We start from the raw sequence: 56,642 nt of genomic DNA, 5'->3' as shown, positions 1-56,642 counted from the left end.
ACAAGGGCTCCGATCCCAAGGATACGGCGCCGCCGACCCCGGAAATGCTGGCATCTTCCGTCGCGAAGTAGCCGGTTGGCGAACTGCCTGCGCAAGGCCGGCAGACCGCCTCCGGCCGATTTGGAAAGTGTATGTCATGAAGGATACCGGGGCATCGTCAGGTGCCTTGGTATCCTTCAGCGCACGTGAGCTGTGCCCGCGTATGGGGATCGTCGACACGGCCGCATAGCGCCAGCTTATTGCGCCTCGTCTTCGCTCCCGCCCCCGTGCCTGGAATTGCGCTCCGCCGCCTTGTCCTGGGCTACATGGGACAGAGTGACCAGCCCCACGCCTCCGACAAGGTTGCCCGCCAGCGCGATCAGTCCCACCTCCGCGACATGGGAGGGCTCGACGTTCGCCGTCGACAGAAGGCCGAAGCCGACGTGAAGCATGCTGACGATCACGTGATCGAACGGCCCGAGCGCGACGAGCACGCCAACCACGTAAGCGACGACTATCCTGCTAATGGTCTCCTCGCTCGCAATCACGAGATAGGAAAGAAGCGCCACGAGTGCGCCGCCGATGATCGCGCGTGTGAAAGTCGGAAGCCACGGCCTGTGCGCGATCTCCTCCGCGATCCGGTTCAACGCCTCCGCCGCGCCATGCGGAAGGGTGCCATTCACCGAGGCGATCACGATGAAGAGCGCACCCCCGATGAGGTTCAGGATGAGAGATACCACCCAGAGGCGGACGAGCTTTCCCACCAGGCGGTGATGGTCTGACTGGAACATCGCCGCGATCGGATCGAAGAAATTCTCGCTGAAGAGTTCCGCCCGCCCAACCACCAGGAAGACGATGCCGAGCCCGAATGCCAGCGCCCCGAGCAGCTTCGACAAATGACCCCATTCAGGCGGCACCAGTGCTTCGACCGTGCCCATGGCGATGATACCGAAAACGACCGTGAACCCGGCTATGAAAGCCGTGGCGAGGAGCTGGAGCAGTGTCTGATTGAGCCGTCGGCTGCCTTCAGCAGCGGACCGTTCGAATATCTTCGCCGGATCGAGTGCCTTGGCCATGCGGAAACAGCGAGCCACGCTGGCTATGGTTCCACCGTGAACCGCTCGGGTCGATCGGCATCAGCCCGCCTGCCCCCGCTTCCCGAATCCCGGTGCTGGACCCTCCATCTCGGCATCCATCATTGCCTGGAGGGCACGTCGGCCGATCACTGCGGTTGCATCGCTCTTGAGCATGAGCTCCGGCGGGATTTCATCCAGCGTGGAGATCATCTTCTCGATCTCGGCGGTGGCGAAGGCATCTTCGTCGAGCACCGGGGCCAGCGCTTTTCTGGCATGCTCCAGCCCGTCCGGATCGTTGGAGGACATCGCGAAGAAGTAGTTGGTGGTGTAACGCTTCGCGGGAGTGACGGCGTGCCACACCCTGCTGGCGTGGAGCAGTTCCCCGCCGCGCGTGGGGTGCTCTTCCGGGATGCGGGATTCGCCGATGCCGGCGTGGAACCCCGGCAAGTGGAAGTCCATGCCCGACACACGGTCGATCTTGCCGTCAAAGGCATTCCGCTCCTGCATGAAGGGGGTTTGCGGCGTGCCGTACATGTACCGCTTGCTGCTGATCTTGCGGGCGCTGACTTCCCGTACTTCCGGTGTCGCCGCATCGTCGGGCGTACCGATGCTTGGCGCATGCAGGTATCCGAGGTGAGTCAGGTCTAGCAGGTTGTCGTTGAGCAGCTGATAGCGGCCTTCGACATGCAGCGAATGGCAGGGGATCGCCGTGTAGCCGGGGAGATCGAAGCCGATGTCCGTCATATCGGGAATCAGGGCTTCATCCGCCTGCTCAGGGTCTCCGGGCCAGATCCAGGCCCAGAGGCCGCGCTCGACAAGCGGGTAGGATTTGATCGAGTAGACGCCCGGGATCGTCTGCTGGCTCGGCACGAAGGTGCATTTTCCGTCGGCGCCGAACGTAATCCCGTGATAGCCGCACTGGATCGCATCGCCGACACGCTTGCTCTCTCCCAGCGGGAAATGGCGGTGCGGGCAACGACCTTCGACCGCAACGGCCTCACCCGTCGAGGTCCGATACAGGACCACGGGCTGGTTCAGGATCCAGCGGCTCAGCAAGTCCTCACCGATTTCGTTGCAAAAGGCCGCAACATACCAGCCGTTCCGCGGTGCGTAGCAGCCCTGCCTGAATGGATACACGATGCTTCCTCAGTTCATGCTCATACCGTTGCAGAGCGCGTCACTTCGCGGTCTTTCGCCGCATGGCTGACAAGGTAACGCCGCCCACTACATTCGCATAGTCCGCCCCTTGGATGCCGCGACCGACGGGCGCGAGCGCCTCTGGCTGTTCGGCCACGCTCGGTCGCGGCATCCAAGGCGATCGGTCCGATGCTCAACTTCCTGCGCCAGATGACGGGATTCGATCCGACGTCCGGCAGTAGGCTCAATGCACTGATCCAAACGCTGCAGCCTGATCATTCCCCTCACGCGTGCTGATCCCCAGGCGCTGGGCAGCCCAGTTGATCGTCGGCCCCTGAACGACGCTGGACAGCAGGACGACGAAAAAGACGATGTTGAAGATGGCGAAGGCGCCCGGCACACCTGCCACCATCGGAAACGTCGCAAGCACGATGGGCACCGCGCCCCTCAGCCCGGCCCATGAGACGAAAAGCTTTGCCCGCCAGCCGTAGCTGCGGAACGGGGCAAGACACAGGAACACACTCAGCGGCCGCGCCACGAACATCAGGATGACGGTTATGGCGATACCGGGCAGCACCACGTCGACCAGGTTGCTGGGCGCCACCAGCAGCCCGAGGGTAAGAAACATGACCACCTGCGCCAGCCACGCCATGCCGTCCTGGAAGGTGGAGACGATCTTCTTCGCGGCATAGCTGCGGCTGCCGGCCAGCAGGCCGGCGAGATAGGCTGCAAGGAAGCCGTTGCCGCCCAGGACTTGCGCCAGCCCGTAAGCGACCAATGCAGAAGCGATCGAGATGACGAACGCCAGTCCGCCGTGCCGATAGTGGGAGCGCTTGAGGATCTCCGGCATCAGCCAGCCGGCGGCGAGTCCCACCATCCCGCCCAAAATCATCTGCGTGAAGAAATCCGGCACCAGCCGAAGCATGGAGGTGTCAGGTTCCGTCATGAACAGGACCGCAGCGGTGACAAGAAAGATCGCCATTGGGTCGTTCGAGCCGGATTCGAGTTCGATGAGCGCCGGGACGTCTCCTTCCAGATCGAGCCCGGTTGAGCGCAGGATGGCGAAAACCGCCGCCGCATCCGTCGAGGCGATGACGGTGCCGAGCAGGAACCCGTGCGCCCAGTCAAACTGCATCAGGTTGACGGCCGCAAAAGCCATTATGCCCGCGCTGATAATCACTCCGAACGTCGCCAGCACCAGTGCCGGGCCCGCCGCCCGTCGCACCGCACGCCAGCTCGTGTCGAGCCCACCGGAGAACAGGATGAATACTAGGCAGACGATGCCGATGAATTGGGTCAGCCCGTAATCGTTGAACCGCAGCCCGCCCGGTCCGTTCACGCCTGCCAGCATGCCCAATGCCAGGAACCCGATCAGCGCAGGCAGGCCGAAACGACTCGAAAGCGTCCCGGCAAAGACCGTGGCGAGCAACAGGATACCGGTCGTGAGGAGAACGATCTCGAAGGAGGAGGAAGCGAGCATGATTCCCCAGACCACGCCCGGGCCCGGGTCGCAACCGTGACGGGTGTCCCGTTTATTCCTGGCGGAGCCGGCTTTGACATGCCCGGCCCTGCAACTAGACAGGCAAAAAAGGCTGACGCATGAACTTCAGAATACATCTGGCACGCTGGCGTGACCGAGTGGAGCTCTGGCCCCTGATAACGCTTGCCTTGCTGGCGGGCGGCGTCTGGGGCTTCATCGAACTCGCGGACCTTGTCGTGGAGGGAGAGTCCGAGGCCGTCGACACCCGGCTGCTTCTCGCGCTGCGCAACCCGCAAGACCTTTCCGACCCGATAGGCCCGGGCTGGGTTGAAGAGCTTGGACGCGATCTCACCGCTCTGGGCGGAATCGGCATTCTGACGATCCTGACGATTTCGGTTGCCGGATACCTGTGGCTTCTCGGCAAAGTTCGAGCGATGTGGCTTCTGCTTGGCGCAATCGGGAGCGGACAACTCGCCAGCACCCTTCTGAAGCACGGTTTCGACCGCCCGAGACCCGATCTCGTGCCGCATGAGTCGATTGTCTACACCGCCAGCTTTCCGAGCGGCCACTCGATGCTCTCGGCGATTACCTATCTCACGCTGGCTGCCCTGCTCATGCGCATGCACGCCAACCGTTCGCTCAAGATCTACTTCCTGGTGCTTGCCATCCTGTTGACGGCAGCTGTCGGAGTCAGCCGGGTCTATCTGGGAGTCCACTGGCCAACGGACGTGCTGGCCGGGTGGGCCGTCGGTGCCTCGTGGGCGCTCCTCTTCTGGCTGGTCGCGCGCTGGTTGCAGGACCACGGCCAGGTGGAACCGGAAGGGGAACGCCCCTGACGGTCACCCCGCGGATCCTCGCCTGACGCAGGATCACCTGCGTCAGGCGCCGGTTCCCGTCATTCGTACTGGAGAGCACGCACGGGGCTCGTCTGCGCTACTCGCCAGGCGTGCCCGCCGACGGTGATGATCGCAATGATCAGCGCGATCAGCCCGGCCGCGATGAACGGCACCGGGGTCAGGGAAACGCGGTTATCGAACTCGTTCAGCCAGTCGCGCATCAGCCACCACGCCACTGGCCAGGCGATCACGTTGGCAATCAGCACCGGGCGGCTGAACTGCCAGACCAGCAGGGTGACGATGTCGCGGGTGCGCGCGCCCAGCACCTTCCGAATGCCGATTTCCTTGGTCCGGCGTTCGGCGGTGAAGGCAGCAAGGCCGAACAAGCCAAGGCAGCCGATCACCACCGCCAGAAGCGCGAACGCGGCAAAAAGCTGCCCCCGCGCTTCCTCACGCTGATACTGCTCCCGCACGATGTCTTCGGCAAAGCGGCCGTCAAACGGCACTTGCGGGACGTTGCGTTCCCAGACCTGCCTCACTTGCTCACGGATCGCCGCGGGGTCGCCTGAGTAGCGGACCATGATTTCCCCGAAGTTGTTCCGGCGCATCGTGTAGACAATCGGCTGTAGCGGCTCCCGCACCGATCGGAAGCGCGCATCCTCCAGCACCCCGACAATCGTGATCGGGGCAAGACCGAACTCGGAAGGCAGAAGCGACATCCGGAGGTTCTCGCCCACGGCTTCCTGCGGGGTGCTATACCCAAGGCGGCGGGCCGCCTCTTCGGTCACGATGACGTTCGCCCCGCGCGCGGCAAGCGCCTTCAGCGCCTCCTCGCGACCCGGATCGTCCGGCCGAGGAGTGGTCGTATCGTCCCGGCCCTGCGCTTCGGAAAAGTCGCGCCCCGCGATGATCCGCATGCCCATGGTCTGGAAGAACCCCGGCTCCACCGAATAATCGCCGAGTTCCACCGATTGCGTGCTGCCGGCCGGAAAGACCAGCTCCATCGAATTGTTGCCGGGATCGATGGCGATTTGCGTGCGCGCCGCCCCGACGACTCCCGGGATGCGGCGGATCTGCTCCACCACTTGTTCGTCCCGCCCCTCCACTCCCCGATATCCGAGACTGCCGACCTGGAGCAGGCCTTCCCGGTTGTACCCGGGATCGCTGCTGCGCGCGTACACCGTCTGCGCGTAAATGACGGCGGTGCAGACGATGAGGCCGATCGAGACCGCGAACTGCCCGATCACCAGCGCGTTGCGCAAGCGGCCGGAGCCCTGCGCGTCAGCGGCGGACTTGTTGGCCTTGAGGATTTTCGCCGGTTCGAAGCGGGACAAGTGAAAGGCGGGGTACAAGCCGCCGACCACCCCCACGATCAGCACCAGCAGGATCGCCGGGAGCAGTATTCCGCCCGTGCCGAGATATTCCAGACGGATGCCGGCATCGAGAAACGCGCTGAAGGCAGGCAGCAGCAGCTCGACCGCTGCAAGCGCCACGATCATCGCCAGCGCGGCAACCAGGATCGATTCGCCCAGAAATTGCATTACAAGCTGCCGCCGGGATGCGCCGAGTACCTTGCGCAGCGCCACTTCCCGGGCCCGCTGCGATGCGCGCGCTGTCGCAAGATTGGTGAAATTGATGCACGCCATCCCCAGCACCAGCAGCGCAATGACGGCAAACGTCGTTACCGTCAGGCGATCGTTGCCGGGGGTCAGGGCCGCGGCCTGTGCTTCCCCAAGATGGACATCGCGCAGGTTGACGAGCCGGTATTCCTGGGCATCCCCCGGATTTCTCCGTTCGGTGCCGGCGATGTCGTCCGGGATGTTGCGCTTCTCCCACGCAGGCATCTGCGCGTGGATCAACGCGGCATCTTCGGGCGAGCGCAAGCGGACGTAGTTCCAACCCTGCTGGTTGTCCCAGCTCGTGAGCGCGCTTTCGCGATCGGCGAACTGCGCGCCAAGATCGAAGCGCGCCACTGCCTCGGCGGTGAAGCTGGAGTTGTCGGGGAAGTCCCGGAAAACGCCGGTCACGCGATAATCGACATTACCTGCGTTATCGACGATCGTCAGGCGCTGGCCGATCGGATCGGCATCGCCGAAGCGGCGACGGGCCTCGCTTTCGCTAAGTGCGATTGAATTGGTGTCGGGCAGCGCAGTCGGACCGCTTCCCCGGACGAACGGCACCTGCAGGATGTCGAACAAGTTGCCGTCCACCATCCGCAGGTGCTCGATCTCGCCCGCTTCTCCGTCCTGCAGGACGATCGGCGAAAAGCCGCGTACCCAGACGACCTTCTCAACTTGTTCGGGAAAATCCTTCTGCAGCGCGCGACCGGAAACGATGCTGCTCATCTGCAGCTTCATTTCCTCGCCGCCGGAGTCGGTCGCTTCGTAGTAGGTCTGAAGCTGGAAGGCGCGGTCCGCGCCCGGTTGCCAGTCGTCGTAGCTGGTCTCGTAGCGCACATAGAGCAGGATCAGCACGCATGAAGCGAGCCCCAGTGCGAGGCCGATGATGTTGATCGCAGCGTAGGCGCGATTTTTCGTCAGTGCGCGGATGCCGACCGTAAGGTAATTGCGCCACATGGGTGCGTGCTCCAAGAATGAGATCAGGCGGCGCGGCGCCGTTCCTGCAGGATGCGGCCATCCAGCATGTTGACGACACGCCCGGCGTAATCGGCATGAGCGGGCGAATGGGTCACCATCACGATGGTCGATCCCGCCGCGTTCAGGGACTGGAGCATGCGCATCACTTCCTCGCCGTGGCTGGTGTCGAGGTTGCCCGTCGGCTCGTCCGCCAGGATCAAGTCTGGGCTGGCGACCAAGGCGCGCGCGACGGCAACCCGTTGCTGCTGTCCGCCCGAAAGCTGGCTTGGCCGATGCTTCGCCCGGTGCGCGATGCCAACGCGGTCCATCACCTCGTCGGTCCGGCGGCGACGCTCTTCCCCCGGAATGTCGTGGTAAAGCAGCGCAAGCTCGACGTTCTCGCGCACAGTGAGCTCATCGATCAGATTGAAGCTCTGGAAGATGAACCCGATGTGCGCCTTGCGCATCTGAGCCAGCCGCGACTCCGACAAGCCGGCCATCTCCTGGTCGGCGAACCGGTAGGATCCGCTGGTGGGGGTATCGAGCAGCCCGATGATGTTCAGCAGCGTCGACTTGCCGCAGCCCGACGGCCCCATGATGGCGACGAATTCGCCTTGTTCGATGTCGAGATCGATCGAATCGAGTGCCGTGGTTTCAACGGTGTCGGTGCGATAGACGCGCGAAAGCTGGCGCATGTGCAGCATCGTCATTCCTTTCCTGGGGTAAGGTCGAGCCGGTCCTTGTCGGCAAAGCCGGTGTAGGGAGAGGTGATCACGCGCTCTCCCGTATCGAGCCCTTCAAGGACCTCGATATAAGCGGAATTCCGGCGGCCGAGCCGGACCGGCCGCTTGATTGCGCTGGTCCCGTCGGGCGACACCACGAACACGAACGCACCGCCGGTTTCGGTGTAGAAGGCTCCGTTCGGAATGAGGCGAGCCGGTGCCGGATCGCTGAAGGACAAGCGCGCCTGAAGCGTCTGCCCGCGCTGGATGCCGCTCGGCTCCGCGCCCGTGAACTCAAGGTCCACCTGGAACTGACCGTTCTGCACCTGCGGGTAGATCTTCGTGACTTTTGCGGCGTACGTCCTGCCGTTCCAGTCGATGCTGGCTGTCTGTCCCGGCTCAACCCGGCCGAGGTAAAATTCGTCCACGCCCGCCAGCAATTTGTTGCGCCCGGGGCTGTCGATCTGACCGATGCGTTCGCCCGGAGCCAGCGATTGCCCGACCCGAATGTTGAAGCCGGAAAGCTGGCCGGAAACCGGCGCCCTGAGGTTCAGCCCCTCGAGGCTCGCCCGCGCGATTTCCAGGCTGTTGCGCAACGCGGCGGTGGATGCGCGCTGCTGGGCCAGCTGGCTCGCCATGAGTTGCTCGTCGGTCGATTCCGCGCGCTGGAGCATCGCCAGCCGCTCCCGCTCGTACCGGATCTGGTCGCGCGTATCGGCGAACTGCTTTGCCGCGACGAAACCGCGTTCGGCAAGCGGCGCCTCACGCTCATACTGGCGCTGCGCCTTGTCCATCTCCAGCCCTGCTTCGAGAACCGCCCGCTGGTTCGCCAGCCGGCTCTGCTGCAGCGCGAGCTCCTGGCTGCGCATGTTGTTGATCTGCTGCTCCACCTCGGTCTGGCGGGCAAGGACCATGAGCTGCAGCTCCGCGTTCGAGAGCACGGCGATGAGTTCGCCCTTCGCGACGGACTGGCCATCTTCGGCGATCACCTGCTCCACCCGGCCGCCTTCGATCGCATCGAGGAACACCGTCAGCAACGGCGTGACGCGGGCTCGCAGCGGAATGTAATCCTCAAAGGAGCCGTTGACGACGGTGGAGATGGTCAGCCGGTCGGCAGTTACCGTCTGGCTGTCACCCCGCGGAGCATAGAGCCAGAAAGCGGCGAGCAGACTTGCAAGAAGCGCCGCGCCTGCCGCCCATTTGAGCCAGGTCGGCACCCCGGACTTCGCGACGGTGCGATCCATCGCTCCGCCCGACACGGGACGATCGCCCGCCAGGTCACCGTTGCCGCTTCGCATGCTGACAATGCTCATCCCAAAAGCCTCCGCGCAGGATCAAGCAAGGGGCGTGCCAAGCGCGCCTTCGGTCAGAAGCAGCCGGATCATAACCCCGTGGGTGTTCGCTTCCGGACAGGGGCGTTCGAAGACGGACAGTTCCTGAGCCGGACCGTGCGCGCCCTCTGCCGAGCGGGCGGACACATCGGAGCCGGCGAACGCGGCGGCCGCCGTCATCAGCGCGGCGGCAGCGGCGATAGGCGGGAGACGTGACTTCATGGCTGATCCTTTTGTCTTTCGAACAGGCTGGTTTCCTGCGGGTGCCCCCCATGTAGTGCATGGACCGTGCCAGTTGCGCCCGCCGCGGGATTCAGCCGTTGCAGAACAGAAATGCCGGTTGGCATGATTGTTGATTGTCCGGTTGCGAACACGTGCTGTACGAAAGCAGACAAATGGGGAAAATGACTGAGTTCGACGTGTGTCTCGTTGTCGACGACGACGAGGATATCCTTACGGCAGCGCGTTTGCTGCTGCGCGGGCTGTTTGCCGACGTGATCACCTTGTCCGCCCCTGAAGCCGCGGTCGAGTTCCTGCAGGGCCGTTCGCCCGACGTGGTGCTGCTCGATGCAAACTTCGGGCGCGGCGCCACGGACGCGAAGGAGGGAATGGTCCTGCTTGAGCGGCTGCTCGCGATCGATCCCGATGCCATCGTCGTCATGATCACCGCGCACGCCGGCGTGAATGTCGCGGTCGAGGCGATGAAGCGGGGCGCCACCGACTTCGTGTCGAAGCCCTGGTCGAACGAGAAGCTGCTGGCCACCGTCCGGACAGCCGCCAGCCTGCGCCGGTCGCGCCGGCAGGCGCCTGCAGGAACGGCGCAGGCTGTTGCCGGGGAGATGCCGCTGATCGGCACCTCACCCGCCATGGCCCGGGTCCATTCCCTGATCGCCCGTGCGGGACCGACAGACGCCAATGTCCTGATCCTGGGCGAAAACGGCACCGGCAAGGAACTGGTCGCGCAGGCGCTGCACCGCCATTCCGCCCGCCGGGATCGGCCGATGGTTTCGGTCGACCTGGGCGCAATCGCCACAGAGCTGATCGATTCCGAATTGTTCGGCCACGTCCGGGGCGCGTTCACCGATGCGCGGGCGGATCGTGTCGGGCGGATCCAGGCAGCCGATGGCGGGACGCTGTTCCTCGACGAAATCGGCAACCTGCCGCTTCACCTGCAGCCGAAGCTGCTGACCGTTCTGGAGCAGCGGCGCGTCACTCCCGTCGGTGCGAACCGTGCGGTACCGGTGGATATCCGCGTGATTGCCGCGACCAACATGACTTCGGAGATGCTGCACGACCCGCGGCATTTCCGGCAGGATCTCCTCTTTCGCCTCAACACCATCGAAATCGAACTGCCGCCACTGCGCGAACGGCGGGAGGATATCCCCGCGCTGCTCGATCATTTCCTCGATCATTACGCCCGGCGGTACGGCCATGCGCGCCCTCGCGTGACGGAAGCGGCGGAGGCGGCGCTGATTGCGAATGACTGGGCCGGTAACGTCCGGGCGCTGCGGCATGCGGTTGAAAGGGCGCTAATCCTTGCCGGGGATGCGCCGCTGGACGTGGACGATTTCGCCCTCACCCCCTCCCCACAGTACCGGACCATCCCAAGCGCCGCGCAGGCGTCACCCGCCGACGACCTCAACCTGGAGCGGGTCGAGCGGCGGCTGGTGGAAGAGGCGCTGAAAAAGCACGCCTACAACATCTCCGCCGCCGCGGCCGAGCTTGGCCTGTCGCGTGCCGCGCTCTACCGGCGCATGGAGAAGCATGGGCTCTGACGTTCGCTTCACGGCGGTTCTCGTCGCCTGGCTTGCGGGACTGGGACTGGCCTTGTTCGCGTTCGTCTGGACCGTGTCCCAGCCGGACCTGAACATAGCGCGCCTGGTTGCCTTGGCGGGCGTCGTCTTGATGGCAGCCGGCCTGGTGCAGCACGTCCGGCGCACCAATGTCGCCATCGCCGGGTTTGTCGAGGCCTTGCGCGTCGGCGATTTCGCCATGCGTTCCCATCGCGGCGGCGGAGCCGGTTTCGATCGACTGGGCGAAGCGCTGGACGGCGCGATGCGGCGGCTGCAGACGGAAAGCCAGCGCAACCTGCAGGAACTGCGTTTTCTCGAAGCGCTGATCGATGACATGCCGGTGGCGCTGCTGACGTCCGATTCCCGGGATGGCGCGCGGCTGGTGAACCGGGCAGCCCGGCGCTTGTTCGGTCCGGCCGAGTTTCTGGATGAGGAAGCGCTGGCGGCAATCGGCGCAACATTCGCCCGGCGCGTGCGGGAAGGCGGTCAAGGCGAGCCCGAACTGATGCTGCTGCGGCTGGATGGCAGTCTTCACCGGGCGATCGTTCGCGCTGGAACGCTGGAGCGGCTGGGTTTCCCGATCCGCGCAGTCTCGGTCGAGCCGGTGCAGACCACGTTGGACGCGATCGAGATTGCCGTGCAGTCCGATCTTGTCCGGGTGCTGACGCATGAGATTCTCAACTCGCTCACGCCCGTCACCTCGCTGGCGGGCACCGCGGCCCAGCTGCTCGACTGCGATGATCCCGATGTGGGCGAGGCAAGGCTTGCGGTAGGCACGCTTGCGCGGCGGGCCGAGGGGCTGCAGCGCTTCATCGACAGCTATCGCACGCTCGCGCACCCGCCGGTTCCGCGAATTCGCCGGTTTGCGGCCGAACCGTTTGCGGCCGAGCTGGCGCGCTTGTTCGCGGCCGAGTGGCCAGATCACCGGTTGCTGGTCGAAGCAGGTGCGACCCAGCTGGCCGCGGATCCGGACTTGCTTGCACAAGCGCTCATCAACCTGCTGCGCAACGCCGCCCAGGCCCCGCGCAAGGGTGATGGCCCGCCGACCGTGAGGCTTTCGATCACCGAGCGGACGGGCGCGGTCCTGATCGACGTGGAAGACGATGGCAGCGGCATACCTGAGCCTTTGCGCGGGGACGTTTTTCTCCCGTTCTTCACCACCCGCTCCAAGGGAACGGGCATCGGCCTCAATCTTGTCCGCCAGATCGTTGTCGGCCACGGGTGGACCATTGAATTATCCACCAGCCAACTTGGCGGGGCCTGTTTCCGGATCAGAACGGACCGGCGCTAGGCCGATCGGCTCGGCGCTGCCGTCCAGGGCGCCCTGCACAGGTTATCCCCACCCTCGCGATCAGCCGACTTGACGATAATCGGCAGATTGGAACATAACGTGAACACTAGTCTTCGAGTTCATGAGGTTCCTGTTGCCGTCTTCTGCCCGAGAAATGCACCTGACCGCCTTGCGAGCCGAAGTGCGCGCGATCGAATCCGGGAGCTGGGAGAAGAAAGGCGCCTTTCTTCCCTTCGGCGTCGCCGACATCGATTCCCGCCTCAAAGGAGGGGGTTTCGCGACCGGAGCGCTGCATGAGGCAACCGGCGTGCAAGCCCGGCTCAACGATGAAGCCGCCGCGTGCCTGTTCATCACCGGGATTGCCGCACGCCTGGCCCAGAACGGCGGGACAGTGCTGTGGGCGCTGTCGCGCAGAGAGTTGTTCGCCCCGGCGCTGGCACAGGCGGGATTGCCGCCGGATCGCCTGATCCAGGCCGAATGCGGCCGCAACGAGGATGTCCTTGCCGTGATGGAGGAAGGCTTGCGTCACGGCGGCCTGGCCGCTGTCGTGGGCGAAATCGGCAAGGCGGGCATGGCCGCCACTCGCCGGCTGCAACTGGCGGCCGAGGAAAGCGGGGTGACGGCCCTGATGCTGAAAAGATGGCGCGGGCGAGAGGAAGACCCGCTCACCCTCCCCTCGGCAGCGGTGACTCGCTGGCGGGTCGGCTGCGCGCCTTCACGTCCCCTGCCGGTCGCCGGGATCGGCCGGGCTTGCTGGAACCTGGAACTTGCCCGCCAGCGCGGCGGCGAATCCCATTCATGGATAGTGGAGAGTACCGATGCGCAGGGTCGCCTCGCTCTGTTTGCCTCATCTGCCGATCGAACGCTTGCGCCGGAGCGAAGACTCGCGGGGTAAGGCTTCTCCGGAACGCCCACTGGTCACGGTCGAGCGCGCGGAATCTAGAATGCAGGTGGCAAGCGCTTGTCCGCTGGCGCAGGCGCAGGGGGTTCATCCCGGCATGGCGCTGGCCCGGGCCCGGCTGATCGCCGATCTCGACATTCGTCCTGCCGATCCTGAGGCCGACCGGCACGCGCTGACGCGGCTCGCGCTGATGGCTGCACGCCGCTGGACCCCGCGCGCAGGCCTTTCCGGCCCGGACGGCTTGTGGCTCGACCTGGCCGGCAGCGCCCACTTGTTCGGAGGCGAACAGGCTTTCTGCGACAGGGTTGTGCGCTTCTGCGCCCGCATCGGTCTTACGGCGCGCATCGCGGTCGCCGGAACCTATGGCGCGGCTCATGCGCTCGCCCGTCACGGTGCGGCCCCCGTCATCCTGTGCCCGAACGGCCGGGAGACGGAAAGGATCGCACCCTTGCCGCTGGACGCCCTGCGCCTCGATTCCGCGATGCTCGGCACCGCGCACCGTTTCGGGATCGAGCGGGTGGGCGATCTTTTCGCAATGCCCCGCGCGCCCCTCCAGCGCCGCCTTGGGCGCGGCGCGCTTATCCGGCTCGATCAGGCCCTGGGACGCGTGGAAGAGCCGTTCGATCCGGTCCTTCCCGAAGAACGGCCCTTCATCCGGCTTAATCTGGTGGAGCCGATCTCCACGCCCGAAGCGATCCGGACTGTCATCGGGGATCTGGTCACAGGGCTGGCGCGGCAGTTGCTGGAACGCGGCTGCGGCGCGCGCAAGCTGATGCTGACGTGTTCGCGCGTCGATGGGGAAGACCAGCGCGTGTCGATCGCCCTCGCCCGTGCCAGCCGCGATCCCGCGCACCTCCTGCGCCTCGTGACGATGAAGGTGGAAGAGATCGAGCCCGGCTGGGGGATCGAGGCGATGGCCATGACCGCCGTCCGTATCGAGCCGCTTGCGCCGGAAGCGGTCGCCGGAGCCTTGAGCGGAACCGATCCCGTCGCCGATCTGGCGGTGCTGATCGACCGCCTGGCGACGCGCCTCGGCTCTTCCTGCCTGTCGAAAAGCTGCGCGGTCCAAAGCGACGTTCCGGAACGCAGCGTGCGCTCCGTCACCCCGCTGGAAGAAGTCGCCGACTGGCCGTCCGATTGGCCACGCCCGGTCTGGCTGCTCTCACCGCCTGAACCGGTGGATCAAGTGCTTGCCAGCTTGCCCGATCGCCCGCCCGCCCGCTTTCGCTGGCGTGGCCGCACGCACATCATAACCCATGCCGATGGTCCTGAGCGTATTTATGGCGAGTGGTGGAAGCGGCCGAGCGAGAAACACCGCGCCCGCGACTATTTCCAGGTCGAGGACAAGGACGGCGCGCGTTTCTGGCTGTTCCGCCGGGGCGACGGAGTCGATCCGGCGAGCGGGGACCTGAGCTGGTATATCCACGGCGTGTTCGGATGACGTATGTCGAGCTTCAGGCGACCAGCCATTTCAGCTTCCTGCGCGGCGTCTCTTCGCCCCAGGAATTGTTCGAGACGGCCGCAGCGCTTGGCTATCCCGCATTGGGCATCACGGACCGGAACACCGTCGGCGGCCTGGTCCGCGCGCTGGTCGCGGCCGAAGCGACCGGCACGCGCCTGATTGCCGGCTGCCGCCTCGATCTGGTCGATGGGCAATCCCTGCTCGTCTGGCCGGAGGATCGCGCCGGCTGGTCCCGCTTGTGCCGGTTGCTGACCCTCGGCAAGTCGCGGGCGGATCGCAAGAAGGGGGAGAAAGGCCAGTGCTTCCTCCACTGGGAGGATGTCGACGCCCATGCGCAAGGGCTGGTCGCGGCGCTGGTGCCCGACAAGGCCGATGACGCGACCGCGCAGGTGCTGGGCCTTGTCGCCGACATATTCGGAGACCGGGCTCACCTTGCCCTCAACCTCCGTCGCCGTCCCGGCGATGCCGTGCGGCTTTACGAACTCGATCGGATGAGCCGCCGCTTCGGCATCACCAGCCTTGCGACCGGGGACGTGCTCTATCACGCAGCGGACAAGCGCCGGCTGCAGGACGTGGTCACGGCCATTCGCCATACCTGCACCATCGACGAACTGGGCTTCCGGCGCGAACGTCATGCCGACCGCCACCTGAAAGACGCGGCCGAGATGGAGCGACGCTTTGCGGATTACCCGCAGGCCGTCCGCGCCACCGCCGAACTTGCCGAACGCTGCACCTTTTCCCTGCGCGAGCTGAGCTATCAGTATCCGGATGAAGTCGTCATGTCCGGCCGAACGCCGCAGCAGGCGCTGGAACAGATGAGCTGGGCCGCGCTCCGCGCCCGGTTCCCGGACGGAGTGCCTGATGCCTACGGCCGTACTCTGACGCATGAACTGACGCTTGTCGGCAAGCTCGGCTATGCGCCCTACTTCCTCACCGTTCATTCGATCGTTCAGTATGCCTGCAGCCAGGGAATCCTGTGCCAGGGGCGCGGATCGGCGGCAAACTCGGTGATCTGCTTTGTGCTGGGGATCACCTCGATCGACCCGGTCCGGACTGAGCTGCTGTTCGAACGGTTCATTTCCGAAGCCCGCAACGAGCCACCCGACATCGACGTCGATTTCGAGCACCAGCGGCGTGAGGAGGTGATCCAGTGGATCTATGAAACCTACGGACGCGACCGGGCGGCGATCACCGCCGTCGTCAGCCGTTACCGCACGCGCGGCGCGGTTCGCGAGGTCGGCAAGGCGCTCGGCCTGACGACGGACGTGACCGAGGCGCTGGTCAAGCAAGTCTGGGGCTGGTCGCGCGAGGACGTAGGCGAAGCCCATGCGCAGGCCGCCAATCTCGACAGCGGCGATCACCGCCTTGCCCTGACGCTGGACCTTGCCCGCCAGTTGATCGGCACCCCCCGGCACTTGTCGCAGCATCCCGGAGGATTCGTCCTTACCCGGGACCGGCTTGACGATCTCGTGCCGATCGAGCCGGCGGCAATGGCGGACCGCCAAGTCATCGAGTGGGAAAAGGACGATATTGCCGAACTCGACTTCATGAAGGTCGACGTGCTGGCGCTCGGCATGCTGAGCTGCCTGCACCGCGCATTCGACCTGATCGAACGGCACAAGGGAGACAGGGTCACTCTCGGCAATCTTCCGGATGACGATCCGGCGGTCTTCGGGATGATCCAGCGCGCCGACACCATTGGGGTGTTCCAGATCGAAAGCCGCGCGCAGATGAGCATGTTGCCGCGCCTGAAGCCGCGGGAATTCTACGATCTCGTGATCCAGGTCGCGATCGTCCGGCCCGGGCCGATCCAGGGCGACATGGTCCACCCCTATCTTCGCCGGCGCGAAGGCAAGGAAGCAGTCAGCTTTCCGTCAAGGCAGCTGGAAGCGGTGCTCGGCCGCACTCTGGGCGTGCCGCTGTTCCAGGAACAGGCGATGAAGGTGGCGATCGTCTGCGCCGGCTTCACGCCCGAAGAAGCCGACCAGCTGCGCCGGGCAATGGCGACCTTCAAGTTCACCGGCGGGGTCACGCATTTCCGGGACAAGCTTATCAACGGGATGATTGCCAGCGGTTATGCGGAGGAGTTCGCAGAAAGGACCTTCAAACAGATCGAAGGCTTCGGCTCCTATGGCTTTCCGGAAAGCCATGCGGCCAGTTTCGCCCGGATCGTCTATGCCTCGTGCTGGGTGAAGCACCATCACCCGGATGTGTTCTGCGCCGCATTGCTCAATTCCCAGCCGATGGGTTTTTATGCCCCCGCGCAGATCGTGCGCGATGCGCGCGAACACGGGGTGGACGTCCGCCCGGTCTGCATCAACCGCAGCCGCTGGGATACGACGCTGGAGGAACAGCGCGGCCGTTACCGGGCCGTCCGGCTGGGGCTGCGGCTGGTGAAAGGGCTCGCCAACATTCACGTCGCCTTGATCGTCGCCGCGCGCGAGGAAGGGCCGTTCGCGTCGGTCGAGGATGTCTGGCTCCGCTCCGGCGTGCCGGTCGCCGCGCTTGAGCGGATTGCCGATGCCGACGGGTTTGCCTGCCTCGGCGTTGACCGCCGACAGGCCTTGTGGCGCCTGAAGGCTCTAGGCGAGGCGCCGCTGCCCCTGTTCGCCGCCGCCGACGCGCGCGAGGAAGGGCGCGAGCCGGTCGTCACCCTCACTTCAATCACCGATGGCGGCGAAGTCGTGGCCGATTATCACGCCACCAGCCTTAGCCTGCGCGCGCACCCGGTCAGCTTCCTGCGCGCCGAGCTTGACCGGCTGAAGGTCAGGCGATGCGGCGACCTGGCGCGGATCAGGAACGGAGCGCGGATCGAGGTGGCCGGGGTGGTACTGATCCGCCAGCGTCCCGGGGCCGGCAACGCCATCTTCATGACGATCGAGGATGAAACCGGGATTGCCAACATCATAATCTGGCTGCGCTTGTTCGAGGCGCAGCGGCAGATCGCAATGGGATGTTCAATGATCGGCGTGAAAGGCACCTTGCAGCGCGAAGGCGAAGTCATCCACATCATCGCCGACCGGCTTCAGGACCATTCTCCCCTGCTCCTCACCGTCGGCAGCCGCGATCGGCCCGGATCGGACGGAGCGCTAAAGCTAAGGTCGCGGGACTTCCACTAGAGCGCTCAGGCCTTCCGGGCGAACCAGATATGGTGGCAAGTTCCCTTGCCGTCCGGCAGCGCCGCCACCGTGACTTCCGTTACCTCGAACCCCACACGCTCCAGGTGGCGAGTGAAAGCCAGATCCGCCTCTGCCGACCAGATCGCGAGAATGCCCCCAGGCCTGAGCGCGATCATTGCCGCGTGCAGCCCGCTCCGGGAATAAAGCTGGTCATTCAGGCGCCGGGTGAGCCCTTCGGGTCCATTATCGACATCGAGCAGGATCGCATCGTATCCCTCACACGCGGCATCGATCAGTAGCGCAACGTCCTCAAGGACGAGCACGACCCGCGGATCGTCGAGGCATCCGGCGGTGAGGTCCCGCATCGGGCCCCGCGCCCACTGGATCACTTCGGGCACGAGCTCGGCCACGACAACGCTCGCATCGTCGCCCAACGCCGCGAGTGCAGCCCGCAGGGTAAAGCCCATGCCATAGCCGCCGATGAGCAGCTGCGGCGCCGGACGTTCGCCAAGACGCTCACACGTGAGGGTCGCCAGTGCTTCTTCCGACGCGCACAAGTCCGTGCTCATCAGCTCGATGCGGTCGAGAAAGATCGCGAAATCCCCGTCGTTGCGCATCAGGCGCAACTCCACGCCATCGGGCACGACGGCGGTCCCGATCAGCTCCTCACCGTTCAACGCCTTATTACCGCAACGGCCGGTCTACTTCCGGCGCGCCTTTCGGGCGGCATAGCGCGCGTCTCGCGCAGCCTTGAGTTCAGCCTCGGTGCGCTGCGGCACCGGTTCGGCAGCTTTGGCCTTTTCGGCGGCCTTCGCCGCCTTGGCAGCCGCTTTCGCTTCACGCTCCGCCTTCAGCGCTTCACGCTTTTCCGCCTGCTGCGCTTCTTTCTGCGCCTCGCGCTCCGCTGCCTTGGCGATACGTTCGGCCTGCACTGCGGGGTCGACCGGGGGTTTGGCTTTCAAACGCGCCAGCGCCTTGGCCTTGGCCTCGGCTGCGGCCTGGACGCGGTCTTCAAACCCCGGTTGCTTAAATCCTGCCATCAATCGGTACTCGGCTTCCTGAAGATCATCGAAAAAAGGGGACGGACATCGGTTCGCGGAAAAGCGTACCGGTTTCATCCAGCTGGCGCCAGGACAAGGAGCCGCCAACGCAGCCCCGTTATCCATCACTTATGACATCAGCGCGACCGCCTGTAGCAGAATATCCTTCCCCGGCTAGTGCATCGCTTCGTTTCAGCTCCGCCTCCTCACAAGAAACAGAGCCGGACACCGCCAATTCCCGCCCGATTAGGTGTTTGGCCAAACCCGTGTTACAAGGCTCTCGCTGACGTCGAATTTGCGACGGAACTTCGGCGATATTGGGTTTTGCTCGCAAAATCCTGACGACGATTTTTTCCTTTCGATTGACGACCTGATGCACGGCTTGTGTGGCAATTCCGCCCGCGGGCAACCGAACGTTTCTTGAAAGGAAACAATTATGCCGATTGGCACCGTAAAGTTTTTCAATGCCGACAAGGGCTATGGCTTCATCCAGCCGGAAGACGGCGGAAGCGACAGCTTCGTCCACATCACCGCCGTCCAGGCTGCGGGCATGCACACGCTCGAAAAGGACCAGCGCTTGTCCTACGATGTGGAACGCGGCCGTAACGGCAAGGAATCGGCGATCAACCTCGCCTCTGCCTGAATAAGGCTTCGGGTGCGGCGAAAATTCGCCGCACCCGAAAGTTCATAAAAAGAACAGGGGCAACCGTCGATGAGCCAGACCTTCGAATTCTACGACATACGCGCGAAGGAATCCGAAGCGGCGGCGCAGAATGCCGGATTGGCCATGGTTCGTGAACGGGAACTGCGCTCTGCCGCAACCTGGCGCGGACTGGCAGACCGCGCACACCAGATCGAGCGCGACCGCACGAAGGCGGAAGAAGCGCGTGGAGAGCGTCGGGCTGCCGAAGCAGCGGACCTCGCGGCCAAGGCACACCTGCCTGAAGGCTGACCACTGCTGCGCTGCACGGTCCGAAGTCATGAAAGGCCGAGCAACTGGCTAAAGAAGAACTCCTCACCCTTGAAGGGCAGATCGACGAAATCCTGCCCGATGGCAGGTTTGGCGTGATGCTGGATAACGAACATCGCATCGTCGCCTATACGGCGGGCAAGATGCGCAAGTTTCGCATCCGCTCCGTTGTCGGCGATCGCGTGCATGTCGAGATGACGCCCTACGATTTGTCAAAAGGACGGATCGTCTTCCGCGAACGCACCCCCGGGCAAGGTCCCGGCGCACGGCCGCGCGGTTTCAAGCGTTAACACACGAACGATTGGCGGCAGTTTGCCGCTCACAAGGAATAAATGACCATACAGACTTTCGGCGCATTGAAGCGCCCGACGCTTTCCCTCCGTTTCGATATGGGAACGCGATCAAGCACACCGCGGGGCGAACCCCGCCCCTCCACACTTTCCGCTCACGAACTCCGGCGACTTGTCGCTGACATGGTTGATTGAGCCAATCTGCCCCTTCTGCCGACCGGCAGGAGGGGTTTTCGATTGCGGAAGCCCATTCCTGCCTTTTTCGAAGGATCCACATTCATGGACCACCCCCAACTGTCGCCCGCGCACGGTAGCGTATCCGCAAATCCAGCAATCGCCAGCAACCGCTTGCCCGCCGCCGCTCCGGACATCAACCTGCCGCACCTCGAGCCTCGGCTGAAGCTGGGTGCCGCGATGGCGTGCGCGTGGAGCGCATCAGGCTTTCAATAATAGACCGGCAGTAAAATCGTAGCTCTGGGCGCGCTCCGAAAAACGGAATACCTGTTCCGGTATGCGAGGCCTGACCTCTTATACTAATGCGGCCGAGTGCCTATATTCGGTACATCGGGTGCATTCGGTTTCGTAGGCGCGCCCGGCTGAGAGACAGGATGTGCTCCCGCTTACCGAAAGGAGACATCTTGGACCTCAACCAACTCTATTTCGATCACCAGGTCCTGCTAATTCGTTCGGCTCGCACACTTTCATGCGAGCTGCGTCGCGAGCAGGCGGCGGGGGCTTCACAGATCGCTCAACGCATCGGATCGGTGCAAAGAAACCTTGGCGCCGGCGCCGCGACCAGCTGGGAAGCCCTGGCTGACGGAAGCGCGTTTGATGCTGTCCTGCGTGCACCGTGCGTTTCGGGAGCGAGGACTTGACCGACGCGGCGACGCCCGGTCGCGCCCCCGGGAAAATGTCGTTTCGCAAGACCAAGGCTCCCAAGATGGCGCCCGATTGCGCGCGGCGGCAAGGCGAGATAACCCGTCTGGCCTTTCTGCTGCTCGGCCGGGAGAAGGCGATTGCTTTCCTCAACACCGAGCATCTGGGCCTTGGCGCCCGTCCGCTTGATCTGGCGACTGCCAGCGCAGCGGGTCAGGCGAGCGTAGAGGCTGAGCTTGGGCAGGTAAGCTGCCGCTGAGGCGCTCCAGACTCGGCTACTTCAAACAGATCTGTTCTGCTTCCGCTTGCGAGGCAGGTGATTCCGCCCGGTTCGCACGCGAGCCGGTATGGGGCACCTGCTTCGAAAACCGTCTGTCTCTTTGCTGTGCCTCGATCCGCTGGTCGATGGGTGATTCCACTAACCTGGGGTCGCTCTAGCGCAGCTTGGCAATCGGCAGCTTGTCGTTCTTGGCACGCGCCTTCACCGACTCCTCGCTGCGCGCGAGTGCCTTCGCAATGGCCTTCAGCCCCATTCCCTTCTTCGCAAGAGTGTGCAGCTTCTGCACCTCATCGCTGTTCCACGGCTGCTTATGCCGTTCGAAACGTTCCGCCATGTCGATGACTCCCTGGTGCGATACTTCTGGCTGCAGTGCGGCGGCTCAGGACAAGACGCAGACGCAGATCAGAACGCCTGCGCTTGCGGATCAGTCTGATTGGGCCCTCAGGACGCGGCGTCCCTGAAGGAAACAAGCCGGCGCTTCTCCTCATCCCACAAGACCAGGCGCACAGTCCCGAGACTGTCGCGCAGGGTCACCTGGCTCATCGTGGCGAGTGCCGGAATGTCCCGTGTAACTTCCGGCAGGCGATAGAACGGGATCCGGCTGACCAAATGATGCACGTGGTGAAGGCCGACATTCGCGGTGAACCAGCGCAGTATCCCCGGCAACTGATAGTTGGAGCTGCCGTGGAGTGCGGCCTCGTGGAAGCTCCAGTCCGCCTCGCGTTCCCACCGCGTATGCTCGAACTGGTGCTGCACGTAGAAAAGCCACACCCCGGCCGACGCTGCGACGAGGACGATCGGCAGGTGCACCAGCAGGAACATCTTGAGGCCAACCAGATAGATCAGGGCTGCGTACACGGCGGCCATGCCAAGGTTGGTGCCCAGCGTGCTGATCCATGGGCTCCACCCCCGCCGCATCATTCCGACCGGAAGCCGGTGGCGCAGCAGGAACAGGTAAGCCGGCCCAAGCCCGAATAAAACGACGGGATGGCGGTAGAGCCGGTACAGGAATTGCTTTGTCCTGGTGTAGGATCGAAATTCCTCGACCGTGATTGTGTCGACGTCCCCTACCCCGCGATTGTCGAGATTTCCGGTGCCGGCATGGTGAATCGCGTGGCAATGCCGCCAGTAGGCATATGGCGTAAGCGTCACCACGCCCAAGATGCGTCCTACCCAGTCATTGCTCTTGCGGCGGGAGAAGAACGCGCCGTGCCCGCAATCATGCTGGATCAGGAACAGCCGGAGGAGGAAGCCACCGGCCGGGATCGCGAACAGGAGACCGAGCCAGTAGCCGGCGTCCAGCGTCAGCCAGGTCAAGGCCCACAGTAGCACGAACGGGATGGCCGTGACGGCAAGTTCCATTGCACTGCGCCCCGGCGCAGGCTGCCGGTACTTCGAGGCTTCTCGCAACATGGCAAGCGAATCAACTTCGGCGGCGGAAGGCGGGGAATCGGATTTAGGCAAAGGATCGCTTTCGACTATTCTGCTTGCTATCCAGCGAGCTGGACGCTCCCTTACACCGGGTATCGCCTATGGCGAAGCAAATGGCGCGCCTGTTTGCAACGAACCGACTGGTGCAAGGAGCCAGCGGCCTGTCTGCAGGGCAAGGCGCAGCGTAATACACATTTGTTGATCAAATGAGCAGACAATATGTTCCTGCGTCTGAGAAACGACCGTGCTCCGTATCGGAAGGGTGCTCGTAACCGAGAACACCTGAAAATGGACATTTCGACGGATCGTCTCAGCAGCAGAAGCGATGAAACTATTCTGGAATCGAAAGTAAACGCCGCCCGGCGGATTCCGATCCCTTAGCCGAAAAGGGATAGCTCCAGGCACGGCCGACCGCCACCGGATCAAGCACCCAGCGCGCGCTCGCGCCTGTGGTTGCGCCTTCGGACTCAGGCTCAAGAAGACGCGGCTCCGAGGCGCCGGGTTCATCCGCACTCATAGCAGGCGCTGGCATCCGGATTGCCAAGCCCTGGACGGTTCGCAGACACCTTGCCGCTGCTTCTGGCTACAGCTTCGCGGAACCGCCGGCAAAGCGGATCGGGCGCACCGATCCTCGCCCGGAACAGTTGCAGCGCTGTGATCTCTAGCGGCTCAGGTTGTAGTCGATCCTGATCCTGACCCACTCTCCGACCTGAAGGCGCCCGCCGATGCGCGGTGGCCGGACCCGGAACTGCCACGCAGCCGCGAGGGCGGATCGCGCTATGTTCGATCCATTGGGATATTCTCCGACCATCACGCAATCCTCGACGCGGTAGTCTGGAGCGGTGCGACACGCGATTGTCCCCCAGCCAGGCGCCTGTGCGGTCGACAAGTACCCTCTCAGTTCTTCGTCGTAGGGTTCCCGGTACCACGATGCGGCATAGAGCGGCTCCCCGTTCGGGCCCGTTCCTTCCACACGCGGCGTGTCGCTGACAGGTCTCGTATCTGCCGGGCCCATCGGGGCCTTTTTTGCCGGCGCAGCCCGCGTGGCCCTGTCCAGCGACGCGATTTCATCTCGAGAAAGCTGAATGAGAGGCGGGGACACCGGCGCCGGTAGCGGGTCCGGCGTGTTCGACACAGGGCGTTCCGGCTCAGGTTCCCGCTCGGCGAGTTCGGCGGGCTGTTCGGAAACTTCAGGAGGTTGCCGAGTGGCTGGCTCCGGCCTTGAGCGCTCCACCGGCGGCGGAGTCTGGTCATTCGCCTCGGGCGGGCTTTCCACCGGTGCCGGAACGCTGGCCGCATCGAAGGTCACGATAACAGGCCCTTCATCCTCACGGCCCGCGCCTGATTGCCCGAGCGTGAGCAACAGCAGGAGCAGAAGTGCTTCCAGCAGCAGCGCGAGCGAAATTCCAAGCGCACGCGATCTGGCGCCCGCGCGAAACCGGTGGGCCAGAAAGTTTGGAAAATGACGAACAGGCTGGAGCAAGAAGCCTCGAACTGTGACCCGGAAAGACGTTCAGAGCGTTGCTGACCGTGACCGGCGGGAAGCCGTACAAGCGATCGCCGGCTGCGCCACTGTAGACATTCGCCCTCTGCGCGGAAGCCCGGATTTTGTCCGAGCCTGCGCGAAGTCAGCGTAAGGCCCGGCGCGTCAGCAACGGACGACCTCTTCGGAACCGGGCGGCGCTGCCGCAGCACCCAGACGCCAGGCGGGCGCGCGCAGCTTCGCGATCCCTGCCGCGAGTTCATCCTTGCGGAAGGGCTTGGTCAGCCGGGGCAGGTCCGGCTCGATCCCGTCCCTTTCTGCATAGCCCGACACCAGCAGGACCGGAACGTCTGGATGCAGGGCACGAATGGTGCGGGCGAGTTCCGTCCCTGTGATGCCGGGCATCAGGTGATCCGTGATGATCAGGTCGAAGCGCTCACCCTGCGCGATCCGCCGCATGGCTTCCTCGCCGGACGAAGCCTCCACCACCAGGTGGCCGAGATCGCTCAGCATATCCGCCGTACTCATCCGGACCAGTTCCTCATCGTCGACAAGCAGCACACGGCCGCGGCCGGCAGACGGGGCAATGTCAGAGCCTGCCGCCTCGGCCCGCTTCGGCATCGACGCGCTCTGGGACAGCCAGAGTTCGATCTTCGTGCCAAGCCCCGGCCGCGTCTGGATGGTGAGGGCGCCGCCGAGCTGGGAGGCCAGCCCGTGAACCATGGACAGCCCGAGGCCCGTTCCCTTGCCGATGCCCTTGGTCGAGAAGAACGGCTCTACCGCCCGCGCGGCGGTCGCCTCGTCCATGCCGATGCCGGTATCTGCGACTGAGAGGCAAAGGTACTGCCCGGCGTCGAGACCGGAGCGATGGCCCGCGCCAATCTCTTCCGTCGTCGCCGTGATTCGCAAGGTGCCTCCGTCCGGCATTGCGTCGCGCGCGTTCACGGCCAGATTCAGGATTGCCATCTCAAGCTGGTTAGGATCGGTTTCGGCAGGCGGCAGGTCGCGATCGGCTTCGACGATCACCTCGATCTGCGGCCCCGTCGTGCTCGATACCAGATCGCCCATGCCGGTCACCAGTTCGGCGATGTCGACCGGCACCGCCTGAAGCGGTTGACGGCGGGCAAAGGCAAGAAGCCGCTGGACCAGGGTCCTGGCTCGCTCGGCCGACTGCATCGCGCCGGCGATCAGCCGCTGTTCCCGCTCATCGCCGAGTTGCCGGCGCTGCAGCATGTCGAGCGAGCCGACGATCGGAGTGAGAAGATTGTTGAAGTCGTGCGCCACGCCGCCTGTGAGCTGACCCATGGCCTCCATCTTCTGGCTCTGCCTCAGGGCCGCCTGGGCCGCTTCAAGTTCGGCCTGCCGCTCCTTCTCCGCTGTCATGTCGCGCGTGACCGAATAGAGCTTGCCGCCCTCGGGTACAGCAACCCAGGAGAGCCAGCGCCAGCCGCCGGTCCTGGTGCGATAGCGGTTTTCGAAGTGCACCACCGGCTGCCCCTGCTGCACCTGCTCAAACGCGGAGTGGTTGGCGGCCAGTTCCTCGGGGTGTGCGAAATCGGTGTATGACCGCCCCTCTATTTCACTGTTCGGCCAGCCCAAGGCTGTCGTCCACGCCGGATTGACCGCGTCAAAACGGGCCGTGCCTATGTCGATCACGGACAAAAGCTCAAGGCTGTGTTGCCAGATGAGACCGCGTTCGCGCGTCCGCTGGACCACTTCGCGCTCAAGATCGGTATTGATCGTCCGGAGCGCTTCCTCCGCCGCCTTGCGATCGGTTATGTCGATCGACACGCAGACCATGCTGGCCAGGCGTCCGTCGCAGTCGCGAACAGCCGCCACGCTGTTGTGGACCCACACGACCGATCCATTCGGACGCAGGTAGCGCTTGACGATGTCGAAGGAGCCGCCGGCAGTGGTGGCCGCAAACAGCGATGAATTATCGGCAAGATCGTCCGGATGGGTGATGTCGTGCATCCGCAGGGACAGCAGTTCTTCCCGGCTGCGCCCGACTATCTCGCAGTAGCGGTCATTCACATGCACGAACCGCCCGCGCGGGTCTGCCTCGGCCAGCCCCGCAGCCGATTGCTCGAAGATCGCGGAAAGGTGGGCCTCGCTGGTTCGAAGCGCTTCTTCCGCCGCCTTGCGGTCGTGGATATCGACCGACGCGCCAAACCATCGCACGATCTCGTTGGTGTCAGGGTTCCGATACGGCTCGGCGCGAACAAGGAACCAGCGATAGGCGCCGGAGGCGGAGCGAATCCGATGTTCGACAACGAAAGCCGTCCCCGTGCGCCGCGCTTCGTCGAACGCGGCCACCGTCATTGCGCTGTCGTCCGGGTGGACATGATCTGCGGCCACCTCATCAACCGTCGTCGGCCTGGACTTGGCTCCGGTATAGTCCGACCACTGCTTGTTGAAGAACTCGGCTCGTCCCTCGTTGTCGGTGATCCAGACGATTTGCGGCAGGGTGTCCGCCATCTGGCGGAAGCGCTTCTTGTTGTCGCGCAGGTGCCTTACGTGGATCAGCTTCTCGGTCGTTTCCGCCAGGATGCAGAGAACGCCCGCAGGCTGGCCGCTCTCATCCAGCACGGGTGAGTAGTCGAGATCCATCCAGACTTGCTCAGGACGGCCGTGACGGTAGAGCGTCAGTTCCTGGTCCTTGTACCGGAGCGTGCCGCCCGCGAGACCGACCTTCATCACATTGTCGTTGAAGTCCGCGGCCTCGGGCCAGCCTTCCCGCACCGGGAGCCCGAGGAGGCCGGGGTGGCGGCCGCCGACAAACCCGGAGTAGCTGTCGTTGTAGAGCATGATGCCGTCCTCGCCCCACAGCATCACCATCGGCACGAGGGAACGCAGGAGGATCGCGGTCGCGGTCCTCAAGCTTCCCGGCCAAGCGTCGAGGGGGCCGAGCGACGTGGCGGCCCAATCGCGCGATGCGATCAGCCGCCCGCACTCCCCACCTGCGAGAAGGCTCTCGCGGAACGCCCGGACTTCAGCTCCAGCCAAAAACTCTTCCTCACGTGTGCAGCCCGGTTGGCAGCACGCGGACTAGCGCATCACCCGCACTTCGTCATGAGTGTAAAAGTACCAGATGAGACCGCTTTTTAAGGGGTCTGCACCTGTCGGCCGTAGCTGAGGCAATGCTCCGATAGGCGTGTGGGTCCCGCTCAGCCCGGTCCTGCGCCAAGGCCGCTCCGGTCGCCGTCAGCCGAGGCGGGCTTGATCTCCATCGGGGTAAGCCGCCATACTGCCCCCTTGCCGTTGCGGACGTTGGTCAGCAGGTAAACCGCGCCATCCGGGCCCTGCTCCACATCGCGAATGCGCGTGTTGAACGGGATGAACTGCGTCCCCGCCACGGCACCTTCCTCGACATCCACGCGCTCCAGGCCTCCCGCCGACAGCGAGCCGATCAGAAGATCACCGTGCCACTGGGGGAACAGGGCTCCGGTGTAGAAGATCATTCCCGATGGGGAGATCACCGGACTCCAGTGGTGCGCCGAGGCCGCGAAACGCGGGAACTCGGGCGGATTGGGAATGGCGCTGCCGTCGTAGTTGACGCCCCAGCTCACCACCGGCCATCCATAATTGGCCCCGCGCCGGATCACGTTCAGCTCGTCGCCGCCAAGCGGCCCCATCTCGGCAATCCACAAGTCGCCGGTGATGGGATGCATCGCCGATGCCTCTATGTTGCGGTGGCCGTAGGACCAGATCGCGCCTGCCGCATTCGGCTGGCCGACGAACGGGTTATCCTGCGGGATGCTGCCATCGTCATTGAGCCGGACGACAGTGCCAAGCGTGTTCGACAAATCCTGCGCCGGTCCGAACTGGAACCGCTCACCAAGACTGAAGAGGATCTTTCCGTCCGGCGAAAAAGCGATGCGGTTGCCGAAGTGGTTGGGCCCTTCGATCTTGGGGTGCTGGCGCCAGATGACTTCAAAGCCCTCGATCCGGTCATTCACCAGCCGCCCGCGGCCGAGCGCGGTTCCGGCAGTGCCGCCTTCACCGGCTTCGGCGAAGGAAAGGTAGACCAGCTGGTTTTCGGTGAAACGGGGATGAAGCGCGACATCCATCAGGCCGCCCTGCCCTTGCGCCCACACCGCCGGGGTGCCCTTGATGGGTTCGGACACTGTGCCGTCGGGCGAGATGATCACCAGATCCCCCGGCAGCTCGGTTACCAGCATCCGCCCGTCGGGCAGGAAGGCCATGCTCCAGGCGCTGTCCAGACCGGTTGCGAACTCGTTGGTGGAGACCACCATTTCGCCCGTGTGGACCTGTTTGACCGGTTGGCTGATATTTTGAGGCTGCCCGAGGGCGGGCGCGGTGGCTCCGACGGCGGCGGCGAGAAGCCCCACCCGCGCAAGCTTCCAGCCCTTCGTCCGGCGGCTCGCTGGCGTCGACGGTGCACATTGTGATGTCATGGCGGATCCCCGTAGGTTTGCACTGCCTGCGCAACAGCGCTGTTGTTGGTCGTGGACGAAACCTCCGCCCGGCGCGTCTGGTTCCGATTTGACGCAGCGGACACCGTTGCGGGATCGTGGATGGTCCGTGCCGACCGCTCCGGTTCTGCGGCTTTTTGCGCGAACCCGGTCCGACGACGCACCGCCAAAGCCTCTATCTGACGCAGACTGGCGGTCCTGCTTGGTTTCGCGATTCCGACGACGTCGTTTGTTTTTCCTTTTCGCGATCCTCCACCTACAGGCGCGCCACAGGGGAGTGGAAGAATCACTCCCTTGCGCATTGCAGACCAAGAAGGTGCGAATGCCAGTTCAGAATGCGAGCGCCGGCTGGCGCGGTCTGTTCGTAATCGTGATCCTGAGCGGCAGCTTTCTGCTGTTCCTGATCCAGCCGATGGTCGCACGCCTGGCGCTCCCGCTGCTCGGCGGTGCCCCCGGCGTGTGGAACAGCGCGATGCTCGTGTTCCAGGTCCTGCTGCTTGCCGGCTATGCCTATGCCCACGCCCTGGCGCGGCTCCCCCTGAAGAAGCAGGCAGCGATACATGTCGGTCTGCTTCTCCTGGGGGCGCTGACGCTGCCCCCTACGCTGGCCGATATTCCCCCGCCCCTTCCCGGCTGGGAAGTCCTGTGGGTCCCTGCCCTGTTCCTCGCCACCATCGGTCCGGTGTTCTTTCTGCTGTCGGCGCAAAGCTCCCTGATGCAGCACTGGTATGCCGCAAGCCCCCGCGCGAAGAACCCGTACCGGCTCTACGCCGCATCCAACATCGGCAGCTTCGCCGGGCTTCTCAGCTATCCTCTCTGGATGGAGCCGGAGATGGCGCTGGGTGAGCAGAGCCGGGCCTGGGCGGCGGGCTATCTGGTCCTGATCCTGCTGGTGGGCCTTGCCGCCGCATCCCGCTGGAATGTTGCCGGAGGCGCTCCCCAGCCGAAGCAGGTCCAGGAAACGGCTGAGCCGGCCGAGCGGGTCGGAACGCGCCGCCTGCTGCTGTGGCTCGCGCTGGCGGCCGTGCCCTCAGGCCTGACGTTGTCCACCACGACGCTGCTGACTACCGATCTGGTGGCAATGCCATTGCTGTGGGTGATCCCGCTTGGGGTCTACCTGCTGAGCTTTTCGGTCGCGTTTTCGGACAGCGGCGACTGGGCCCGCATTCTCAGCCGCTATGCACCGGTTCCACTGCTTCTAGTCGGCAGTCTGGCCATGATCTCAGGCGGGCAGGCAAACCCCGTGATTGCGCTTGCCATGGTCGCGCTCCTGTTCGTGCTTTCCGTGGCCCTCCACGCACGGCTCTATGCTTTGCGGCCGCCTTCGGACCGTCTGACGCTGTTCTACCTCGCCGTCGCGGCCGGCGGAGCGCTGGGCGGCACGTTCCCTGCCCTTGTCGCGCCGGTGGTGTTCGACTGGGTCTATGAGCACCCGATCCTGCTCCTGGCCGCCGCCCTGCTGATGCCGCAGTTCCCGCTCCTGCCGTTCCTGGGGAGGTTCTGGCAAACGGGCAGGTGGCCCGGGATAGCCGCTGGGCTGATCGTGCTCGCTGCGGCGATCCTGGCCTGGTACGTCGCGTTGGCGGTTGAGCATGGGAATGGGTCCCAGATCCTGCTGGGCGTCTGCGCGCTTGCTGTTCTGGGCCTCGTGGTGGTCGGGAAGCGCTGGGCCTTCGCGGCCGTGTTTGCCCTGCTCATGATCGGGCACGGCGGGTTCTCCACGCTTGAGACGAGCGCGGCCGGTGTCCGGTCGCGCAGCTATTTCGGCATCTACAGCGTCGAGGACACGGATAACGGCGCAAAAAGGCAGTTAACGCACGGCACGACCATGCACGGCTGGCAGTGGCTCCTGACGGAGCGGCGCCGGCAACCGACAGCCTACTACGGCGGAAGTTCCGGGGCGGGCCTGGCGCTGGTGCAAGCTGAGCCGGACGCCACGATCGGCGTTGCCGGCCTTGGGGTCGGAACGTTGGCTTGCTACCGCAAGCCGGGTCAGGACTGGACCTTCTTCGAAATCGATCCGCAAGTGGCACGCTATTCGCGCAATGGCACCTTCACGTTTCTGAGCGACTGCGCGCCGGACGCGGCGGTCGTGATCGGAGACGCGCGGCTGGAACTTGCGGACACGCGCACCGACCGGTTCGATATCCTCTTGATCGACGCCTTCACGTCCGATGCCATCCCGCTGCACCTTCTCACCCGCGAAGCGTTCGAAACCTACGGGCGCGGACTTTCGGAAGACGGGCTGCTTCTTGTGCACATCTCCAATCGCTTCATCGACCTGGCACCGATGATTGCCGGGCTGGCAGAGGCTGGGGGCTGGCACGGGCTCATGCGGCTTGACGCGAATCCGCTGGAAGAGGGCCTTACCGCATCCCACTGGATAGCCCTTTCCCCAAGCAAGCACCGTCTGGACCGGCTTCAAGGCGCAAGTCCGCTGGAGTGGAACGAACTTCCACCGCCCTCCTCCCGCATCTGGACCGACGACAATGCCTCGCTGATCCCCTTGCTCCGGCTCTAGGAGGGACCAGCTTTGCGGTAATTGCCGACCAGCATCCTTTTCACCCTTGACCCTGACATTGTGTCAAGGACCATATCCAGGTGAAGTGAACCACGTGGAGACGGGATATGGATGCGGCATCGGCTCTTTCGCCCCGGCAGGATAGCGGTGACGACACGCTGGTGATCCCTGTGGAAGGGATGTCCTGCGCCTCCTGCGTCGGGCGGGTCGAACGAGCGATCCGGGGCGTCCCCGGCGTGTCGGAGGTCTCGGTAAACCTTGCTACCGAACGCGCGGAGGTATCCTTCGAGAACGGACGGCGATCACCCGGCGCAGTCACCGAGGCGATCATCGAGGCTGGATACACACCCGTCACCCGGACGTTCGAACTGAACATCGCCGGCATGACCTGCGCATCCTGCGCCGGCCGAGTCGAGAAGGCGCTTGCGAGCGTGCCGGGTGTCCTCGAAGCCAGCGTCAATCTCGCCTCCGAAACAGCGAGGATCGAAAGCACGTCGACCAGTCCCGCTGCCCTGATCCGGGCGGCCGAAGATGCCGGCTATTCCGCGTCAGTGCGCGACGCGGCCGGTGCCAAGGCTTCGGCGGATGCCGAAGACGCCCGCAGGGAAGCCGTAGCGCGGCGTGAGCTGATGCACGTTGTAATTGCGGCCCTTTTATCCGCCCCACTGGTCCTGCCGATGCTGCTCGCCCTGTTCGGCATTGCGCTTACGGTTCCGGGCTGGGTGCAGCTCGTCCTCGCCACCCCGGTCCAGTTCTGGCTGGGGGCCCGCTTCTACCGCGCAGGCTGGAAAGCCCTGAAGGCGCGCACCGGAAACATGGACCTGCTTGTGGCGCTGGGCACGTCTGCGGCTTACGGGCTCAGCGTCTATCAGCTTCTGGTCCCGCCCGCGGACCACAGCGCCGGCGGCCATTACTATTTCGAAGCTTCAGCTGCCGTCATCACTCTCATCCTGCTTGGCAAGTGGCTGGAAGGACGAGCCAAGCGGCAGACCGGTGCAGCAATCCGCGCGCTGATGGCGCTCAGACCGGACCATGCGCGGGTCGTCGGGCCAGATGGCGCCGAACGGGAAATCGGCGTGGAGGAAGTCCGCGTCGGAGACCGTGTCCGCGTCCGCCCGGGAGAGCGGATACCGGTGGACGGAGTCCTGCAGGATGGAGCGAGCAGCATCGATGAATCGCTGCTCACGGGTGAAAGCATGCCCATCGCCAAGGCGGTAGGGGACAAGGTTACTGGCGGCTCCATGAACGGCGAAGGGCTGATCCTGATCGAAACGACGGCCGTAGGCGCCGAAACGACGCTCGCGCGGATCGTCCGCCTGGTCGAAAGCGCCCAAGGCGCCAAGGCCCCGATCCAGCGGCTGGTCGACCGCGTAAGCGCCGTTTTCGTGCCCGTGGTGATCGCCATCGCAGCCGTCACCCTGCTGGGTTGGCTCCTGTTCGGCGCCGGCATCGACGTGGCCATCCTCAATGCCGTTTCCGTTCTGGTCATAGCCTGCCCCTGCGCGCTGGGCCTTGCCACCCCGACCGCGATCATGGCCGGGACTGGCGTGGCAGCCCGCGCGGGCGTGCTGATCAAGGATGCCGAAGCGCTTGAGACGGCGCACCGGGTCGATACCGTCGTCTTCGACAAGACCGGTACGCTTACCGAAGGACGCCCCCGGCTCGTCGCCGCCATACCGGCGGAGGGCATGGACGAGGCAGGACTGCTGGAGCTTGCCGCCGGGCTCCAGGCCGGAAGCGAGCATCCGCTGGCGCGCGCCGTCATTACCGCCGCCGAAGAGCGCGCGATCTCCCCTTCCGAGGTGCGCAACCTTCGCGCGCTGCCGGGTCGAGGGTTATCGGCGACGAGCGCAAGCGGCCCCGTCATGCTGGGAAGCACGCGCCTGATGGAGGAGAGCGACATCGCCATCACGGCTCTAGCGCACCGCGCACTGCAGCTGGAACAGGAAGGCCGCACCATCTCATGGTTGGCCGAACTCGGAGAAGCAAAGCGCCTGGTCGGCCTGCTCGCGTTCGGAGATGAGCCGAAAGCCGCTGCAATGGCTGCGGTGGGTGTCCTCCAGGCGCGCGGCATCCGGGCGATCATGCTGACCGGCGACAACGAAGGCAGCGCAAGGGCTGTCGCCGCTCGGCTCGGGATCGACGAGGCCATCGCCAACGTCTTGCCCGAGAAGAAAGCGGAAGTGGTGGCTGGTCTGAGGGAGCGAGGCGGGACCGTGGCCATGGTTGGCGACGGCGTGAACGATGCCCCCGCCCTCGCCGCGGCGGACGTGGGGATCGCGATGGCGACAGGCACGGATGTTGCCATGCACACCGCCGGAGTAACGCTGATGCGCGGAGATCCTCGCCTTGTCGCGGATGCGCTGGAGATTTCCGGCCGCACCTATTCCAAGATACGCCAGGGGCTGTTCTGGGCGTTCATCTACAATATCGTCGGCATACCGCTGGCCGCGCTTGGGTACCTGAGCCCGGTGGTAGCCGGGGCTGCCATGGCGTTGTCCAGCGTCAGCGTAGTCGGCAATGCGCTGACCCTGCGCCGCTGGCGACCGGCTGCGAATGGAAAGGCTCACGCATGAACATCGGCCAGGCCGCGAAGCGCAGCGGCGTCAGTCAGCGGATGATCCGGCATTATGAAGCCATTGGCCTGATCCCGAAGGCGGCACGGCGGGAGTCCGGCTACCGCGATTACGATGACCGGGACGTGCACACACTCCGCTTCATTCGCCGCTCGCGAGACCTCGGGTTCCCGCTGCAAGAAATCGGAAAGCTGCTGGCGCTCTGGCAGGATCGCGGCCGCGCCAGCGCTGACGTGAAGGCGCTCGCCACAGCTAGGGCGGAGGAACTCTGGCGTAAGGAGGAGGAGATCCGGTCCATGCGGCGCACGCTGGAGGATCTGGCCCGCCATTGCCATGGCGACGGCCGACCCGATTGCCCGATTCTCGAAGATCTTGCGGGGGAGGATGGGTAACTTGCGTGGCGATCCGGTCTGCCGCGCGGCGGATGGGTCAACGCTGCGGTCAGTCCTCCGGCGTCAGGGGATCGAGAGCGGCCACCATCGGGGTAGTGCGCGGCATCAGCTGGTAGGGTTGCTGCAGTTCCTCCGGGACCGGCTTGCGCTGGATCTGCCGCCAGAGGGCAAAGCCGAGCGCCGCGACGGCGCAGACGCCAATATACACGAACAGGCCGCCCGGCCCTGCCACCATCATTGCGCCCGCGCCCGCCATTGGCCCGATCGCCGCTCCGACGGAATAGACCAGCACGAGCCCCCCGCTCGCACCGACGCGCTGCTCTGCGCTCAAGTGGTCGTTGGTGTGCGCGACGCACAAGGGATAAAGCGCAAACGCAAACCCGCCGAACACTGCCCCCAGCAGCATTAACAACGGCCCGCCGCTATCGATCAGGGCCAGTCCGGCGCATATTGCCGCAGCCCCGGCAAGCGTGCCGACGATGACCCGACGACGGTCGATCCGGTCCGAAAGCCAGCCTATCGGCCACTGGAGCGCCACGCCGCCAGCGATCACCACACTCATGAACAGCGCGGTGGCGGCCAGCGGCACTCCCAACCGGCGGGCATAGACGGCGCCCAGCGCATAGAACGCGCCCAACATCAGCCCCGTGATACCCACCCCCGCGATGCCGAGCGGCGAGGCGGCATAGAGATCGCGCGCTGAGAGAGGAGCCTGTTCGGAAAGCGGCGGTCCTTCCAGCCGGGTCAGCGCGATCGGCAGAACCGACAGCGATATGAGCAGCGAAGACGCGATGAACGGCAGCGACGGGTATGCATCCAGATTGAGCAGGAACTGCCCGGCTGCCTGGCCGGCATACAGCGCGATCATATACGCGGCGAGGATCGTACCGCGGGATCGGGCTTCGGCCCGCGCGTTGAGCCAGCTTTCCAGGCAGACGAACACACTCGCCACGCACAACCCGTCGATCAGGCGCAACACGGCCCACAAGGCGGCGTTCTGGTGAAGCGCATACGTGAGCGTGCTCGCGGAAAGCAATGAAACGGCCGCGGCAAAGGTACGAATGTGGCCCACGCGCTGGATAATCGGCGTCACGCGCAGCGATCCGATCGTCAGTCCCGCGAAGTAGGCGGTGGCGATAAGTCCGATGGTGGACGCCCGGCTACCCGCGTTCTCAAGCCGCAAACTGACAAGGGTGGAGACGAATCCACCTCCAGCCATGAGCATGAAGATGGCCAGCAGCATGCTGCGAGCAGACAGGATGGGAGCAAACACGCTTGTTCTACCGTTACGGCCAACTGACCGTTCCTGCCCTGTCAGAACTCCTGTCGCGCGTCAGCGCCTGTGCCAGCGCTTGTTGGGTCACGCAGCTGTTGGGTCACGCAGCTGTTGGGTCACGCAGCTGTTGGGTCACGCAGCCGGCGCGGCACCGCTCCGGACCTTTTGATGATCAGTGATACGATTGCGGAGGTGCGGACAGGTGCGACTCAACCACGCGCCCCGCGCTGGTTAGCGGAATTCAAAAAGCATTGGCCGTCAGGACAAGGCAATGCGCCCATCCTGACGGCCAATCACTTCTTCAGGCGGGAAATCGCTTCCCCGCTCGAAGGTCAGGGGCTGACCGGCACGGTCACGTCGTCGTCGTCGTCGAACACGACGGGGACGAGAGCCGCGATGGCGACCGCCAGGACCGCAATCGTGGCGACCATCGGGCCACCGGCGCCGAAGCCGGCCATGCCTTCGGTCTGCTTGCTGGCAGAATCGGCGCGAGCCGGGGCAGCGGCCAGCGGCTGTGAAACAAGCAGCCCGGCAGCAGCCACGCTGGCGAGAACGCTCTTCATTGTCTTCATGAAACAGAAACTCCCTGTAGTTCGGCCCCCCTCAATTGCAGAGGGAAGAGCAACGTTCCATAGCCGTGAGACAGATGGCAAGTCACGCCCGTCACTTTGCGTAGGGTGTGGTATTGCCGTCACACCTTGCGCCAGGCCATTCCCGCTGGCGTAGTCTCTTCACGGCAGCTAAGGTCATGGCAATGAATGAAAACCAGAGGTTCCCCTGGGCTGGCGTGGCGCTGGCCGTCCTCACTGCCGTAGGAATGCTGTTCGCCGGAGCCGGCTTCTGGCTGACGCTGGTCGTGCTTGTCCTCTGGGTGGCCTCGTTGTGGCTTCTGATCCCGAGGGAGGAGGCGTTCACGCCGAAGCCGGATGCGATGCAGTTCACCCGCACGGAAATGCGGGACCTGATCGAACATTCCGGATTGCCGATCCTGATGCTCGACGGCAGCCGCATCGCAATCGCCAATTCGGCGGCGCGGGAGGTGCTGGGGCGGCACGTGATCGGGCAGGATGTCCGTGTCGCCTTGCGCCACCCGGCCGCGGTGGAGTTGCTCGGACGCTCCCAAGGCGGCAGCGCAACCATCCAGGGCCTCACCGGGCCGCGCAGCATCTGGCAGATGAATCGTCAGCCGCTCGACAACCGGTATTCCCTTGTCGAGTTGGCGAACCGCACCGCCGAAGCGGATATCAGCCGGGCGCATACCGATTTCGTTGCCAACGCCAGCCACGAACTGCGCACCCCGCTCGCCTCCATCATCGGTTATATCGAAACTCTGGTGGAGGAAGGGGACGACGTCGATCCGGCCATGGCGGCAAAATTCCACACCACCGTGTTGCGGGAAGCCAAGCGACTGCAGAGCCTGGTGGATGACCTGATGTCGCTTTCGCGTATCGAGGCTGAAAAGCACGACCAGCCCAGCGACAAATTGTCCTTTGCTCCCGTGGTCGAACAAGCCGCTCGTGACGGAGCGGGCCCGAACCGGACCGAACGGCTCATCCTGGACATGCCCGAAAAACCGGTCGTGATCAGGGGCGAGCGGCAACAGCTGGAACAGCTGGTGCGCAACATGGTCGACAACGGCCTGAAGTACGGCAGTCCGGAAACCGAGGTAACCGTCACCCTTCGCGAAGACGAACGCGGAATGGCGGTGCTGAGTGTTGTGGACAGAGGCGAAGGTATCGCGCCCGAGCACATCCCGCACCTGACGCGCCGGTTCTACCGCACCGATCCGGGCCGCAGCCGAGCGGCAGGCGGCACTGGACTGGGATTGGCGATCGTGAAGCACATCGTCGAGCGTCATCGGGGGCGACTGGATATTACCAGCAAGCTCGGTCAGGGCACGACCGTAACGGTCCGCATCCCCGCTGTTGCGGAGCCGCCCGAAACCCTGTCATAAGCAGCGCGAAGCACAGGTGGAGACGGATGGTCCAACACACGGTCAAGGCGTTCGACGACGACATCATCCGCTTGCGCGGGCTGATCGCGGAAATGGGGGGACTGGCTGAAGTCGCCATCGGGGAAGCGATGCAGTCGCTGGTCCGGGGGGATGAAGACCTGGCCCGGGAAGTGGTGCTCCGCGACAAGAAGCTCGATGCGCTAGAACACGAAGTCGACACTCTGGTGATCCGGGTGATCGCCCTGCGCGCGCCGATGGCTGACGATCTGCGGGAAGTGATCGCCGCACTCAAGATTGCAGGGGTCGTTGAACGGATTGGCGATTACTCGAAGAACATCGCCCGCCGCGTCGGGCGAATCGAGGGCCGCCGCCGGTTTGAGCCGCTGACTCTGCTTCCCGCCATGGGGGAGCTGGCTTCGGAAATGGTGCACGATGTCCTGACCGCCTATGCCGCACGCGACCCGGTACTGGCGCTCGAGGTCATTGAGCGGGATGAGAAGGTGGATGCCTTCTACAACAGCATCTTTCGCAACCTTGTCAGCCACATGGTTGAGAATCCGGCGACGATCAGCAGCGCCGCCCAGCTTCTGTTCGTGGCCAAGAATATCGAGCGGATCGGCGACCATGCGACCAATGTCGCGGAGATGGTGCACTTCGTGGCGACCGGCACTTATCCGCCCGACAGGGACGGCTGATCGTTTCCCTGTCATAATCCGGTAAGAATAGCGTGGTTGGGACCGAGACAGACTGCAGGGGAATGTTCGTGGCTTCACCCAAGTTGCTGCTTATCGAAGACGACCAGTCGCTTTCCGAATTGCTCGAATACCGGTTTCGCGCGCAAGGCTACGCTGTCCGCGTGTCCGCTGATGGCGACGACGCCTTGCTGATGGCGGCAGAGGAAGTCCCCGACCTGGTCATTCTCGACTGGATGATCGAGGGTACAAGCGGAATTGAGGTCTGCCGGCGACTGCGGCGGGACAAGCGGACCGCCCATGTCCCGATCGTCATGCTGACCGCGCGTGAGGCTGAGGACGATCGCGTGCGCGGTCTTGAGACGGGGGCCGACGACTACATAACCAAGCCATTCTCGCCGCGGGAGCTGCTTGCCCGTGTGGCGGCGGTGTTGCGCCGCGTGCGCCCCGCCCTTGCAGGCGAGGCACTGGAAATCGGGGATCTCCGGCTTGATCCGGTGGCGCACCGCGTTGAACGCAGAGGGGAAGTGATCCACCTCGGCCCGACAGAATACCGCCTGCTGAAGTTCTTCATGGAGCATCCCCGGCGGGTATTCTCACGCGGGCAGCTGCTCGATGCGGTGTGGGGCACCGGAAGCGAGATTGAGGAGCGGACGGTCGATGTCCACATCCGCCGCCTGCGAAAGGCGATTACCGTTCGTGATCCGGATGATCCAATCCGCACGGTCCGGTCTGCCGGCTATGCGCTGGAACCGGCTTGATCACCTTTCCGTGAGTTCACCCAGCCGTTCTGCCACGGCGCCCAGATCGGCACGGAACATCCGCACCTGCTCATCCTTCTTGTCCCCGGAGAGCCGCAGCAGATAGGAAGGGTGGGCCGTGACCCACAACTCACCGCCATCAGCCAGTGGATGCGGCTGACCGCGCGTTCTTGAAATCGTCACCGGCTTGCCCAGCACTCCGCGTGCCGCGCTGCCGCCAAGTGCCAGCACGATCTTCGGTCGCACAATGGCGCGTTCGCCGTCCAACCACCAGCGGCACGCGTTGATTTCACCCACTGTGGGCGACTGATGCAAGCGGCGCTTGCCGCGCCAGACGAACTTGAAGTGCTTTACCGCGTTGGTGACGTAGACGTCCTCGCGGTCGATACCCGCTTGTTCCAGATGAGCGTTCAACACGCGCCCTGCCGGGCCGATGAAGGGCTTCCCGGCAAGGTCCTCCTGATCGCCCGGCTGTTCTCCTACGATCATGAGGGCGGCGCGCTTTGGCCCCTCGCCCATGACAGCCTGGTTCTCCAGTTCACCGATCGGACAGCGGCGGCAGGAATGAATTTCCTTCCCGATCCCATCGAGAGTGCCGGGAGGCTGCTGCTCGCCAGTGTTTTCTGACTTGGTCGTCAATGCCTTACCTTTCGTCCTGATAACGCGCGGGATCGAAAACCGATGCGGCGGATTTACTATTCGTCCGAACAGGGGACTAGCGCTCATCCATCATGGACGGGCGCTTAAATTGGCAGACTCGGAACGGTGTAACGACCCGGGCGCTTACATCTCAGAAGATGGCGCAGGGACGTGACCGTCGGTAGGATTGAGGAGGCAAATTTATGGCCGAAATACCCGTCGAAAAGAAAAGCAACCTGACATGGCTCTGGGTACTCCTGGGGCTGATCATTCTCGCCCTGCTGATCTGGTGGGCCGTCGATGACGACGAAGAAGAATACATCGAACCGGTCGCGGTGGAACAAACGCTGCCGCAGCCCGTGGCTACGGCGCCGGGTGTAACCATCGGGAACATCCTTGGGGATCCCGCTTCCTACGTTGGTCGCGATGACTTCCAGGCCGAGGTGACGGTGCCGACCGACGCCGAAATGACCGACCGCGGCTTCTGGATCGAGGACGAAGGCCAGCGCCTGTTCACGATCATCATCGATGGTCCGATGGAAGAGCCGAAGCACATCAACCCGGGACAGACCCTTCGCATCAGCCAGGGCATGCTCCGCGACAGCACGTATATCCCGGAAATCCCCGGCGATCCGCTTGATGCCGACACCCGCAACATTGCGCAGGCGCAGCCCGTCTTCCTTGTTGCAGATGAAAGCAACATCGAAATCCTGGAAGCGGGAAATCCGCAGCCGGGTACCGATCACGCGCAGACCGCGCCTACTGACACCATGTAAGCTCTAAATCAGGTGTTTTGGAGGACCCGCATGGCCACGCCGTGCGGGTCCTTTCGATTCCGGAACCATGACGAAACTGTTGTCGCCTGGAGAGCGGCCTGCCAGACTACCGAAAACAGACCGGAGAGTGCCATGATCGAAACCGCCCTCGTCTCTTGCGACGACCATCTTGACCTCAACATGCTGCCGGCGAACGTCTGGACGGATCGGTTATCCGCCCGGTACGGCGATCGGACGCCGCACGTCGATGTGCCTGAGAACGGTCCTGCGCAGTGGATTGCCGACGGAGAGCGCTGGGGTCTGTGGCATGGCACGAAGCTGCAGCAAACCGGTCCCAAGCCGCTCCACACCGCCTATGATCGCGGCGGAGTCACCGATGTAAGCGAGCTGCGTGCGGGAAACGCGAAACTGCGGCTGCAGGACATGGACCGCGACGGCGTGTGGGGGCACCTTGTGTTCGGTCCCGTCACATCGATCAAGACCAGCGATGAAGCGTTCATGCGGGATTGCTACGCCGCCTACAACGATTGGCTGTACGAGGATTTTTGCTCCGCCGCGCCCGACCGGCTGATCGGGGTGGCGATGCTGCCTCCCTATCCCGAAGCTGCGTACGAAGAACTGCAGCGCCTGGCCAAACGCGGCGGTGTGCGTCAGGCAAACCTGCAGATCGCGGTTGCCGAGCCCCGGCTGGAGGACAAGCGGTGGGAGCCGCTATTCGATCTGCTGGAACAGAGCGGGATCGTCCTGTCGTTTCACGTCACGGTTTTCCCGAAGGCGGGCGACGCCTTCGACAAGTACCGCGGATCTCCCGGTGCAACGTTCCTTCACGCCAAGATGTTCATCGAACAATTCCTCGACCCGTTCGTCGACTTGTTCGCCTGGGGCATTCTGGAACGGTACCCGAAGCTGAAGATCGTCATCGCCGAAAGCGGCGTCGGGTGGGTCCCCTGGGTGGTAGAAGAACTCGATTACCGGCACTGGCGCTTGTGGGAATGTGCCGATTACTGGGAAGACAAAGGCGGCATTCCGCACAAGATGAAGCCGTCCGAAGTGTTCAAGCGGCAAGTCTACGGCACGTTTCAGCAAAGCCCGACAGCGATGCGCCTGCTTGAGTTCTGGGGCCCGGAAAACCTCCTGTGGGCGAGCGATTACCCGCACCCCGATTCCATCTGGCCGAACAGCCAGCGGATCATCGGCGAAACGATGGGCCACATGCCGCCCGAAACGGTGAAGCAACTCGTCGGCGGCAATGCCGCAAAGCTTTACGGGCTGGACTTGTCGAAGGCGACGGTCACGGCCAAGCTGCCGATCGGCGGCGAAAAAGCGGCTGCCTGATCTCTACCCTGAGCGACCGACTTGATAATCTGTCAGATCGGTCGCTCAGGGCGCGACGGTCCATGTTTGCTTGCGCAGTGCCTCAGGCAGCCGGTGATGCGAGCTGCTGCACGACCGCTCTAATGGTCGTGGGACGAACTGCCGCCTTCGTGCCCGTGCGACGCGTTGCCAGACCCGCTTCCGTAGGCAGCATACTCGGCCGCGCTCATCTCCGGCAGCATCTTCACGAAGCCGGCAATGTTCCAGATCGTCTGCTCGTCATGCGTCGCCCCGAACGCGGGCATACCGCTCATCTTGATGCCGTGATTGACGATCCAGAAGACTTCGGCTGGCTCCCACTCGCTGGCAGCTTCGGCCAGTGCCGGCGGGTGGGGACGCATCAGCTTGGCCCACCCTGCCCTGCCTGCACCGACGCCTCCATGGCAGTGCTCGCACATCGCCTTGTATTCGCCGGCTCCTGCCGCGATCATCTCGGGCGTAAAGGCAACCGGTGCGGGAAGATCGGCCGCGCGGCTCTCGACGGAATTCTGCATGGTGGTATCCAGCGCCCAGCCGACCAGGGGGGCGTGCCTGTCAGTTGCCGCGACGTTGTAGGCGCCCGTCACGACGACGATGAGAGCAACCAGCAGCAGCAGAACTACCGCAGCCAAAGCGCCCAGCAGCGCGCTCTTCCAAGAAACGCTGTTCTTCATCATTCGGCCTCGTAGCATTGCCCGTAACCGCGAAAGCCTAATTCGTCCTTCGCCTCCGGAAGAAGCAGGATCATTTCCGCCTCTCTTTGCTCATCAATCTCCAGCGGTTCATCGACCCCGCGGATCGTGACCTGCAAGTCGCCTGCCACGAAGAGATTCTCGCCTGCCCGGGCCAGCGGGATCAGCTTCTGGTTGAGCTTTATCCAACCCTGCTGCCCAGCCCGTTCGAAGACGAAAGACGGATACGCGATCTTGGTCAGGCGAACGTCGCACTTTCCCTCCAGACCGCCTAGGACGACCAAGTCCGCGTTGGTCATGATCTCAGGCTGCACGACTTCAACCGCGATGCCGTCAAGCGCTTCGTCCGCACTAACCACTGGTGCGGGAGTCGGCGCAGCCCCGAACTGGGATTCCTCATCGTTCCCTGGTGCGGTATTGCTGTTGCAGGCAGACAGAGGGACCATGAAAGCGAGCGCAAGGGATAGGAGGCGAGGCATCACTGAAGGCCCTCCGTGGGCGTGTCCGGCACGGCGGCGACCGCCTCCGGCTGCGGCATCCGCGCGACCTGGCGGGCTCCTTCCTTGTCGATTTCCTGGATCAGGTAGCGCATCTCTGCAATCTCCCGGCGCTGCGCCACGATAATCTGCTTGGCCAGTTCGCGCACCCGGGGATCGCGGATGTGGGCGCGCTCGCTGGTCATGATCGCGATAGAATGATGGGGGATCATCGCCTTCATGTAATCGACGTCATCGATCGTGTTCTGACTGCGCACCAGCCACAGGGCGCCCGCGAACACGACGGCCGCGAGGCCCAGGATCACGAAGTTCATCATCTTGTTCTTGTACATCGACCACATGAAAAGCAGCATGATCACCGCCATCGCCGCGCCCATGACAAAGGCCATCCAGAAGCGGGTTTCGCTCCAGAACACGTGAAGAATGCTGAAGGTGTTGAGGTACATCAACACGAACATCACCGCGGTAGACGTGGCGATCATCGCCGCAAACCGCAGGTACATGCCGCCCTTCTTCTTCTGACCTTCGTGCTGATCTCCGGCGTGTTCCGCCATGCATCACTCCTCCTGCTCTCGCGTTCAACGGCATCATGACAAAAACGTTTCGGGGGTTTTGAAGACGGGCTGGAACCGGTCGTGCGGTCGCCGGTAGCTAGAACAACGCGCGTGGTTTCAAGAGGTGCGCGATGTGTCTGATTGAAAGGTAAAAGATGGCCGACACTCTCGATCCGGCACTTCCGGACGATATCATCGAAAGAGCTCAGGCTGTGTTGAAGCTTGCGGACAAGAAGCAGCTTTACCTCGCCACGGCGGAAAGCTGCACCGGCGGTCTGCTCGCTGCCGTACTGACCGATCATCCCGGCAGCAGCCACATGTTCGACCGCGGCTTCGTTTCCTATTCCAAGCAGGCCAAGTGCGACCTCCTCGATATCGAGCGGGAGAAGGTCGACAGCTGCGGAGCCGTGAGCCGCGAGGTAGCCGTCGACATGGCTGCGGGCGCCATCAAGCAATCGAACGCCGACGTGGCACTGTCGATTACCGGGTTCGCCGGCCCGGCGGGGGACGGGAACGAAGAAGGGCTGGTTCACTTCGCTTGCGCCCGCAAGGGCGGTGACATAGCCCACCGGGAAGAACATTTCGGTCCAGTCGGCCGTGATGGAGTCCGCAGAGGCGCGCTGAAGGTCGCGCTGGAGATGATGGAGGAAGCGCTTCAGGCATGACTGACCAGACTGGCAAATCCGCGCATCCATTCTATTCGCTGCACAAGCACGGCCTTGTCCGCGTGGGAACAAGCACGCCCAAAGTCCGCACGGCCGACGTCGCGTACAACCGGGACGCGATTTTGGATCAGGCAAAGCGGGCGCATGATCGGAATATCGACCTGCTGGTCTGCCCGGAAATGTGTCTTTCTTCCTACGCCCTGGACGATCTCGTCATGCAAAACGCGCTGCTCGACATGGTCGAGCAGGCGATTGGCGAGATCGTAGAGGCGAGCAAGAATCTAAGCCCCGTGCTCCTGATCGGCGCACCGCTGCGTCACGAAGGGCGGTTGTTCAATTGCGCTCTGGCGATCGCCAAGGGAAGACTTTTGGGCGTTGTGCCCAAGGTCTACCTCCCGAATTACCGCGAATTCTACGAAAAGCGCTGGTTCGCATCCGGGCGCGACATCGTTGGCAAGACGATCCAGGTGGGCGATGCCGATGTTCCGTTCGGCCGTGATCTCCTGTTTGCCTCCCAGCATCTGCCGGGCTTCAAGTTCTTCGTTGAGATCTGTGAGGACTTCTGGGCTGCTGTGCCGCCCTCCACTTATGGTGCGCTCGCGGGCGCGACGATCCTTTGCAACCTTTCGGCGTCCAACATCGTCATCGGCAAATCGGATGAGCGGCACATGCTTTGCCGCTCCCACTCCGCGCGTACAGCCAGCGCCTACGTCTATTCCGCTGCCGGCCATGGCGAAAGCACGACCGATCTTGCCTGGGACGGTCAGGGGATCATCTATGAACTGGGTGATCTCCTGTGCGAGAGCGAACGCTTCAGCCTCGACCCGGAACTCGCGATCGCAGACATCGACTGCGACCGGATCCTTGCCGATCGGATGCGCCTGCCGACCTTCAACGACGCGGCCGAAGCGGAAGGACGGCCCGAAGATGACTTCCGCACCGTCGTGTTCGACCACAGCCCAGCCGACGGGGATATTGGCCTGATCCGACCCATTCGCCGTTTTCCGTTTGTCCCCAACCGACCGGAAAAGCTGGACGAGGACTGCTACGAGGCATTCAACATCCAGATCGACGGCCTGATGCGCCGGTTTGAGCAGACGAGCGGCGACTCCATGGTGATCGGCGTCTCGGGCGGCCTCGACTCCACGCACGCGCTGATCGTTGCGGCGAAGGTATGCGACAGGCTTGGCCTGCCGCGCTCCACGATCCGCGGCTATACGATGCCCGGCTTCGGAACCTCTGCGGGGACAAAGAGCAATGCCTGGAAGCTGATGAACGCGCTGGGCATCACCTCGCAGGAGATCGATATTCGTCCCTCTGCCCAGACAATGCTGGAGGATATCGGCCACCCCTTCGGCCGGGGCGAAAAGGTGTACGACGTGACGTTCGAGAACGTGCAGGCGGGCCTGCGCACCGACTATTTGTTCCGTCTGGCCGGACACCACCGCGGGTTCGTGATCGGCACCGGCGACTTGTCGGAACTGGCGCTGGGCTGGGCGACTTATGGCGTCGGCGACCAGATGAGCCACTACGCGGTCAACGCCGGTGTTCCCAAGACGCTGATCCAGTACCTGATCCGCTGGGCCGTCCGCACCAACCAGTTCGATCCCGAGACGGACGCGGTGCTGACCGCGATCCTGGACACCGAGATTTCGCCAGAACTGGTCCCGGCTGGCGAAGACGGGGAAATTCAGAGCACGGAAAGCACGATAGGTCCCTATGAACTCAACGATTTCTTCCTGCATCACCTGATGCGGTTCGGTCAGCGTCCTTCCAAGGTCGCCTTCCTGGCATGGCACGCCTGGCGCGATACCGAACGCGGTATCTGGCCTGCAGAATTCCCGGAAGACGCCAGGCACCAGTACACGCTGGACGACATTCGCCGCTGGCTTGAGAAATTCCTGTACCGGTTCTTCTCCTTCAGCCAGTTCAAGCGCTCAGCCATTCCCAACGGGCCGAAAGTAAGCTCGGCCGGCGCGCTGAGCCCACGCGGCGACTGGCGGGCTCCTTCCGATGCGAGCGCGGCACCGTGGATCGAGGAACTGAACAAGAACCTGCCCTCCTGAGGCAGAGACCAGGAACAAATACCAGGTTTCGCACATTGCGTTTCATCACGGGGTCTTGTCATCACACATGTCCAACGAAACGCTGTCTCAGTCTCGCGCGGACCTGCTGGTCCAGAGCGTTACCGATTGTGCCATCTACATGCTCGATCCCGACGGGATCGTCAGCAGCTGGAATCCCGGCGCTGAGCGGCTCAAGCAGTTCACGGCCGATGAGATAATCGGGCAGCATTTCTCACGCTTCTACACCCGGGAAGACAGCCGCAGCGGGCTTCCTGCCCGGGTGTTGCGTGCCGCGCTGGAACAATGCGGGTTCGAAGCCGAAGGATGGCGCGTTCGCAAGGACGGCACCAGGTTTTGGGCGAACGTGATCGTTGATCCTGTCCGGGACGAGCAAGGGCGGCACATCGGTTTTGCCAAGGTCACACGCGACCTGACAGAACGGAAGATGGCTGAGGAAGCCCTGCGCCGAAGTGAGGAGCGTTTTCGCCTCCTGGTTCAGAACGTCACCGACTACGCGATCTACATGCTCGACCCGGACGGTTATGTCTCAAGTTGGAACGCCGGCGCGCAGCGGTTCAAGGGTTATACGGCCGACGAGATCATCGGGCGGCACTTCTCAGCCTTCTACTTGCCAGAAGACCGAGCAGCGCAAATGCCGCAGATGGCCTTGCAAACCGCCAAGCACGAAGGACGTTTCGAGGCCCAGGGCTGGCGCGTGCGCAAGGATGGCTCTCGCTTCTGGGCGAATGTCGTGATCGATCCGATCCGGGAAGATGGCGGCGCACTTGTCGGCTTTACCAAGATTACCCGCGACCTGACGGAACGAAAGATGGCCCAGGAGGCGCTGGATGCGGCCCAAAAACAGATCTTCCAGTCCCAGAAAATGGAAGCGATCGGAAAGCTGACCGGCGGGGTGGCCCACGATTTCAATAACATTCTCGCGGCGATCCTGGGCAGTCTGCAGATTGCCAGCAAGCGCATGGCCGAAGGACAGGACGTCGGCCGCTTCCTCGACAATGCCGTCGCAGCCGCCGAACGTGGAGCGACCCTGACCCAGCGAATGCTCGCTTTTGCCCGGAAGCAGGAGCTTCAGCTGGAACCCGTCGGTATCGTAAGGTGCGTAAGGGAAATGGCCGAGCTTCTGGAGCGCACGATTGGGCCGGGCATCACGATTTCGACTCGGTTCCCCGCCAGCCTGCCCGCGGTCATCGGCGACCGCACGCAGCTTGAGCTCGCCCTGATGAATCTGGTGGTGAACGCGCGGGATGCGATGCCCGGCGGCGGACAAATCACGATCGCTGCCGAATTGTGCCAGCGGCCGGGGGATGGCCCGACCGGCTTCGTCTGTCTCTCTGTGGCGGACGAAGGCCAAGGCATGGACGAAGCGACGCTTTCCAATGCCACCGAGCCGTTCTTTACCACCAAGGGCATTGGCAAGGGAACCGGGCTCGGTCTGCCGATGGTCAAGGGGATGATCGAGCAATGCGGCGGCGAGTTCTGCCTCACCAGCGAACTCGGGAAGGGAACGACAGCCGAAATCCGCCTGCCTGTCGCCTCGGATGGGCAAGAGCGTTCGTGTGAGCCTCCCAAGCCGTTCGTTCAAGGAGGCCGGCAACTGTGCATCCTAGCCGTGGACGACGATGCCATTGTCCTTCTCAACACCGTGACCATGCTTTCGGACATGGGACACGAGGTGCTGCAGGCTACCTCTGGCCCCGCTGCGCTCGAAATCCTGAAACACCGTCCTGTGGACATGCTGATTACCGATTACGCAATGCCTGGCATGAGCGGGGGCGATCTGGTGCGCGAAGCCGGCAACCTGCGACCCGAACTGAGGTGCGTTATCTTGTCGGGGTACGCCGACGCCCCGGAAGGGACGGCACCCGGCATTCCACGTCTTGCGAAGCCTTTCGCCGATCACGACCTTGCCAGCATCGTTGCCATGTCTTGCGGTTGAATGACGCGCGACAAGTCTTTCCCGAAGGCCTGCAGTGTGCTCCATACACATGCATGTACCGTTATGGGTCCGTCTTGATCGCACCGGCAGAGGAATGAAGCGGACAGCACTCATCACCGGCGGGGGAAAGCGGATTGGCGCGGCAATTACGCGTGCCTTCGCGGATGCCGGTTGGCACGCGGTCATCCACTGCAACAGCTCAGGCCGCGAAGCGGAAGCTTTGGCCGCCACCCTTCCCTCGGCAGAAGTGGTGCAGTGCGATCTCTCCCGGCCCGGTGCGGGGGTAACGATGATCGCGCAGCTGGCGGAGCGGCTTGAGGACTGGAGGGTGCTGGTGAACTCGGCTGCCATCTTCCCGCCGGACGATGCCGAGCAGCTCGAGCCCGAGGTGTTTTCCGAAACTATGCAGGTCAATGCCAAGGCGCCGGTCGAGATGGCGCAGACTTTCCTGGCCCGGGCGCACAGCCGGGGCGGCAAGCGGGTGATCCAGCTGACAGACCAGAAGCTGGCCAACCCGAACCCGGATTTCTTCAGCTATACCATCAGCAAGCACGCCATCGCGGCCAGCGTACCGATGATGGCCATGGCCGGCGAACCGGGCAGCCGCGTCTACGCCCTGGCGCCCGGCGCCATTCTCGCGAGCCACGACCAGTCGCCGGCGGAAGCCGAAGTCTCGCACCGGCTGAATTTGCTCGAGCGCCGCACGTCTGCTGCCGAAGTTGCCGAAGCGGCGCTGTTCCTGGCCGAAGGGTGGCTGGAGAGTGGCCAAACGCTGTTCGTCGATTCCGGGCAGAGCCTGCTGCGCCAACCGCGCGACGTGCTCTACCTTGCCCGCAAAGAAGAGAGACCATGAAGCGGCACACCTTAGCTACCCGGCTGTGGCACTGGTTGAACGTGCTGGCGCTTGTCGTGCTGTTCATGTCCGGGCTCAACATCTCCAACGCGCACCCGCTTCTCTACTGGGGCAAATGGGGCTTTGAGGCCAAGGATGCCTGGCTTGAAGTAGCCCGGTTTCCCGGCTGGGCCACGATTCCTGGGTACTATAGCCTTGCGGCCGCCCGTCACTGGCACTTGCTGTTCGCCTGGGTTTTCGCGCTCTCGCTGCTGGTGTTCATGATCGCTTCGCTGATCAACGGCCATTTCCACCGCGATCTCGTGACCACCCGCAGGGAGTGGCGCTGGAGCGCTGTCCGGGCTGATATCGCCAGCCATCTGAGCTTCGACTTCCATCGTGCGGGATCCAAGTTCAACTTTCTCCAGAAGCTCAGCTACGGCTTCGTAATCTTCATCCTGCTGCCGCTGATGATCTTTACCGGGATGGCGCTCAGTCCCGCGATGGACGCCAATTGGCCCTGGCTGCTCGACATGTTCGGAGGACGGCAGAGCGCGCGCTCGATCCACTTCATAGTCGCCTGGGCACTACTCGCCTTTTCGGTGGTGCACGTAATCCTTGTGCTTCTGTCCGGCCCGCTTGGCCAGATGCGTGCCATGATCACCGGAGGACGGAGATGAAGCGCCGGTATTTTCTTGGCGCCATGATGGCGGCCATTACAACCGGCTGCTCCAAGCTAGCGGAAACGAAGCCCGTCGCAGCTCTGCTGGAGAGTTCCGACGATTGGCACAAGGCAGCCCATCGGCTGATTGGCGGCCGCTATTCGCTGGCGCGTGAGTTTCCGCCGGAAGACATCTCGCCGTTCTTTCGCGGCAATGGCACCATCCAGCCGGACAGCCCTAAATATCTTGCTCATCTGGCGAACGGATTTGCCGATTGGCGCCTGCAAGTTGGCGGCCTGGTGGAGCGGCCTCTCTCCCTTTCGCTCGCAGAACTGCACAGCTTGCCTCAACGAACCCAGATCACCCGGCACGACTGCGTGGAGGGCTGGAGCGCCATCGGCCAATGGACCGGCCCGCAACTCGGAGGCATCCTGGCATTGGCAGGGTTGCAGGACCGCGCGCGCTACGTCGTCTTTCGTTGTGCCGACAGGCTGGGCGGCGACGAGTATTATGAAAGCGTTGACCTGATCGACGCCTTTCACCCCCAGACCATCGTCGCGCATTCACTCAACGGCCATCCGCTTCCCGTACGCAATGGCGCGCCTTTGCGCATGAGAATTGAGCGCCAGCTGGGTTACAAGCATGCCAAGTACCTGACCGGCATAGAAGCCGTCGAAAGCCTCGACTGGATCGAAGGCGGAAACGGCGGATACTGGGAGGATCGCGGCTACCACTGGTACGCGGGGATCTGAGGTGTTCACGGTGGAGGCGGCAGCGCAATTGACTTGCCCGCGCCTGCGCATCATCTGACCGCCAACGTCAGGGAGAGTTCGCACGATGGCAACAAGGCTGTTCGACAAGTTGATGGGTCAGATGGTCCGGCGGGGGCGGCTGGAGATCACCTTTGCCGATGGCCGGCACCTGACCCTCGGGCAACTGGAGCCCGGGTTTCCGGATGTCGCCGTACGCTTTACCGACGATAAGGTCCCGCGCGACCTGATGCTCGACCCCCGTCTCGGCGCCGGGGAAGCCTACATGGACGGCCGCATCGTGCTCGAACGCGGCGGCGTCATGGAGCTCGTCCAGCTTGTCCAGTCGAACAATCCGTGGGAAAAGCGCGGGAAGCTTGTGCGCCCAAGTTTGTTGCGCAGGATACGGGGGCGGATTGAATTCGTTGCTCGCTCCTTTAACAAACCAGGCAGCGCACGACGTAACGTCGCCCATCACTACGACATCGGGAATGACCTTTACAAGCTGATGCTCGACCCCGAGCATATGCAGTACAGTTGCGCCTACTGGCCGGAAGACGGCATGACGCTGGAACAGGCGCAGGAGGCGAAGCTTGCCCACATCGCCGCCAAGCTCGCGTTGAAGCCAGGATTGACAGTTCTGGATATCGGCTGCGGCTGGGGGGGAATGGCGATCTACCTCGCTCGCAAGGCCGACGTACAGGTTCTTGGAATTACCCTGAGCAAGGAGCAGCTTGAACTCGCGGAGAAGCGGGCCGCGGCTGCCGGAGTTTCGGATCGGGTCAAATTCGAACTCGTGGACTACCGTGACCTCGCTCAGCGGGGGAAAACATTCGACCGGATCGTGTCGGTCGGCATGTTCGAACACGTCGGCACTCCCCAGTACGAGCGTTTCTTCCGCGATTGCGCCAGCCTGATGAAGGAAGATGGTGTAATGCTGCTCCACACGATCGGCAGAATGGGTAAACCCGGCTCGACCGATGCCTTCACAGACAAGTATGTCTTTCCCGGCGGTTACATTCCAGCACTCAGCGAAACTGTTGCGGCCAGCGAAAAAAGCCGGCTGATTGCCAGCGACGTGGAAACCCTGCGCCTGCATTACGCCAAGACGCTGCGGGAGTGGTACCGCCGTTGCATGGACCATCGCGATGAGATCACCGCCATATTCGATGAACGTTTTTTTCGCATGTGGACGTTCTATCTCGCCGGTTCGACGGCGGCGTTCGAAACCGGCGGGATGTGCAATTTTCAGATCCAGTACATCCGCAATCGTCATGCACTGCCGCTGTCACGAGACTACATCATGGAAGCTGAGAAAGCATATGACGCAGCCCAATCGCAAGCAGCTGAATGATAGTGGTTAAGCACCGCCTGATCCGCGATCTCGTGCTGCGCATGATGCTGGCGCTTGCCGCTCTGTGTGCGGGAGCAACCCCGGCCTCTGCGCAGGTCAAGGTTTCCTTCCAGAGCTTCAACGGTTCATTCTTCGGCCGCTATCCGCACACCTTCGTGGTTTTTGAAGGAACGCTTGATAGCACCGGGCAGCCTGTAAACGAGAACTACGGCTTTTCAGCGGAGACCGCCGGCCCGGCTGTGCTGGCGGGGCCAGTCAAGCACGTCATCATCGTTGAAGGTCCCAAGTACGTTCGCACAACAAATCGGCACTTCACGATTCCCATTTCCGACGAAACCTATCTCCGGATGAAGCAGGAAGTCACGACCTGGCGCAAGCAGCCCGGCAATTACTACGATCTGGACCGCAGAAACTGCATCCACTTCGTAGGGCGCATGGCCCAGCTCGCTGGGCTCACCGTGGATTATCCGGCTGAACTGCTGCGCAAACCCAAGCAGTGGCTCAATCACATCGCTGCCTTGAACCCGAGGCTTGGCGCAAGGCGCATTCGCTGAAGGCTCGCATTGCGTCCAGCCCCCCTGCCTGATACCGGCCCGGCACGTTCAATATGGAGCCTAGAAAAGTATGCCGGACAGCCAGCGCGCGGACTTCAAGCGGGTCGTTCTTGCCTACTCGGGCGGCCTCGACACCAGCGTCATCCTGAAATGGCTCCAGGTGACCTATGGCTGCGAAGTGGTGACCTTCACCGCAGATCTGGGCCAGGGCGAGGAGTTGGAACCGGCACGCGCTAAGGCCAAGCTGCTCGGAATTCCTGACGAGCACATTTTCATCGATGATCTTCGCGAAGAGTTTGTCAGCGACTTCGTTTTTCCCATGATGCGCGCAAACGCCCGCTATGAAGGGGACTACCTGCTGGGCACTTCCATCGCCCGCCCCCTCATTTCCAAGCGCCTGATCGAAATTGCCCGCGAAACCGGTGCGGATGCGATCGCCCATGGCGCGACTGGCAAAGGCAACGATCAGGTGCGGTTCGAGTTGTCGGCCTATGCGCTAGACCCCGACATCAAGGTGATCGCTCCCTGGCGCGAATGGGATCTCAACAGTCGTACAGCGCTGATCGCCTGGGCCGAAGCGCACCAGGTTCCGGTGCCGAAGGACAAGCGCGGCGAAAGCCCGTTCTCCACCGACGCGAACCTGCTGCACACGTCTTCTGAAGGGAAGGTCCTTGAAGACCCGTGGGAGGAAGTGCCGGACTACGTCTACTCACGCACCAACAATCCCGAGGATGCGCCGGACCAGCCGGAATACATCGACATAGAGTTCGAACGCGGCGACGGTGTAGCCCTGAATGGAGACAGGCTAAGCTCCGCGTCGCTCCTGACTGCACTGAACGATCTTGGCCAGAAGCACGGCATCGGTCGGCTGGATCTGGTTGAGAACCGCTTCGTCGGGATGAAGAGTCGGGGAATGTACGAAACGCCGGGCGGCGAGATTTACGCCCGGGCCCATCGCGGGATCGAGCAGATCACCCTGGATCGCGGCGCAGCGCATCTGAAGGATGAGTTGATGCCCCGCTATGCCGAACTCATCTACAACGGCCTCTGGTTCAGCCCCGAACGCGAGATGCTGCAGGCTGCGATCGATCTCAGCCAGAAGCAGGTCAACGGCACCGTTCGCCTCAAGCTCTACAAGGGCAACGCGCAGGTCGTCGGCCGCAAGAGCCCGGACAGCCTCTATTCCGAACGCCACGTGACCTTCGAGGATGACGCAGGCGCTTACGACCAGAAGGATGCCGAAGGGTTCATCAAGCTGAATGCCTTGCGGCTGCGGTTGCTGGCGAAGCGGGGCGGCTAACGGCGTTATCCCCAGCTTGCCCGCTTTGTGCGGGATGAAGTGAGCCGCGGGCGGGACAGAGTGACCACCCGCTGGTTCCGCATGTGCGAAGGCTGCTTTATTCCGTTGACCGACTTGGTCGACGGAGGACAGCCATGAAGCTGCTGACAGCGATGATCGCGACGGGGGCGTTCGCTCTTACCGGGCTTGGGGCCGTACAGGCCCAGAGCGTTGACGAGAGCCCGTCGGTCGCGGCGGAAGCTGAGGCTGTCGATGACAGCGAGGCGGCGCTGCCGCGCTTCACCCCTTCCCCCGAAGACGACGCAGCCTTGTCCGAGGCCGTGAAGGCTGCGGGCAATGTGATGCGGGACAGCGCGGCGAAGGTCAGCCGGCGGCTGAAGGGCGGCGTCGCCAGCTGGTACGGCCCGGGGCTTGCCGGGCGTCCGACTGCGAGCGGGGAGCGGTTCGATCCGGATGAGCTGACTGCGGCCCATCGCACCCTGCCCTTTGGCAGTCTGGTTCGGGTGACTTACCAGGACAAGTCGGTGGTGGTGCGGATCAACGACCGCGGGCCGTTTGGGCACGGGCGGGTGATCGACCTGAGCGAGGCTGCTGCCGAGGAGATTGGGATAATCCGCCGCGGCAGCGCCAAGGTACAGCTTGCGCTGGTGAGCCAGTAGGCTTCAGCGAACGTTTTCTTCCCGCATCAACTGCGCCCGGATTGCCCCGTTGGGGTACGTCGTGGTGAGGACGTGGACGTAGTAGTTGTTCGGGTTGGCGATGAGGTCCCGGACTAGGGTGGGATCGACCGAGTCCACGCAGCCTTCGCTCTGGCGCGGGGTGGGTGTCCTCAGGGGGACTACCACCGGCCCTCTTTCACCGGGACCGCCGCGATGGACGGCGGCGGAAGTGGCGTTGTCGATCATTCCGACGCCAAGGCTGTAGCACACACGATTGAGGCTGGAGTCCGCCCATAGCGCGAACTGGCCGTTGCCGTCCTGATCGCCCTGCCGGTTCGGGACCGCGGGGCCACTGAGCGTGGCGACCAGCGGGGTGCCGGTGTGGAGCGGTGCGCCTACCGAAGGCCCGGGGGCCGCAGCATCCGTGACGCCCGCAGGAGTCATAGCGCAGGCGGACAAGCCGAGCGCGGAAGCGATTGCGAATGTGGGGATGAGGGTTTGCTTCATTCAGGCTTTCCCTTTGTTGGTCGGCCGGCGCCCGGGAGGGGGGTCTGGGAGGGGCGCCGGCCTTCCCTTTTGTAACGGGGCGGCCGGGATGCGGTTCCGGATCTTTGTATTCAAAGGTGCGAGGTTGACATACCTGACATGTCCTACACCCCGGTGTCAGGCCCGAGAGGCGAGGATTTGCGCGGGGTTGGGGGATGAAAACGACAGTTTCGGGCGTGCGGAGAAAATAAAATGTTCCGTCGCATCGGCGCAAGAATGTTGCGTCCCGGCAGCGGCACCCTGCCCGCTTCGGTACCCGATCCCGCGCACGATCATCGTCCCCGCCGTCCGCGGGTGGAGGGAGCGTCGGCTGCGTCGGCGTACCAGCTGCGGGTGAGGAAGGCCATTTCCCGTTCCTCTCCTTCCGCCTCGGTCTGCGGGGCGGGACCGGCGCCCGGAAGGCACTCGCCTTCTTCCCAGTCGAGCCCGGCCCATTCGATCCGTTCGAGCAGCTTGTCGAATGCCGGGGCGACGAATTCGCGCGCGACCTGGTTGCGGCCGACCTTCCACGGGTTGTCGAGCAGCCAAGTGGCGAGCCGCCCGTCATAGCGGCGCGAAGTGCCGATCAATTCCCCGTGGTAGTAATGGGGCACTTCCTCCCCGTTGATCGCCCGGTCCATCACCGCATGGGCCAGCTGCTGCAAGCCCGCCTCCAGCGCGACTTCCCACGCGAGCGCGAACGGCGTGCCGACCAGCCGGTTGCGCAAGGCATAAGCCGACTGCCTGCTCATGCCGACGGACTTCGCCGCCTGGGATACGGACTGCGAGGCCGCAAGCTCCCGCAGGAATAGGACCATCTTGGCGCGGGTCCACTCGTTGTGGCGGGGCTTGCGGGCGGGTGTGGGAAGTTCGCTCGCGAGGGTGTTGCTCTGCTGCGGACTGCAGTTCGTAGTGGGCATAGATCAGCTTTCAGCTTTGGAAAGCCGAACAGTGACGGCAGTTAGAAACTGTAGGAAACTCTATTGTGGAGACTTCCCTCGTCGTCCCTTCCGATGTTGGCGCTTCCGCGATAGTCAGGACTGTCGCGAGAAAGGATCCCTGCCATGCCCACCCTGCATACCTATCGCCTGTTCATCAGCCATGCTTGGCGTTATTCAGAGCACTACCAGCGGGTGGTAGCATTCTTGGATGCTGCCAATAACTTCTCATACTCCAACTACTCAGTCCCGGAGAGCAATAAGTTCGATCAAATGTCGAATGCCGGGTTGCAAGAAGAAATCAGAGATCAAATTCGTCCGGTCCAATGTGTTGTTGTCACAAGTGGAATGTATGTTGCCCATAGCGAGTGGATCCAGTTTGAGATCGATTTTGCCAAGCAGCTCGGAAAGCCAATTGTCGGTATCAAGCCTTGGGGCTCAGTGAATACGCCGAAAGCTATCAGCGATGCTGCTGACGAAATTGTCGGCTGGAATGCAAACACTATAGTTAGCGCAATTCGGAATGTGGTTCCTTGACCAAAGGCCCGATCTTTCCGGCAGTTTATCGTGCAGCAGACAAGCTCTCTGCCGTGTCGCAGGGGCAATATCTTTGGTCGCTCCGCGCAGAGTACGCGCTCCTAATTGTGTGCGGAGCGATGAGCGGGCGCTCCGGTCAAGACAGCTGGTACTACTATCTATTCACCTTTTTGTTCTGCCTCTCTTTGACCTTCTTTATTTGGAGATTTTTGAACAAGCCAGAGCAGGTCTGGTATCAGGGACGCGCCCTTGCAGAATCAATCAAGACATCATCTTGGCGATTTTGTATGCGCGCACCGCCATTTGACATGGAAGACCACGCAAGAGCCACAAGAGAGTTCCGTAAGCACCTCAAAAACATTCTCGACGCAAACCAGTTTGCTGGAACAAAGTTGCCCGCCGAGTTTGCTGCCGATGATCAAGTGACGACGGAAATGTGTCGCGTTCGCGAAAAGCCTCTGGATCGTCGCATGTCTCTTTACGAGGATGCCCGGATAAAGGACCAGCGTGAATGGTACGCACGGAAAGCAGGTGCGAATAAAGCTTCGGCACGAAGGTGGGTAGTAGCAGCGATGCTAGGCTCAGGACCCATTAAAGGGATTCCCAAAGCAGCGCAGATTTGATTCACAGGCGGCGCAAGGAGGCGCTGTGA

54 protein-coding genes (1 of these 54 running past the window's edge) are annotated in these 56,642 nt (G+C 63.5%); 32 read left to right on the top strand and 22 right to left on the bottom strand.

From position 1 onward, the window contains the following. A protein-coding gene (locus tag ELY13_RS11250) for an MBL fold metallo-hydrolase (RefSeq protein WP_126174015.1) crosses the window boundary here: on the top strand, nt 1–71 show its end. It extends 1,006 nt beyond the left edge of the window; 71 of the gene's 1,077 nt are visible here — the last part of the coding sequence; its start codon lies beyond the left edge, outside the window; the stop codon is at nt 69–71. A gap of 165 nt (nt 72–236) precedes the next feature. On the opposite strand, the gene ELY13_RS11245 is transcribed toward ELY13_RS11250, so the two are convergent. The 3 genes from ELY13_RS11245 to ELY13_RS11235 all read right to left on the bottom strand — a co-directional run bounded on the left by ELY13_RS11245 (nt 237) and on the right by ELY13_RS11235 (nt 3,687). After that, on the bottom strand, nt 237–1,073 hold the full coding sequence (locus ELY13_RS11245; RefSeq protein ID WP_241233667.1) for a formate/nitrite transporter family protein: 837 nt from the start codon (nt 1,071–1,073) through the stop codon (nt 237–239). Nucleotides 1,074–1,115: 42 nt separating this feature from the next. After that, entirely contained in the window at nt 1,116–2,192 is a 1,077-nt protein-coding gene (locus tag ELY13_RS11240; protein ID WP_126174014.1) for an aromatic ring-hydroxylating oxygenase subunit alpha, read from the bottom strand. Nucleotides 2,193–2,436: 244 nt separating this feature from the next. Further along, nucleotides 2,437–3,687, bottom strand: a complete 1,251-nt coding sequence (locus ELY13_RS11235) for a potassium/proton antiporter (RefSeq protein WP_241233666.1) — start codon at nt 3,685–3,687, stop codon at nt 2,437–2,439. A 104-nt stretch (nt 3,688–3,791) separates the two neighbouring features. On the opposite strand from ELY13_RS11235, the gene ELY13_RS11230 reads away from it, so the two are divergent. After that, nucleotides 3,792–4,508, top strand: a complete 717-nt coding sequence (locus ELY13_RS11230) for a phosphatase PAP2 family protein (RefSeq protein WP_126174013.1) — start codon at nt 3,792–3,794, stop codon at nt 4,506–4,508. A gap of 59 nt (nt 4,509–4,567) precedes the next feature. On the opposite strand, the gene ELY13_RS11225 is transcribed toward ELY13_RS11230, so the two are convergent. From ELY13_RS11225 to ELY13_RS11210, 4 genes are read right to left on the bottom strand one after another with little or no spacing between them, the layout of a single operon-like run. Further along, nucleotides 4,568–7,084 carry an ABC transporter permease gene (locus tag ELY13_RS11225; protein WP_126174012.1) on the bottom strand — a complete coding sequence of 839 codons (2,517 nt, stop codon included), beginning with the start codon at nt 7,082–7,084 and terminating at the stop codon, nt 4,568–4,570. A gap of 23 nt (nt 7,085–7,107) precedes the next feature. After that, entirely contained in the window at nt 7,108–7,788 is a 681-nt protein-coding gene (locus ELY13_RS11220) for an ABC transporter ATP-binding protein (RefSeq protein WP_126174082.1), read from the bottom strand. 2 nt (nt 7,789–7,790) lie between these two features. Next, the gene (locus tag ELY13_RS11215) at nt 7,791–9,119 is read right to left on the bottom strand and encodes an efflux RND transporter periplasmic adaptor subunit (RefSeq protein ID WP_126174011.1); all 1,329 of its coding nucleotides are present in this window, start codon (nt 9,117–9,119) and stop codon (nt 7,791–7,793) included. A 21-nt stretch (nt 9,120–9,140) separates the two neighbouring features. After that, nucleotides 9,141–9,359: a hypothetical protein gene (locus tag ELY13_RS11210; protein ID WP_126174010.1), complete on the bottom strand. Its 219-nt coding sequence runs from the start codon at nt 9,357–9,359 to the stop codon at nt 9,141–9,143. A gap of 173 nt (nt 9,360–9,532) precedes the next feature. On the opposite strand from ELY13_RS11210, the gene ELY13_RS11205 reads away from it, so the two are divergent. The 5 genes from ELY13_RS11205 (at nt 9,533) to ELY13_RS11185 (ending at nt 17,703) form a co-directional block, all read left to right on the top strand. After that, nucleotides 9,533–10,912 carry a sigma-54-dependent transcriptional regulator gene (locus ELY13_RS11205; protein ID WP_126174009.1) on the top strand — a complete coding sequence of 460 codons (1,380 nt, stop codon included), beginning with the start codon at nt 9,533–9,535 and terminating at the stop codon, nt 10,910–10,912. Next, nucleotides 10,902–12,221, top strand: coding sequence for a sensor histidine kinase (locus ELY13_RS11200; RefSeq protein ID WP_126174008.1), 1,320 nt, complete (start codon nt 10,902–10,904; stop codon nt 12,219–12,221). Before ELY13_RS11205 ends, ELY13_RS11200 begins: the two co-directional genes overlap by 11 nt. 154 nt (nt 12,222–12,375) lie before the next feature. After that, entirely contained in the window at nt 12,376–13,116 is a 741-nt protein-coding gene (locus tag ELY13_RS11195) for an ImuA family protein (protein ID WP_126174007.1), read from the top strand. Then, a complete protein-coding gene (locus ELY13_RS11190) occupies nt 13,040–14,563 on the top strand; it encodes a Y-family DNA polymerase (RefSeq protein ID WP_126174006.1) in 1,524 nt (507 codons plus the stop codon). The genes ELY13_RS11195 and ELY13_RS11190 overlap by 77 nt, the downstream gene beginning before the upstream one ends. After that, complete coding sequence (locus tag ELY13_RS11185; protein ID WP_126174005.1) at nt 14,560–17,703, top strand: error-prone DNA polymerase; 3,144 nt, start codon at nt 14,560–14,562, stop codon at nt 17,701–17,703. Before ELY13_RS11190 ends, ELY13_RS11185 begins: the two co-directional genes overlap by 4 nt. A 5-nt stretch (nt 17,704–17,708) precedes the next feature. Here the strand turns inward: ELY13_RS11185 and ELY13_RS11180 are convergent, their stop codons facing one another. Both ELY13_RS11180 and ELY13_RS11175 read right to left on the bottom strand, forming a co-directional pair. After that, the gene (locus ELY13_RS11180) at nt 17,709–18,380 is read right to left on the bottom strand and encodes a spermine/spermidine synthase domain-containing protein (RefSeq protein ID WP_126174004.1); all 672 of its coding nucleotides are present in this window, start codon (nt 18,378–18,380) and stop codon (nt 17,709–17,711) included. A 24-nt stretch (nt 18,381–18,404) separates the two neighbouring features. Continuing rightward, nucleotides 18,405–18,743 (bottom strand): DUF6481 family protein, encoded by a 339-nt coding sequence (locus ELY13_RS11175; protein WP_126174003.1) that lies wholly within the window; start codon nt 18,741–18,743, stop codon nt 18,405–18,407. Between the two features lie 436 nt (nt 18,744–19,179). Between ELY13_RS11175 and ELY13_RS11170 the strand changes: the two genes are divergently transcribed. From ELY13_RS11170 to ELY13_RS11155, 5 genes are all read left to right on the top strand, one after another. Next, a complete protein-coding gene (locus tag ELY13_RS11170; protein ID WP_206436044.1) occupies nt 19,180–19,386 on the top strand; it encodes a cold-shock protein in 207 nt (68 codons plus the stop codon). 69 nt (nt 19,387–19,455) lie between these two features. Next, entirely contained in the window at nt 19,456–19,695 is a 240-nt protein-coding gene (locus ELY13_RS11165; RefSeq protein WP_126174001.1) for a hypothetical protein, read from the top strand. Between the two features lie 44 nt (nt 19,696–19,739). After that, nucleotides 19,740–20,003, top strand: a complete 264-nt coding sequence (gene infA, locus ELY13_RS11160) for a translation initiation factor IF-1 (protein WP_126174081.1) — start codon at nt 19,740–19,742, stop codon at nt 20,001–20,003. Between the two features lie 279 nt (nt 20,004–20,282). Beyond that, nucleotides 20,283–20,453, top strand: coding sequence for a hypothetical protein (locus tag ELY13_RS15015; protein WP_164549779.1), 171 nt, complete (start codon nt 20,283–20,285; stop codon nt 20,451–20,453). 421 nt (nt 20,454–20,874) lie between these two features. Further along, nucleotides 20,875–21,138: an antitoxin Xre/MbcA/ParS toxin-binding domain-containing protein gene (locus ELY13_RS11155; RefSeq protein WP_241233664.1), complete on the top strand. Its 264-nt coding sequence runs from the start codon at nt 20,875–20,877 to the stop codon at nt 21,136–21,138. 175 nt (nt 21,139–21,313) lie between these two features. On the opposite strand, the gene ELY13_RS11150 is transcribed toward ELY13_RS11155, so the two are convergent. From ELY13_RS11150 to ELY13_RS11130, 5 genes are all read right to left on the bottom strand, one after another. Next, nucleotides 21,314–21,493: a hypothetical protein gene (locus tag ELY13_RS11150; RefSeq protein WP_126174000.1), complete on the bottom strand. Its 180-nt coding sequence runs from the start codon at nt 21,491–21,493 to the stop codon at nt 21,314–21,316. A gap of 107 nt (nt 21,494–21,600) precedes the next feature. Further along, complete coding sequence (locus tag ELY13_RS11145; protein WP_126173999.1) at nt 21,601–22,572, bottom strand: fatty acid desaturase; 972 nt, start codon at nt 22,570–22,572, stop codon at nt 21,601–21,603. A gap of 679 nt (nt 22,573–23,251) precedes the next feature. Next, nucleotides 23,252–23,953: a hypothetical protein gene (locus ELY13_RS11140; RefSeq protein ID WP_126173998.1), complete on the bottom strand. Its 702-nt coding sequence runs from the start codon at nt 23,951–23,953 to the stop codon at nt 23,252–23,254. 285 nt (nt 23,954–24,238) lie between these two features. Beyond that, the gene (locus ELY13_RS15370; protein WP_420897424.1) at nt 24,239–26,911 is read right to left on the bottom strand and encodes a PAS domain-containing hybrid sensor histidine kinase/response regulator; all 2,673 of its coding nucleotides are present in this window, start codon (nt 26,909–26,911) and stop codon (nt 24,239–24,241) included. A gap of 329 nt (nt 26,912–27,240) precedes the next feature. Further along, a complete protein-coding gene (locus tag ELY13_RS11130) occupies nt 27,241–28,491 on the bottom strand; it encodes a PQQ-dependent sugar dehydrogenase (RefSeq protein WP_126173997.1) in 1,251 nt (416 codons plus the stop codon). A 340-nt stretch (nt 28,492–28,831) separates the two neighbouring features. Here ELY13_RS11130 and ELY13_RS11125 point away from each other — a divergent pair, with 340 nt between their 5' ends. From ELY13_RS11125 to cueR, 3 genes are all read left to right on the top strand, one after another. Then, on the top strand, nt 28,832–31,030 hold the full coding sequence (locus ELY13_RS11125) for a spermidine synthase (RefSeq protein WP_126173996.1): 2,199 nt from the start codon (nt 28,832–28,834) through the stop codon (nt 31,028–31,030). A gap of 107 nt (nt 31,031–31,137) precedes the next feature. After that, nucleotides 31,138–33,606: a heavy metal translocating P-type ATPase gene (locus ELY13_RS11120; protein ID WP_126173995.1), complete on the top strand. Its 2,469-nt coding sequence runs from the start codon at nt 31,138–31,140 to the stop codon at nt 33,604–33,606. Then, entirely contained in the window at nt 33,603–33,998 is a 396-nt protein-coding gene (cueR, locus tag ELY13_RS11115; RefSeq protein WP_126173994.1) for a Cu(I)-responsive transcriptional regulator, read from the top strand. Before ELY13_RS11120 ends, cueR begins: the two co-directional genes overlap by 4 nt. A gap of 49 nt (nt 33,999–34,047) precedes the next feature. On the opposite strand, the gene ELY13_RS11110 is transcribed toward cueR, so the two are convergent. Beyond that, nucleotides 34,048–35,271: an MFS transporter gene (locus ELY13_RS11110; RefSeq protein WP_126173993.1), complete on the bottom strand. Its 1,224-nt coding sequence runs from the start codon at nt 35,269–35,271 to the stop codon at nt 34,048–34,050. Between the two features lie 335 nt (nt 35,272–35,606). Further along, the gene (locus ELY13_RS11105) at nt 35,607–35,846 is read right to left on the bottom strand and encodes a hypothetical protein (RefSeq protein ID WP_126173992.1); all 240 of its coding nucleotides are present in this window, start codon (nt 35,844–35,846) and stop codon (nt 35,607–35,609) included. A 182-nt stretch (nt 35,847–36,028) separates the two neighbouring features. On the opposite strand from ELY13_RS11105, the gene ELY13_RS11100 reads away from it, so the two are divergent. The 3 genes from ELY13_RS11100 (at nt 36,029) to phoB (ending at nt 38,681) form a co-directional block, all read left to right on the top strand. Then, nucleotides 36,029–37,228 carry an ATP-binding protein gene (locus ELY13_RS11100; protein ID WP_241233661.1) on the top strand — a complete coding sequence of 400 codons (1,200 nt, stop codon included), beginning with the start codon at nt 36,029–36,031 and terminating at the stop codon, nt 37,226–37,228. Nucleotides 37,229–37,254: 26 nt separating this feature from the next. Continuing rightward, on the top strand, nt 37,255–37,923 hold the full coding sequence (phoU, locus tag ELY13_RS11095) for a phosphate signaling complex protein PhoU (protein ID WP_126173990.1): 669 nt from the start codon (nt 37,255–37,257) through the stop codon (nt 37,921–37,923). A gap of 68 nt (nt 37,924–37,991) precedes the next feature. After that, nucleotides 37,992–38,681, top strand: coding sequence for a phosphate regulon transcriptional regulator PhoB (gene phoB, locus ELY13_RS11090; RefSeq protein ID WP_126173989.1), 690 nt, complete (start codon nt 37,992–37,994; stop codon nt 38,679–38,681). Here the strand turns inward: phoB and ELY13_RS11085 are convergent, their stop codons facing one another. Continuing rightward, nucleotides 38,682–39,320, bottom strand: coding sequence for a UdgX family uracil-DNA binding protein (locus ELY13_RS11085; RefSeq protein ID WP_338142328.1), 639 nt, complete (start codon nt 39,318–39,320; stop codon nt 38,682–38,684). Nucleotides 39,321–39,523: 203 nt separating this feature from the next. On the opposite strand from ELY13_RS11085, the gene ELY13_RS11080 reads away from it, so the two are divergent. Together ELY13_RS11080 and ELY13_RS11075 are read left to right on the top strand one after the other, a co-directional pair. Further along, on the top strand, nt 39,524–40,096 hold the full coding sequence (locus ELY13_RS11080) for a hypothetical protein (protein WP_126173987.1): 573 nt from the start codon (nt 39,524–39,526) through the stop codon (nt 40,094–40,096). A 132-nt stretch (nt 40,097–40,228) separates the two neighbouring features. Beyond that, nucleotides 40,229–41,431 carry an amidohydrolase family protein gene (locus tag ELY13_RS11075; protein WP_241233660.1) on the top strand — a complete coding sequence of 401 codons (1,203 nt, stop codon included), beginning with the start codon at nt 40,229–40,231 and terminating at the stop codon, nt 41,429–41,431. 119 nt (nt 41,432–41,550) lie between these two features. Here the strand turns inward: ELY13_RS11075 and ELY13_RS11070 are convergent, their stop codons facing one another. From ELY13_RS11070 to ELY13_RS11060, 3 genes are read right to left on the bottom strand one after another with little or no spacing between them, the layout of a single operon-like run. Next, a complete protein-coding gene (locus ELY13_RS11070) occupies nt 41,551–42,123 on the bottom strand; it encodes a c-type cytochrome (RefSeq protein ID WP_206436043.1) in 573 nt (190 codons plus the stop codon). Beyond that, a complete protein-coding gene (locus ELY13_RS11065) occupies nt 42,123–42,587 on the bottom strand; it encodes a DUF6692 family protein (RefSeq protein WP_126173985.1) in 465 nt (154 codons plus the stop codon). Before ELY13_RS11065 ends, ELY13_RS11070 begins: the two co-directional genes overlap by 1 nt. 32 nt (nt 42,588–42,619) lie before the next feature. Further along, nucleotides 42,620–43,120, bottom strand: coding sequence for a DUF305 domain-containing protein (locus ELY13_RS11060; protein WP_126174077.1), 501 nt, complete (start codon nt 43,118–43,120; stop codon nt 42,620–42,622). A gap of 227 nt (nt 43,121–43,347) precedes the next feature. Here ELY13_RS11060 and ELY13_RS11055 point away from each other — a divergent pair, with 227 nt between their 5' ends. From ELY13_RS11055 to ELY13_RS11010, 10 genes are all read left to right on the top strand, one after another. Further along, nucleotides 43,348–43,857, top strand: a complete 510-nt coding sequence (locus ELY13_RS11055) for a CinA family protein (protein WP_126173984.1) — start codon at nt 43,348–43,350, stop codon at nt 43,855–43,857. Continuing rightward, a complete protein-coding gene (locus ELY13_RS11050) occupies nt 43,854–45,923 on the top strand; it encodes an NAD(+) synthase (protein ID WP_126173983.1) in 2,070 nt (689 codons plus the stop codon). Before ELY13_RS11055 ends, ELY13_RS11050 begins: the two co-directional genes overlap by 4 nt. 67 nt (nt 45,924–45,990) lie before the next feature. Beyond that, nucleotides 45,991–47,880, top strand: coding sequence for a hybrid sensor histidine kinase/response regulator (locus ELY13_RS11045; RefSeq protein ID WP_126173982.1), 1,890 nt, complete (start codon nt 45,991–45,993; stop codon nt 47,878–47,880). Between the two features lie 94 nt (nt 47,881–47,974). Then, nucleotides 47,975–48,733: an SDR family oxidoreductase gene (locus ELY13_RS11040; protein ID WP_126173981.1), complete on the top strand. Its 759-nt coding sequence runs from the start codon at nt 47,975–47,977 to the stop codon at nt 48,731–48,733. Then, nucleotides 48,730–49,392 (top strand): cytochrome b/b6 domain-containing protein, encoded by a 663-nt coding sequence (locus ELY13_RS11035; RefSeq protein ID WP_126173980.1) that lies wholly within the window; start codon nt 48,730–48,732, stop codon nt 49,390–49,392. The genes ELY13_RS11040 and ELY13_RS11035 overlap by 4 nt, the downstream gene beginning before the upstream one ends. Next, nucleotides 49,389–50,126 (top strand): molybdopterin-dependent oxidoreductase, encoded by a 738-nt coding sequence (locus ELY13_RS11030; protein WP_126173979.1) that lies wholly within the window; start codon nt 49,389–49,391, stop codon nt 50,124–50,126. The genes ELY13_RS11035 and ELY13_RS11030 overlap by 4 nt, the downstream gene beginning before the upstream one ends. Nucleotides 50,127–50,238: 112 nt before the next feature. Continuing rightward, nucleotides 50,239–51,477, top strand: coding sequence for a class I SAM-dependent methyltransferase (locus ELY13_RS11025; RefSeq protein ID WP_420897423.1), 1,239 nt, complete (start codon nt 50,239–50,241; stop codon nt 51,475–51,477). Between the two features lie 41 nt (nt 51,478–51,518). Next, nucleotides 51,519–52,031, top strand: coding sequence for a hypothetical protein (locus ELY13_RS11020; RefSeq protein WP_241233658.1), 513 nt, complete (start codon nt 51,519–51,521; stop codon nt 52,029–52,031). Between the two features lie 70 nt (nt 52,032–52,101). After that, nucleotides 52,102–53,331, top strand: coding sequence for an argininosuccinate synthase (locus ELY13_RS11015; protein WP_126173977.1), 1,230 nt, complete (start codon nt 52,102–52,104; stop codon nt 53,329–53,331). 134 nt (nt 53,332–53,465) lie between these two features. Then, nucleotides 53,466–53,990, top strand: a complete 525-nt coding sequence (locus tag ELY13_RS11010; RefSeq protein WP_126173976.1) for a septal ring lytic transglycosylase RlpA family protein — start codon at nt 53,466–53,468, stop codon at nt 53,988–53,990. Between the two features lie 3 nt (nt 53,991–53,993). Here the strand turns inward: ELY13_RS11010 and ELY13_RS11005 are convergent, their stop codons facing one another. Together ELY13_RS11005 and ELY13_RS11000 are read right to left on the bottom strand one after the other, a co-directional pair. After that, nucleotides 53,994–54,497 (bottom strand): CHRD domain-containing protein, encoded by a 504-nt coding sequence (locus ELY13_RS11005; RefSeq protein WP_126173975.1) that lies wholly within the window; start codon nt 54,495–54,497, stop codon nt 53,994–53,996. Nucleotides 54,498–54,808: 311 nt separating this feature from the next. Next, nucleotides 54,809–55,435 carry a hypothetical protein gene (locus ELY13_RS11000; RefSeq protein WP_126173974.1) on the bottom strand — a complete coding sequence of 209 codons (627 nt, stop codon included), beginning with the start codon at nt 55,433–55,435 and terminating at the stop codon, nt 54,809–54,811. Nucleotides 55,436–55,579: 144 nt separating this feature from the next. Between ELY13_RS11000 and ELY13_RS10995 the strand changes: the two genes are divergently transcribed. Together ELY13_RS10995 and ELY13_RS10990 are read left to right on the top strand one after the other, a co-directional pair. Then, nucleotides 55,580–55,990, top strand: coding sequence for a TIR domain-containing protein (locus ELY13_RS10995; RefSeq protein ID WP_126173973.1), 411 nt, complete (start codon nt 55,580–55,582; stop codon nt 55,988–55,990). Next, nucleotides 55,987–56,613 carry a DUF4231 domain-containing protein gene (locus ELY13_RS10990; protein ID WP_126173972.1) on the top strand — a complete coding sequence of 209 codons (627 nt, stop codon included), beginning with the start codon at nt 55,987–55,989 and terminating at the stop codon, nt 56,611–56,613. The genes ELY13_RS10995 and ELY13_RS10990 overlap by 4 nt, the downstream gene beginning before the upstream one ends. Nucleotides 56,614–56,642 lie beyond the last annotated feature (29 nt).

It is taken from the genome of Altericroceibacterium xinjiangense, from assembly GCF_003958635.1.
Lineage (GTDB): Bacteria > Pseudomonadota > Alphaproteobacteria > Sphingomonadales > Sphingomonadaceae > Altericroceibacterium_A > Altericroceibacterium_A xinjiangense.
This window is presented reverse-complemented; position numbering and strand designations above follow the sequence as displayed.

Excerpts from the sequence above, each read along its gene's own strand:
- ELY13_RS11025 (WP_420897423.1), top strand. The coding sequence starts at position 50,239 with ATGGGTCAGATGGTCCGGCGGGGGCGGCTGGAGATCACCTTTGCCGAT.
- ELY13_RS11015 (WP_126173977.1), top strand. The coding sequence starts at position 52,102 with ATGCCGGACAGCCAGCGCGCGGACTTCAAGCGGGTCGTTCTTGCCTAC.
- ELY13_RS11145 (WP_126173999.1), bottom strand. The coding sequence starts at position 22,572 with ATGTTGCGAGAAGCCTCGAAGTACCGGCAGCCTGCGCCGGGGCGCAGT.
- ELY13_RS11070 (WP_206436043.1), bottom strand. The coding sequence starts at position 42,123 with ATGAAGAACAGCGTTTCTTGGAAGAGCGCGCTGCTGGGCGCTTTGGCT.
- ELY13_RS11220 (WP_126174082.1), bottom strand. The coding sequence starts at position 7,788 with ATGCTGCACATGCGCCAGCTTTCGCGCGTCTATCGCACCGACACCGTT.
- ELY13_RS11020 (WP_241233658.1), top strand. The coding sequence starts at position 51,519 with ATGATGCTGGCGCTTGCCGCTCTGTGTGCGGGAGCAACCCCGGCCTCT.
- phoU (WP_126173990.1), top strand. The coding sequence starts at position 37,255 with ATGGTCCAACACACGGTCAAGGCGTTCGACGACGACATCATCCGCTTG.
- ELY13_RS11205 (WP_126174009.1), top strand. The coding sequence starts at position 9,533 with ATGGGGAAAATGACTGAGTTCGACGTGTGTCTCGTTGTCGACGACGAC.
- ELY13_RS11080 (WP_126173987.1), top strand. The coding sequence starts at position 39,524 with ATGGCCGAAATACCCGTCGAAAAGAAAAGCAACCTGACATGGCTCTGG.
- ELY13_RS11170 (WP_206436044.1), top strand. The coding sequence starts at position 19,180 with ATGCCGATTGGCACCGTAAAGTTTTTCAATGCCGACAAGGGCTATGGC.
- ELY13_RS11210 (WP_126174010.1), bottom strand. The coding sequence starts at position 9,359 with ATGAAGTCACGTCTCCCGCCTATCGCCGCTGCCGCCGCGCTGATGACG.
- ELY13_RS11200 (WP_126174008.1), top strand. The coding sequence starts at position 10,902 with ATGGGCTCTGACGTTCGCTTCACGGCGGTTCTCGTCGCCTGGCTTGCG.
- ELY13_RS11225 (WP_126174012.1), bottom strand. The coding sequence starts at position 7,084 with ATGTGGCGCAATTACCTTACGGTCGGCATCCGCGCACTGACGAAAAAT.
- ELY13_RS11055 (WP_126173984.1), top strand. The coding sequence starts at position 43,348 with ATGGCCGACACTCTCGATCCGGCACTTCCGGACGATATCATCGAAAGA.
- ELY13_RS11105 (WP_126173992.1), bottom strand. The coding sequence starts at position 35,846 with ATGAAGACAATGAAGAGCGTTCTCGCCAGCGTGGCTGCTGCCGGGCTG.
- ELY13_RS11150 (WP_126174000.1), bottom strand. The coding sequence starts at position 21,493 with ATGGCGGAACGTTTCGAACGGCATAAGCAGCCGTGGAACAGCGATGAG.
- ELY13_RS10995 (WP_126173973.1), top strand. The coding sequence starts at position 55,580 with ATGCCCACCCTGCATACCTATCGCCTGTTCATCAGCCATGCTTGGCGT.
- ELY13_RS11230 (WP_126174013.1), top strand. The coding sequence starts at position 3,792 with ATGAACTTCAGAATACATCTGGCACGCTGGCGTGACCGAGTGGAGCTC.
- ELY13_RS11120 (WP_126173995.1), top strand. The coding sequence starts at position 31,138 with ATGGATGCGGCATCGGCTCTTTCGCCCCGGCAGGATAGCGGTGACGAC.
- ELY13_RS11040 (WP_126173981.1), top strand. The coding sequence starts at position 47,975 with ATGAAGCGGACAGCACTCATCACCGGCGGGGGAAAGCGGATTGGCGCG.
- ELY13_RS11100 (WP_241233661.1), top strand. The coding sequence starts at position 36,029 with ATGAATGAAAACCAGAGGTTCCCCTGGGCTGGCGTGGCGCTGGCCGTC.
- ELY13_RS11165 (WP_126174001.1), top strand. The coding sequence starts at position 19,456 with ATGAGCCAGACCTTCGAATTCTACGACATACGCGCGAAGGAATCCGAA.
- ELY13_RS11175 (WP_126174003.1), bottom strand. The coding sequence starts at position 18,743 with ATGGCAGGATTTAAGCAACCGGGGTTTGAAGACCGCGTCCAGGCCGCA.
- ELY13_RS11215 (WP_126174011.1), bottom strand. The coding sequence starts at position 9,119 with ATGAGCATTGTCAGCATGCGAAGCGGCAACGGTGACCTGGCGGGCGAT.
- ELY13_RS11035 (WP_126173980.1), top strand. The coding sequence starts at position 48,730 with ATGAAGCGGCACACCTTAGCTACCCGGCTGTGGCACTGGTTGAACGTG.
- ELY13_RS11060 (WP_126174077.1), bottom strand. The coding sequence starts at position 43,120 with ATGATCGCCACGTCTACCGCGGTGATGTTCGTGTTGATGTACCTCAAC.
- ELY13_RS11045 (WP_126173982.1), top strand. The coding sequence starts at position 45,991 with ATGTCCAACGAAACGCTGTCTCAGTCTCGCGCGGACCTGCTGGTCCAG.
- ELY13_RS11030 (WP_126173979.1), top strand. The coding sequence starts at position 49,389 with ATGAAGCGCCGGTATTTTCTTGGCGCCATGATGGCGGCCATTACAACC.
- ELY13_RS11190 (WP_126174006.1), top strand. The coding sequence starts at position 13,040 with ATGCGCAGGGTCGCCTCGCTCTGTTTGCCTCATCTGCCGATCGAACGC.
- ELY13_RS11000 (WP_126173974.1), bottom strand. The coding sequence starts at position 55,435 with ATGCCCACTACGAACTGCAGTCCGCAGCAGAGCAACACCCTCGCGAGC.
- ELY13_RS11195 (WP_126174007.1), top strand. The coding sequence starts at position 12,376 with ATGCACCTGACCGCCTTGCGAGCCGAAGTGCGCGCGATCGAATCCGGG.
- ELY13_RS11010 (WP_126173976.1), top strand. The coding sequence starts at position 53,466 with ATGAAGCTGCTGACAGCGATGATCGCGACGGGGGCGTTCGCTCTTACC.
- ELY13_RS15015 (WP_164549779.1), top strand. The coding sequence starts at position 20,283 with ATGGACCACCCCCAACTGTCGCCCGCGCACGGTAGCGTATCCGCAAAT.
- ELY13_RS11050 (WP_126173983.1), top strand. The coding sequence starts at position 43,854 with ATGACTGACCAGACTGGCAAATCCGCGCATCCATTCTATTCGCTGCAC.
- ELY13_RS11075 (WP_241233660.1), top strand. The coding sequence starts at position 40,229 with ATGATCGAAACCGCCCTCGTCTCTTGCGACGACCATCTTGACCTCAAC.
- ELY13_RS11125 (WP_126173996.1), top strand. The coding sequence starts at position 28,832 with ATGCCAGTTCAGAATGCGAGCGCCGGCTGGCGCGGTCTGTTCGTAATC.
- ELY13_RS11185 (WP_126174005.1), top strand. The coding sequence starts at position 14,560 with ATGACGTATGTCGAGCTTCAGGCGACCAGCCATTTCAGCTTCCTGCGC.
- ELY13_RS11005 (WP_126173975.1), bottom strand. The coding sequence starts at position 54,497 with ATGAAGCAAACCCTCATCCCCACATTCGCAATCGCTTCCGCGCTCGGC.
- ELY13_RS11065 (WP_126173985.1), bottom strand. The coding sequence starts at position 42,587 with ATGGTCCCTCTGTCTGCCTGCAACAGCAATACCGCACCAGGGAACGAT.
- ELY13_RS11130 (WP_126173997.1), bottom strand. The coding sequence starts at position 28,491 with ATGACATCACAATGTGCACCGTCGACGCCAGCGAGCCGCCGGACGAAG.
- cueR (WP_126173994.1), top strand. The coding sequence starts at position 33,603 with ATGAACATCGGCCAGGCCGCGAAGCGCAGCGGCGTCAGTCAGCGGATG.
- ELY13_RS15370 (WP_420897424.1), bottom strand. The coding sequence starts at position 26,911 with ATGGTGATGCTGTGGGGCGAGGACGGCATCATGCTCTACAACGACAGC.